This window comes from Erythrobacter cryptus DSM 12079, from assembly GCF_000422985.1.
Lineage (GTDB): Bacteria > Pseudomonadota > Alphaproteobacteria > Sphingomonadales > Sphingomonadaceae > Erythrobacter > Erythrobacter cryptus.
In genome coordinates, this window is the sequence record NZ_AUHC01000014.1 from 1 (window position 1) to 55,701 (window position 55,701).

A 55,701-nucleotide genomic window follows, 5' to 3' on the forward strand; every position below is an offset into this window, starting at 1 on the left:
GAAAGCCCGGGAAACCGCCGCCAGAAGCCGATCCCATACCCCCGCCTTGCGCCAGCGCACGAACCGGTTGTAACAGGTCGTGTAAGGCCCATAGCGTTCGGGAATGTCCGCCCAGGGGCTGCCGGTGCGAAACCGCCACAATATCCCGTTGATCACCCGGCGATCATCCACCCGAGGCACGCCACGGCTCTTGTTCGGCAGCAACGGCTCAATCACCGACCACTCGAAATCTGTCAGGTCAAAACGACGGCGCATATCCAAGGCTCCTTTCCCGAACCTTGAATCAATCACTTGCCGTCCACGCAAGCCAGTTTATGAGTTTACGGCCTAGCCCTCCTTGCCCGGCGGGGGCAGCGCCGCGCTGACCGGCGCCATCGTGGCGGCGACCAGCTTCTCGATCCCCTCGGCCGTGGGGTGGATGCGATCGGCCTGGAACAGTTCCGGCTCGCGGTAGATCGCCTCGAGCCAGAAGGGGATCAGCGCCGCGCCATATTCGCGCGCGAGATCGCGGTAGATGGCATCGAAGCGCGCCTGATATTCCGGGCCATAGTTGGGCGGCGCACGCATACCCATCAGCAGCACCGGAATGCCGCGCTCTTCCAGGATGCCAAGCATCTTGGCCAGATTGGCGCGGGTTTCCTCGGGCGAAAGGCCCCGCAGCAGATCATTGCCGCCCAACTCGAGGATGAACAGATCGGGCCTCGCGCCCTCAGCATCGAGGGTGAAGGCAAGCCGCTGCAACCCGGCCGCGGTGGTATCGCCCGAAACCCCGGCATTGGTGATGCGGGCATTGATGCCCTTGGCCCTCAGCGCCGCCTCGAGCCGCGCGGGATAGCTCTGCGAGGGATCGAGCCCATAGCCGGCAAACAGGCTGTCGCCAAAGGCGATGATGCGCCGCTCCGGCCCCATCACCGGGATTGGCGCGGGTTCCGCCCCATCGGCCCTGGCTGCAGGCGCGCCCGGTGTGCCGCGCTCGGCCCCGCCCGCGCCCCCGCTCTCGCCCCCGCCCGCCCCCGAACAGGCCGCAAGCACCAGCGCCAGCGCCAGCGCCGCGGCCGGGCCTTTATTCGACCAAGAGCGCTTGTGCATCCGCGAGCCATCCCCAGCTGTAGCTTGTTCTGCCCCCTCACCTATGCCATCCCGCCCCCGTGACAAGCCCCCCTCTTGCCATTTCGGCCCGCAACCTCACCCTCACCCTTGGCACCCCGGCAGCCCCGGTGCCGATCTTGCGCGGGATTGATCTTGATATTGCCGCGAGCGAGGTCGTCGCCCTGCTCGGCCCCTCAGGCTCGGGCAAGAGCTCGCTGATGGCGGTGCTTTCGGGGCTTGAACGCGCCAGCGGCGGCAGCCTGATGGTGGCGGGGGCCGATTTTGCCAGCCTCGATGAGGACGGGCTTGCCGCTGCGCGCCGCGGGCGGATCGGCATCGTGCTCCAGGCCTTCCACCTCCTGCCCACCATGACCGCGGCGGAAAATGTCGCCACCCCGATGGAACTTGCCGGCATGCCCGATGCCGTGGCGCGGGCGCTGGCCGAGCTTGAGGCGGTGGGCCTTGGGCACCGCACCGGCCACTATCCGGCCCAGCTTTCAGGGGGGGAGCAGCAGCGCGTGGCGATCGCCCGGGCCACCGCGCCGCGCCCCAGCCTGATCTTCGCCGACGAGCCGACCGGCAATCTCGATGCCGCCACCGGGCGCGAGATCATCGATCTGCTGCTCGCGCGCCGGGCCGAGACCGGGGCCACGCTGCTCATCATCACCCACGATCCCAGCCTTGCCGCGGCCTGCGAGCGGGTGCTGACCATGGCCGATGGGCACATCGTCTCCGACAGCGCGGCGCGCGCCGCGGCGGCCTCGGCGGCATGAGCCTTGGCCTTGCCACGGCCTGGCGGATCGCCCGGCGCGATCTCAATCCGCGCTTTCGCGGCCTGAGGCTGCTGCTCGTCTGCCTGTTCCTCGGCACTGCCGCACTCGCCGCGATCGGCTCGCTCACCACCGCGATCGAGCGCGAGCTTGCCCGTTCGGGCCGCGAATTGCTCGGCGGCGATCTCGAGGTCGAGTTGTGGCAGCGCGATCTTGCCCCGCCAGAGCGCGCCGCGCTCGCGCGCCTCGGCACGATCTCGAGCGGCTATCGCCTCCAGGCGATGGCGAGCACGCCCACGGCCGCCGCCCCGATCGAACTCAAAGCCGTGGACGCAAACTGGCCGCTGTTCGGACATCTGGTGCTGGCCGATGGCCGCCGGGTCGGCGCGCCGCGGGGCCGCGATGCCTGGCTGGCGCCGGGCGCGATCGAACGGCTCGGCATTAGCCCCGGGGCGAGCTTCACGCTGGGCACCCTGCGCCTGCGCGCCGCCGGGGTGATCCGGGACGAGCCCGATCGCCTTTCCGAAGGCTTCCAGCTTGGCCCCACGGTGATCGTCGCTGCCGATATTCCCGCCGCCGCCGGGCTGCTGGCGCCGGGCGCGCTCTACCAGTCCAAGCACCGCATCGCCTTTGCCGATTCCGCCCGCGCGCCCGATGCTGCGGCAGAGGCGCTCAAGCGCCAGTTTCCCACTGCCGGGTTCGATTTTCGCACCCGTGAGCGCGCCTCGCCCGGGGCGGCGCGCTTCGTTGCGCAGATGAGCGATTTCCTGACGCTCGTGGGCCTGGCCGCGCTGGTGATCGCCGGGATCGGGATCGCCGGGGGCGTCTCCTCCTATCTCGATCAGCGCCGCGCCAGCATCGCCACCTTGAAGGTGCTCGGCGCCACCTCGGGCGATATTTTGCGCATCTATGCGCTCGAGATCGCCGTGGCGGCGCTGGCGGGCACGCTCGCCGGCCTCGCCGCCGGGGTGGCGGTGACCCCGCTCCTCGCCCGCGCGCTCGATGGCCTGCTCCCGGTGGCGCAAGGGGTGATCCTTGCCCCCGGCGCGCTGGCGCTGGCGGCGGGCTATGGCCTCTTGGTGGCCTTTGCCTTTGCCGCTGCGCCCCTGCTGCGCGCGCGCACCTTTCCGGCAATGGCGCTGATGCGCGCGGGCGTGGTGCCGCTGGCGCGCGACGCGCGCGCGCTCGGCGCCACCGCGCTTGGCCTGGCCGCGATCGGCGCGCTGGCGCTTGCCACCACCGCGCAGCCACGCCTTGCCGGGGGGTTCCTCGCCGGCGCCGGGGCGGCGCTGGCGCTGCTCGCTGCGATTGGCTGGGCCATCGCCGCGCTCGCCCGGCGCCTGCCACGCCCGGCCAACCCGCTGCTGCGCAGCGCCATCGCCAATCTCCACCGCCCCGGCGCGCCCACGGCAGCGCTCGTCACCGCACTCGGCTTTGGCCTTGCCGCCTTCGTGCTCCTTGCCGCGGTGCAAAGCGCGATCGAGGGCAATATCGCCCGCCGCGTGCCGCGCGAAGCGCCCGAATATTTCGTGCTCGACGTGCCGCAGAAGGACGAACCGCGCTTCTTTGCGCTGGTCGAGCGGGAGTTTCCCAAGGCCGCGATCCGCACCGTGCCGACGCTGCGCGGCGCGGTGCTCGCCTATGGCCCGAGGGACCGGATGACCCGCGTGGCCGATCTTGCGGAGATCCCCGAGGGCGCCTGGGCGCTGCGCGGCGAGCGGGCGCTCACCTATGCCGACACCATCCCGCCCGGCAACCGCCTGGTTGCCGGCCAGTGGTGGAGCCCCTTCCACGCGGGCGAGCCGCTGGTTTCGGTCGATGCCGAATTTGCCAAGGCGGTGGGGCTCAAGGTCGGCGATTATCTGACGGTCGGCATCCTCGGGGTCGAGCGGCGCGCCCGGGTGGCCTCGCTGCGCGAGATCGACTGGGAGAGCATGGGCTTCAATTTCGTGCTGGTGTTCAGCCGCAATGCGATTGCCGATGCGCCGCACAATCTGGTCGCCAGCATCGATCTGCCCGCCGATGCCGATGCGGCCGCGCGCGGGCGGCTGCTGAGGGGGCTGGTGCGCGCCTTTCCCTCAAGCTCGGTGATCGAGGTCGGCGGGCTGCTGACCGAAGCGCGCCGGCTGCTCGAACAGGTGAGCCTTGCCACGCTTGCTGCGGCCGGGGTGACGGTGCTGGCAGGGCTTGCCGTGCTGATGGGCGCGATCGCCGCGGCGCGCGCGGCGCGCACCTATGACACGGTGATGCTGCGGGTGCTCGGCGCAAGCCGGCGGCAGATCCTGCTGATGCAACTTGCCGAGTTCGGCCTCCTCGCCGCGCTGCTCGGCCTCGTCGCGCTGGGGCTGGGGAGCCTGCTTGCCTGGGTGGTGATCACCCGGGTGTTCAGCTTCGACTGGCTGCCCGATTGGGGCATGGTCGTGAGCGTGCTCGGCGCCGGGGTGGCGCTGGTGCTGGCCTTTGCCCTTGCCGGATCGCTGCCGCTGCTGCGGGTGAGGCCTGCGCGCGCGCTCCGGGAGCTTTAGGCGCCCCGGGGCGCGGCGCGGCCCACCCTTCGCCGCGGCTCAGGCGAAGACTTCGCTCTCGAAGGGATCCTTGGGATCGGGGCCAAAGCGGTTCGGCCCCCTGGTGCCCGGCAGCAGCAGCACCACGAACAGCGCCACGCTGGCGAGCAAGCCGACAATGGGGATAAGCCCCGCGACAATCGCGCCCAGATACCACCAGCCCGAAAGATCGCGGTCATGCAGCCGACGCACCGTCACCGCGATGCTGGGGATGAAGGCCGCCAGCGCATAGAGCGCATAAAGCCCGATACCGAACATGCCGAATGTGCCGATCCCCGACAGGGGCGCGCTTTCTATCATGCTCGGATCAGTCAGCCCGGCGGACACTAGTGAAAATGCCACCGGCCCGGCCAGCACAAGGCCGACGATGAGGTTCAACAGCTGGAACATCCAGAATTCCATCCGCCGCGAACGGCCCTGAAAATCGGCATAGCGCCGGAACGGCATGATCATCCACTGCATCGCCACCCCCCTTGGCAAAGGATCCCGAAAACGCAGCAGACCACATCTGCGCCTGCGCCTCAACAAAAAAGAGGCCCCGCGCAAGGCTTTGCGCGAGGCCCCTTGGATCGTTGCGCGCGCAGCAGCCGCGCGCGGCTTTTTCAGAAGCGGTAACGCACCACCCCGCCCCAGGTGCGCGGCTGGCTGGGATAGCCCGACACCGTGCCCGCCTGCGCCACGCCGTCGAACACGGTGAGCACATAGCGATCATCGAGCAGGTTGCGCGCGAAGGCCCCGATCTCCAGCCCGTTGCTGAGCGCCAGGGTCATCGAGGCGTTGACGAGGTTGACCTCGCGGGTGAAGATCCGGGTGTTGCCCAGCTGCCGGTTGAAGGTCGGCAGGCCGTTGTTGATCGGCGTGCTGCTCTCGTGGTTATAATCCACCCGGGTGATGAGGCGATTGCCGCTCGAGCCGAACTCGTGGGTGTAGGTCGCCGAGGTGGCGATGCTCCATTCGGGGATGCCGCCGACCTTCTGGCCCGATAGGTCGCCGAGCACGCTGCCCGGGAAGCTGTCGAACACCGCATCGAGATAGGTGGTGGCAAAGGTGAACACCAGCTGGTCGATCGGCTGGATCGTGGCATCGAACTCGAAGCCCTTGACCGACTGCTGCCCGGCGTTCTCCAGGGCAAAGCCAAGGCCGGTGAAGGCAAAGCTCTGGAAGCCCTTGATCGACTGGTCGAACAGCGCGAGGTTGAAGCCGAAGCCCGGCCACTGCGCCTTCATGCCGATTTCATAGACCTCCGCCTCTTCCGGCCCGGCAAAGCGGGTGCCGGTGGAAAGGTTGGGCGTGGCCAGCCCGGCGTTGAGGATCGGCGAGGCCGGCGCGGCGAAGGTCGAACGCCCGGGGCCGGGGATGTAGTCGCCAAACAGCGGGCGGCTGTCGCGCGAGAGGTTGATCGAGCTGGCCTTGAAGCCGGTGGCATAGCTTGCATAGATGTTGACCTCGGGCGAGATCTCATAGGCCACCCGCAGCAGGTAGGTGAACTCGTCATCGCGGGTGCGGCCCGGCTCCACCGCATTGGGCACCGCCGGGAACGGGGTCTGGAACTGCAGCGCCGAGAGGCCCAAAAGCTGGTTGACCGCCGGGTTGGTGGCCGCGGCAAGCAGCGCCTGCTGGTTGGCCGCGGGCAGCGCCTGGAAGGCCGCCCGGCTGTTCACCGCCCCGCCGGTGGCAAGGGTGATGAAGGCATCGACGAGGTTGATATTGGCCAGCGGATCGAGCGCGGCAAAATCGATCGCGAAGTCCTTCTTGTCGTCGGTGTAGTTGAACCCGGCGGTAAAGACGAGGCCATCGATCGGCTCGAAATCAACCGTGCCGAAGACAGACCACGACTGGTTGTCGACGGCAAAGCGCTCGCGCGTGAGGAAGTCGCCGCCGAAGATGCTGCCGATCGGCAGGCCGAGCGTGGCCTCGGCATTGGCGAGCACCGCGTTGCCCACCGCGATCCGCTGGGCCGGGGTGGGGTTGGGCGGCAGCAGCGCCGCGGGCGCGGCCTGGATCGCAGCGAAATTGCGGAAATCCTCGCCGACGGTGAGGAAGCTGTCCTGCCCGATCTGCTCGTCGAAATAGTAAGCGCCGAGCAGGAAATTGATCGGCCCGTCGAAATCCGAGGTCAGCCGCAGCTCCTGGGTGAAGGTGTTGACGCTCTGGTCGCGTCCTTCGGCGATGATGTCGGCGCTGGTGAAGTCAACGTCCTGGATGAAGGAGTTGCGCAGCTCGCGATAGGCGGTGATCGAGGTCAGCTTGAGATTGCCGAAGGACCAGTCAACCTGCCCGGAAATGCCGTAGTTTTCGTTCTTGTTGACCGGCACGACATTGAGGAAATTGTCGTCGCTGAAAAAGTCGGTCGGGAACTGGCCGCCCACCCCGCCGATGGCCAGCTGGGTCAGCGGGCCGACCACGAGGTTGCTGGTCTGGCAGCAGATCTCGTCGATCTTGTTGTAATCGGCGATGATGCGGATCTTGACGTCGGCCGTCGGCTCGATCAGCAGCTGGCCGCGCGCCGACCAGCGGTTGCGATCGTTGATTTCCTCGTCGAGGTTGACGATCCGGCCGATCCCGTCGCGGCGCTGATAGGTGCCGTCGAGCGAGAAGGCGACATTCTCGGCCAGCGGCCCGGTGATCTCGCCGCGCAGGAAGAACTGGTTGAAATTGCCATAGACCGCCTCGACCATGCCGCCCCAGTTGTATTGCGGCTCCTTGGTAACGACCGAGATCACCCCGGCGCTGGCGTTCTTGCCGAACAGCGTCGATTGCGGGCCGTTGAGCACCTCGACGCGCTGGACCATGTTGAGGTCGGACAGGGCCGAGGCCGAGCGCGAGCGGAACACGCCGTCGATGAACACGCCGACCGAAGGCTCGATGCCGAAATTGTTGTCGCCATTGCCGAAGCCGCGGATGATGAAGGTGGTGGCCGAGGAGGTCTGCAGCTGGCTCACCCGCAGCGAGGGCACCACGGTCTGAAGATCGAGCACGTCGCGGATCTGCGCCTGTTCGAGCACCTCGCCGCTGGTGACCGACACCGCGATCGGGGTCTCCTGCAGGGTCTGTTCGCGCTTCGAGGCGGTGACGATGATGACATTGTCAGGCTCGGGCGCCTCGACCGCGTCGGCCTGGTCCTGCGCCAGCGCCACGCCCGGGGCGGCGAGCGCCAGCCCGGCCGCACCGGCCAGCAGGGTGAATCGGAACGCGCCGGCAGCGCCGGTGATGGTCGATTTCATTGAAACTCCTCTCTTTTCATCCCGTGACCCCGGCGCCTGGCTGCGCGATCGCGCGGCCTTGAACGTCCCATCCGGCTCTCTCCGGGGTCTCTGCGCCGAGGTGATAGGCCAGTGTCGGCGCCCCCACAAGCCGCGAGCCCACGTTTTTGCTGGGGCTTTCCAAGCACTGTTGCGCCAATGTTACAGTGTCGCATCCGCGTCACGCGCGGGCCTGCAGGCGGGCGCTTGCCCTGCGCCCCGGCCCCTGCTAGGCGCCGCGCCCATGGTGCAGCGCAGCACGCCTGCTGGGCTGTCCGCGGTGCCGTAGCGTCACGGCGCCCGTGCCATGCCCGAACCTGCCCCGCCGCCCCGGGCGCCCGCCGCGGCGCCGCCAACCACAAGCCTGCTTGTCGCCCTCACCCCGCCTGCGTCCCTTTACCGGAACCCTTCCCCCATGCCTGCCGCCACGCTCGCTGCCCTGCGCAATATCGCCATCATCGCCCATGTTGACCACGGCAAGACCACGCTGGTCGATCAGCTGTTCCGCCAATCGGGCACCTTCCGCGACAACCAGCGGGTCGAGGAGCGGGCGATGGATTCGGGCGATCTCGAAAAGGAGCGCGGCATCACCATCCTTGCCAAGTGCACCAGCGTGGAGTGGGAGGAGGCTGGCACCACCACCCGCATCAACATCGTCGATACCCCCGGCCATGCCGATTTCGGCGCCGAGGTTGAGCGCATCCTCACCATGGTCGATGGGGTGATCCTGCTGGTCGACAGCGCCGAAGGCCCGATGCCGCAGACCAAGTTCGTCACCGGCAAGGCGCTGGCGCTGGGCCTCAAGCCCATCGTGGTGGTCAACAAGATCGACCGGCCCGATGCCCGCCCGCAGGAGGTGCTCGACGAGGTGTTCGACCTCTTCGTCGCCCTCGATGCCAATGACGAACAGCTCGATTTTCCCGTGCTCTATGCGAGCGGGCGCGAGGGCTATGCGAGCGAGGATCCCGCGGCGCGCAGCGGCACGCTCGCCCCGCTGTTTTCCCGGATCATCGCCCATGTGCCGCCCCCGGGGCTCGATCCCGAGGCGCGCTTTGCCTTCCTTGCCACGCTGCTCGATCGTGACAACTTCATGGGCCGGGTGCTCACCGGGCGGGTGCAGGCCGGCACCATCCGCGTCAACGATCCGATCCACGCGCTCGATGGCGAAGGCCGGGTGATCGAAACGGGCCGTGCAACCAAGCTGTTGAGCTTCCGCGGGCTTGAACGCGTGCCGGTCGAAAGCGCCCGGGCCGGCGACATCATCGCCATCGCCGGGCTGGAGAAGGCGACCGTCGCCCACACCATCTGCGACCCGGCGGTCACCACCCCGATCGCCGCCCAGCCGATCGACCCGCCGACGCTGGCGATGCGCTTTTCGGTGAACGATTCCCCCCTCGCCGGGCGCGAGGGCAGCAAGGTGACCAGCCGCATGATCCGCGACCGCCTGCTGCGCGAGGCCGAGGCCAATGTCGCCATCCGCGTCACCGAAAGCGCCGACAAGGACAGTTTCGAGGTGGCCGGGCGGGGCGAATTGCAACTGGGCGTGCTGATCGAGACGATGCGGCGCGAGGGCTTTGAACTGGGCATCAGCCGCCCGCGGGTGCTGCTGCGCGAGGAAGGCGGGCAGCGGCTCGAGCCCTATGAGACCGTGGTGATCGACGTTGACGATGAATACGCCGGCACGGTGGTGGACAAGATGCAGCGGCGCAAGGCCGATCTCATCGAGATGCGCCCCTCGGGCCAGGGCAAGACCCGCATCACCTTTTCCGCCCCCAGCCGCGGGCTGATCGGCTATCACGGCGAGTTCCTCTCCGACACCCGCGGCACCGGGATCATGAACCGGCTGTTCGAGAAATATGGCCCCTACAAGGGCCCGATCGAGGGGCGGATCAATGGCGTCCTGATCTCCAACGGCGATGGCGAGGCGGTGGCCTATGCGCTGGGCGCGCTGGAGGAGCGCGGCACGCTGTTCATCGCGCCGCAGACCAAGGTTTACCAGGGCATGATCATCGGCGAGAACGCCAAGCCCGAGGACCTCGAAGTCAATCCGCTGAAGGCCAAGCAGCTCACCAACATCCGCTCGGCAGGCAAGGATGATGCGATCCGCCTCACCCCGCCGCGGCGGATGAGCCTCGAGCAGGCGATCGCCTATATCGCCGATGACGAGATGGTCGAGGTCACCCCGCTCTCGATCCGGTTGAGGAAGGCGATCCTCGACCCGCACGAGCGCAAGAAGGCGCGGCGCAAGCGCGAGGAATGAGGGGGGCCCTTCCCGCTTGCATGTAAGGCCGCAGTCGTGCCTGCGCAGCGCGGCTTGTATGCGTGATCTTGCCGGTTAATCATGCTCCCCGGAGGGGGGCGGGTAACATGATTCTCGGCGGCAAATCATGGCCTGGCTGGATCGCTCGCACTGCAGGCGCGACGGCAGTGTGGCTCGGTGGCGGGCTGGTAGCCGTGCGCGAACGCTTCGCCGCCGGCCTCGCCATCCGCGAAGCCCTTGCCGAGCGCGAACCCGGCAATGCCGGCTGGCAGCGCGATCTCTATGTGTCGCACGGCAAGCTGGGCGGACTGGCCTTGGCCGAAGGGGATCGGGCGCGCGCGCTTGTCTCTCTGCATGAGGCCGAGCGCGTCATGGCGGCGCTCTGCGCACGCTGGCCCGATCATCCGGGCTTCGCGCGCGATCTGGCGGCGGTGCGCCAAATCATCGCGGGAAGCCAAGATAAGGGCAGCGATGCGGGATAATCGCGCTGGCGCGATGGCCAAGCGCCTTGCCGCTTGATACCCCTCGCGCACATGAGCCCTTATACCCTCATCACCCTCGCGCTCTACTTCGCCCTCATGCTCGCCATCGGGCTTTATGCCTGGCGCCGATCGAGCGGCGACAGCGCGGGATATCTCCTTGCCGGGCGGCGGCTGCCGCCGGCGGTGGCGGCGCTTTCTGCCGGGGCGTCCGACATGTCGGGTTGGCTGCTGCTGGGGCTGCCCGGCGCGCTGTTTGTGAGCGGGCTGGTCGAGGCCTGGATCGCCATCGGCCTTGCCATCGGCGCCGCGGCCAACTGGATCATCGTCGCCCCGCGGCTGCGCGAGGCGAGCGAGCGGCTCGGCAATGCGCTCACCATCCCGCAGTTTCTCGCCAACCGCTTCCCCGAACAGGGCACGCTGCTGAGGCTCGTGGCCGCAGTGATCATCGTGGCCTTCTTCACCGTCTATACCGCCGCCGGGCTGGTGGGCGGGGGCAAGCTGTTCGCCACCGCCTTTGCCGGGGCGCTGCCGGGGCTGGGCTTGTCCGATTACATGCTGGGCGTGGTCCTCACCGCGGGGATCGTGCTTGCCTATACCATGGTGGGCGGGTTCCTGGCGGTGAGCCTCACCGATTTCGTCCAGGGGCTGATCATGATGGCGGCGCTGGTGGTGATGCCGCTCACCGTGCTGATGGCTCCTGGCACCGGAGCAAGCCTTGGCGCGGTGCCGCAGGAGGGATTTCTCAGCCTCACCCATGGCCTTACCACCTTGGGGCTCATCAGCGCGGTGACCTGGGGCCTCGGCTATTTCGGCCAGCCGCATATCATCGTGCGCTTCATGGCGATCGACCGGGTGGCGCATGTGCCGCGCGCCGGGTGGATCGCGATGGGCTGGATGGTGGTCTCGCTTGCCGGAGCGATCGGGGTGGGCCTGGCCGGGCGCGCCTATGCCGAGGCGCGCGGCCTCGCCGTGCCTGATCCGGAGACGATCTTCATCCTGCTCGCCGAGGCGCTGTTCCACCCGGCGGTGACCGGCTTTCTCTATGCCGCGCTGCTGGCGGCGATCATGAGCACGATCTCCTCGCAGCTGCTGGTCTCCTCCTCCTCGCTCACCGAGGATTTCTACCGCCTGTTCCTGCGCCGCGGGGCGAGCGAGGCCGAGGCGGTGCAAATCGGGCGGCTGTGCGTGGCGCTGGTGGCGGCGGCAGCGGTGGCAATCGCCGCCGATCCGGCGAGCGAGGTGCTGGGCCTTGTTGCCAATGCCTGGGCCGGGTTCGGCGCTGCCTTCGGCCCGCTGATCGTGCTCAGCCTTACCTGGCCGCGCATGACCGGGGCGGGCGCGCTCGCCGGGCTGGTGAGCGGGGCGGGCGTGGTGGCGGGCTGGATCGCGCTCGGCTGGAACCGCAGCCTTGCGGGCGGCCCCGGGCTTTACGAAATCGTGCCCGGCTTTGCCGCTGCGCTGCTGGCGATCGTGATCGTCAGCCGCCTCACCGCGCGCCGGGCCTGAAGCGGCCGGGCGCCAGCGCCAAGGCCAGCACGCCAGCGCCAGCCCCGCTAACCATCCGCGGTAACCGTGCAGGGTTTTGTTAACCCAAACTTTTGCCGCGAGGTTAACCAAGCCTCAGGCATTGTCCCGAGGTATGGACACACGCCTTCTCATGCGCGCAGGGCTGCTCTTTGCCGCCGGGCTCGGCCTTGCCGGCTGCGGCTCGCTGATCCCGCAGGCGGGCAGCGGCGCTGCCCCCGGCACGCCGAGCCAGGCCGCCCGCGCCCCGGCCCGCCCGGCCACCCCGATCGCCTCGGCCCCGCAGAGCTATGCCCCGCGCGCCGAGGATGTCCGCTGCCTTGCCGATCTCGGCGCCAGCGGCGCGCGCTTTGATCCCTTGCCCGACACCTATGCCGCGCCGGGCTGCAACAAGCTCGGCACGGTGCAACTGATGGCGCTTGCGGGCGACCGCGCGCCGCTCAGCGTCAGCAATCTCGGCCCGGTGCGCTGCGCCACCGCCAAGGCCTTTGGCGATTGGGCGCGCTTCGGGGTTGATCGCGCCGCGCGCCAGCTGCTCGGCAGCCCGGTTGCGCGGATCGAGACCATGGGCTCCTATGCCTGCCGCAACGTCGCCGGCACCGAGCGGCGCTCGGCCCATGCCCGGGCCGAGGCGATCGACGTTTCGGGCTTCGTGCTCGCCGATGGCCGGCGGATCGTGCTCAAGCGCGACTGGCACGGCGGCGATGCGGCCACGCGCGAGTTCCTGCGGGTGGTGCACAAGAGCGCGTGCAAGCGCTTCGGCACCGTGCTCGGCCCCGAATACAACGCCGCCCATGCCGATCACTTCCATCTCGAAGGCAGCGGCGGGGCGACCTTCTGCCGCTGAGCGCACAAGGCCGCCACGCGAGCAGGCACAGCCCCATCGGGCAAGACCGCCAGCGCCTGCGCACCAATCAGGCACCAATGCGCCAGCACAGAGGCACCAGCAAGAGCCCGCCGCGCGCTACCGAGGCCGTGGGATGCCCTTGCCTGACCCTGCGAATTGCCGCCCCTGACCGGCGCACGCCTGAATGGCAGCCCCTGAGAGGCGCACCCCTGGCCGGCTGGCCGGCGCCCGGCGATGCCGACCAACAACCACAAGGCGCTGCACAAGCGCGGCCTCGCCGTGCCCCAGGATGGGCAGTGGCTCCGGCGCCAAGGGGGAAACGCACCGGAGCCGCCCCAGGAGGATCAAGCCTGTGTCATCCACCGCATCGCGCAAGGCCCGGCACTCCCGCGCGGGCGCCGCGCTGGCGATCTCGGGACGCAGCGCTGGCGCTGCTCAGCCGCGGCTGCGCGGTTCGAGCCGGGCCTCGAGCCGCAGCCGCACCGCCTCGGCCGCGTGGCGCGCGCCCAGCTTGTTCATCATGTTGGCGCGGTGGATCTCGACCGTGCGCGGGCTGATCTCCATCTCGCGCGCGATCGCCTTGTTGCTGCTGCCCTCGGCCAGCCAGTCGAGCACCTCGCGCTCACGCGCCGAGAGGGTGGAGATGCGATCACGCGCCTCGATCATCCGGCGGCGCGCGGCGCTCACCTGCTCGGCCTCCTTCTCGATCCGCGCAAGGCAGCGGGTGAGGCGCTCCGGATCGAGCGGCAGGGCAAGGTAATCGAGCGCCCCGGCCTTGATCGCCGCGACGATGCGGGCCGGGCGCGGCTGGACATCGACCGCGATCACCGGCAGCCAGATGCCGAGGCGGCTGAGCCTTTCGAGGATCATGTCCACCCCGCCTTCCTCCGCGGTGTCACGGGCGATGATGATCCCTTCGCGCGGCGGATGCACCGCCAGCTCGGAAAGATCGCCATAGACCTCGCAATGGTGGCCGAGGGAAAAGCCGATCCGGGCCAGTTCCGCCCGCTGCCGGCTGCACGAGTCGATGAATTGGAGAGCGACTTTGCGTGACATGCCGCAAGAGTGCGCCAAGCGCCTGCGGGTTTCACGCAAGAGCGCTGCCAGAGTGGAGGATTTACCATCACCAGCAGCAGACAAGTATATGATATTACGCGCTAAAATTGCTCCATTACGGAGCTTGATCCCCGCTGCCGCCCTTGGTCTCGAAGCTGTAGCCGGGCAGTGAGTGGAAGGCGGCGCGCAGCGCATCGCCCCAGCGCGAGGAAATCTGGTCGAAATAGGGGTCTTCGGCGGTCACCCGATGTTCGTGCGTGGCGACAAAGGCATCCTTTTCGATCACCAGGAGATCGAGCGGCAGGCCGACCGAGAGATTGGCCTTGAGGGTCGAATCGAAGCTCACCATCAAGAGCTTGACCGCATCCTCGAAGCTCATCGCCCGATCATAGCCGCGGATCAGGATCGGGCGGCCATATTTGGTCTCGCCGATCTGGAAGAAAGGCGTGTCCCAGCTCGCCTCGATGAAATTGCCTTCGGGATAGATCAGGAACAGCCGCGGCTGCATCCCCCTGATCTGCCCGGCAAGGATCAAGGTGGCGCTGAAACGGCCCTTGCCCGCCTCGCCATTGGCGGTCTGCACCTCGTCGATCGTGCCGCGCAGCAGGCGGCCGATCGCGGTCGCCACCTGGAACATGGTCGCGCCCTTCAAGAGGCAGTTTTCGCGCTCGGACGGGGCCTTGGTGCGCTCCTCGAGCTGGCTCACCACCGCCTGGGTGGTGGCAAGGTTGCCCGCGGTCATCACCGCGATGATGCGCTCGCCCGGCACGGTCCAGTGGAACAGCTTGCGGAAGGTGGAGATGTTGTCGACCCCCGAATTGGTGCGGGTGTCGCTCATCAGCACCAGGCCCTTGTCGAGCACCATGCCCACGCAATAGGTCATCGCCTGTTCTCCCCCCTTGCTTCTGCCGTGCCCTGGGCCGCCCCCTTCCCTAGCCGCAAGCCCGCGCGGGCGCAAAGTCCGCGGGTTTGCGGGGCGCTGGAGGTGCCCACAAATGTCTATTGGTTGGCCTGTTCCTGCTGCTGTGTGGCCGCGCCCGGCGCGCGCGCCTCCACCGCCACCGCCACGCGCAGCGTCTCGTCGGTCGCAGCGCCAAGGCGGATGCCGGTGACCGGCGCCGCCTCGCGATAGTCGCTCCCCGTCGCCACCCGCACATAGCGCGGATCGGGGCAGATGCCGTTGGAAACGTCAAAGCCTACCCATCCCAGCCCTTCGACATGGGCCTCGGCCCAGGCGTGGGTGGCTTCCTGATCGGTGCGATCATCCATCAGCAGATAGCCGCTGACATAGCGCGCCGGGATGCCGCTCGCCCGCGCCGCACCGATGAAGATATGGGCATGGTCCTGGCACACCCCGGCGCCGTGCGCCACGGCTTCCTCGGCGGTGGTGGCGGCATGGGTGCGCCCGGTTTCATAGGCGATGCGCGCGCGCACCAGCGCGGCCAAGCGATGGAGGAAATCGAGCGGTTCGCGCGCCTCACCTGCGGGCAGTTCGCGCAGCAGCGCGCGCAGCCGCGGCCCCGGGCGGGTGAGCGGGGTCTGGCGCAGGAAGCTCCACAGCGGCAGGTGGCCCGAATGGCGCCCGATCACCCCGGCATTGTCCTCGGTCTCGACCGTGCCCTCGCACCTCACCCTGACCTCGCGCGCGCCCGGCGTGATCCCGATCAGGGTCACGTGGTTGAAGTGCTGTTCATCATATTGGCATTCGACATGGGCATTCTCGAGCTCGATCGACCAGGCGATGATGCGCTGGCCCTGGGTTTCCTTGGGGGTGAGGCGCAGGCGCTGGAGCGCATGCACCACCGGCTCGGCAAAGGCATAGTGGGTGGTGTGCCGGACGGTGAGGGTGAGCTTGCTCATGCGTGGAACCGGTAGTCTTCGGCGATCGCATGGGCGATCGCGGCGTTGCGGGCGAGGAATTCGAGCAGGAACTCGTGCAGCCCGCCCTCGAAGATCTGATCGACGCTGAGCGCGCCGAAACGTTCATCGGCCGCGTGGATCAGCGCGGTGCTGCGCCCCTCGGCCCCGTGCATCCGCGCCAGCGCATCGAGCGTGGCGCGCAGCGCCTTGCGGCAGAAGGCGAGGCTGCGCGGGAAGCGCTCATCGAGCACCACGAATTCGACGATCCCGCGCGCCTCGATCTGCCCGGCGTTGAGCCAGGCATAGGCGCGCGCGCCCGCCACCGAGCGCAGCACCTGTTCCCACTGCCCGGTGTCAAGGCTCGAGCCGACATGGGCAAGCGAGGGCAGCAGCAGGAAATATTTCATGTCGAGGATGCGCGCGGTCGAATCCGCCCGCTCGATGAAGGTGCCGGCACGGGCGAAGTGAAAGCCCTCATCGCGCAGGATCGAGCCATCGAAGGCGCCGTGCACCTGGGTGCAGGCCTCGCGGATCGCGGCGAGCAGGGCGCCCACCGCCCCCTGCCCCACCGGGCGGGCGAGCAGCGGATCGAGCCTGATCCAGCTGGCATTGACCGCCTCCCACACGTCGGAGGAAATGTTGATCCGCGCCGCCCGGGCATTGGCGCGCGCCGCGGCGAGCATCATGCGCACATTGCCGGGGTTGGAGGCGCCGCGCAGCACGAAGTTCCACACCGACAGGCCATCATAGCCCTCATGCGCCGCCTCGTAGGGCTCCTGCAGCCCGAGCGTGGCGATCACCGAGCGCCATTCGGCCTCGGCGCTGACGACATCGCGGGTCAGCGCCATGCGCAGCGCCGCCTCGAGCAGGCGCGCGGTGTTCTCGGCCCGCTCGAGATAGCGGAACATCCAGAACAGGCTGTTGGCGGTGCGGCCCAGCATCGGCGGCTCAGTCCTTGAGCACCCAGGTGTCCTTGGTGCCGCCGCCCTGGCTCGAATTGACCACCAGCGATCCTTTCTTGAGCGCCACCCGGGTCAGCCCGCCGGGGGTGATGTCGATGCCTTCGGGGCTGACGAGCACGAAGGGGCGCAAGTCCACATGCCGCGGGCTCAGCCCCTTGGCGGTGTAGATCGGGCAGGTGGACAGGGCCAGCGTGGGCTGGGCGATGTAGTTTTCGGGCCGGGCCTCGAGCTTCTGGCGGAAGGCGGCGATCTCGCGCTTCGAAGCGGTCGGCCCGATCAGCATCCCGTAGCCGCCCGAGCCGTGGACTTCCTTGACCACCAGCTCGGGCAAATGATCGAGCACGTACTTAAGGCTCTCCCGGTCGGCGCAGCGCCAGGTCTGGACATTGGGCAGGAGCGGCCGCTCGCCGGTGTAGAACTCGACGATCTCGGGCATGAAGGAATAGATCGCCTTGTCATCAGCCACCCCGGTGCCGGGGGCATTGGCGATGGTGATGCCGCCGGCGCGATAGACATCCATGATCCCCGGCACGCCCAGAAGCGATTCCGGGTTGAAGGTGAGCGGATCGAGGAACTCGTCATCGACCCGGCGATAAAGCACGTCGATCGGCTGGTAGCCGCGGGTGGTGCGCATCTGCACCCGCCCATCGACGACGCGCAGATCGCTGCCCTCGACCAGTTCGGCCCCCATCTGGTCGGCAAGGAAGGCGTGTTCGAAATAGGCCGAATTGTAGATGCCGGGGGTGAGCACGGCGACGGTGGGCTTGGTGCCGGAAAAGGCCGGCGGGGCGCAGGCGGCGAGGCTGCGGGCGAGCCGGCGCGGATAGTTGGAGACGCTTTCCACTGCGATGCGGCTGAACAGATCGGGGAACATCCCCATCATCGTCTCGCGGTTTTCGAGCATGTAGGACACGCCCGATGGGGTGCGGGCATTGTCCTCGAGCACGTAGAACTCATCCGGCCCGGTGCGCACCAGATCGATGCCGACGATATGGGTGTAGATCCCTCCCGGCGGGGTGAAACCCACCATATTGCCCAGCCAGGCATCATTGTTGCGCAAGAGCCGCTCGGGCAGGCGCCCGGCGCGCACGATCTCCTGGCGATGGTAGAGATCATAAAGGAAGGAATTGAGCGCGCGCACCCGCTGCTCGATCCCGCGCGAGAGGCGGCGCCATTCGGCCGCGGTGATGATCCGCGGCACCATGTCGAAGGGGATGAGCCGCTCCTCGGCCTCGTTCTCGCCATAGACATTGAAGGTGATGCCGGTGCGGCGGAAGGTGTCATCGGCCTCGCGGTTCTTGCGCCGCATCAGCTCGGGCGGCTGTTCGTCATACCAGCGGCAATATTCGGCATAGGCGGGCCGGGTGTTGCCCTCGCCATCGAACATCTCGTCAAAAGTGCTGCCGCGCGCGTGCATTGCCCCCCGCTGGTCGCCTTAGGTGCAATGCAGCAATCTAACCGGGCTTTCGCAAAAGGAAAGCGCGCGTGTCGATGTGCGCAACAATCAGGCAGGGCGCCGTCAGCTGCCGGTGCGCTCAAGCTCCTCGAGCAGCGCGAAGACCACCTGCGGATCGTAGGTAAAGCCCATGTGGGTGCAGCGCAGCGCCAGCGCGCGGTCACGCTCGCCCGGGCGTCCGGCGGCGCAGCGCGGGGCGATCACCCCGTCATTGGGGCTCCACAGCGCCACGGTTTCCACCGGGGGCTTTTGCGCAAGGTCAGCCGGGATCGGCGGGGCATCGACCGAATGGCCGGTGATGAACTGGTAGGCACGCCAGACATTGTTGGCCCGGGGCGAGCCGGAAAAGGGCGATCCCATGGTGATCACCTTGGCCACCGCATAGCTGTGGCGCTTGGCCAGCTCGCGGGCATAGAGGCCGCCCAGGCTCCAGCCGAGCAGCACCACCTTGCGCCCGTGGCGGGCGTGGAGCGCGGCGAGGCGCGCCTCGAGCTGGGCGAAGCGATCGGGATCGGGCCCCCAGTTGCGCCCCTGGCCCCAGCGCTTGGTGATGTGCCCGGCGGCCTCGAGCTGGCGGGCAAGATAGCGCATCCGCCCCGGGCGGGTGGCAAAGCCGGGCAGGATCATCACCACCTGGGGATTGCTGCTTTTCGGGATTTCGAGCTGGCGGCGCGGGCGGCGGATCGGCTCGAGCAGCACTTCGGCCTCGCCCACGAGGCGCAGCAGCCGGGGCTTGCCGCTCTCGACCTCTTGCGGGCAGGCCTCGCGCGCCAGCGCAAGCCGGCGGGCGAGTTCGCTGCGGGCATAGGCCTCCTGCGCCCGCGCGCCGGCCGCAGCGGCAGCCGCGATCACCTGCCCGGGCAGGTGCCTGGGCAGGGACGCAGGCAAGCGCACCGGCAGTCGCTGGGACAGTCGCTCGGGCAGTCGCTCGGGCAGGGCTGAAGGTCGGTTGCGGGGCATGGCCCTTCCCAAGCCAGATTCGTGGTGAATGTTCAATGAATTGTCATCGACGTAAGAAAAGTGCCACAATTCGGGCTGCGGCTCCGCGCTGCTCATCCCCGGCGCGCCTGGCCAAGGCGCAGGGCAACAGGCCCGTTGCGCATCGGGATCAGCCTGCCGGGCAATCCCCGATGCGCCGGTGCTGGCCCGCCACGGTCATGGTGCCGCGCACGCCATCGCCGAAGGACATGCCGGTGCTGGCGGTGTAATCGGCGCCGGTGGCGCTGGCGGTGCCGCTCATGGTGGTGCGGGTGGTCGCCCCGTCGGCCTCGCACACCATCACCCCCTCGAAGGCGCCCGCCTCGAAGGCGAGCCGCTCGAAGCGGCAGGCCCCGTTCTGCCCGCGGGTGAGCAGCGCGGTGAGCCCCTTGTCGACCTCCGCCTGGGTGAGGCAGGTCTCGAGCGTGCGGGCGAGCCCGGCGCCGTGGCCTTCCATCTCGGGCGGCATTCCCGGAAATTCCAGCCCGGTCATGGTGATCGTGGTCTTGTAGAGCCCTGCCTGCGGCATCAGGCCGGGGCTGGGTGCGGCCGCGGCGGGGGGCGCCGCCGCGCCGGGGGCTGCGGCGGCCTTCTCGCCCGTGCGCGGCGCATCGCCGGAGCAAGCCGCAAGCGCGGCGGCAGCGGCGACAGGGGCAAGGCGGATCGGCTTCATCGCGGGTCTCCTCACCGGTGTTCTACCCCACAACGCGCCGCGCGCCAAAGCGTGCCACGAAAAGCCATGCGGCCCTTCACAAGCCCGGCCCGAGGCCGCATATCGCCCGGCATGGCCGAACTCGTGATCCGCCGCGGACTGGACGAGCCGGAAACCGGCGCGGACTTCATCCCCCACCGCCCGCCGCGCCCCGAAAAGGCGATGGGCGGCATCCCTTTCAAGCTGGTCTCGGACTATCAGCCCGCCGGCGACCAGCCCAGCGCGATCGCCGAGCTGGTGAGCGGGGTGAAGGCGGGCGAGAAGACCCAGGTGCTGCTCGGCGTCACCGGCTCGGGCAAGACCTTCACCATGGCCAAGGTGATCGAAACGCTCCAGCGCCCGGCGCTGGTGCTTGCGCCCAACAAGATTCTCGCCGCGCAATTATACGGTGAGTTCAAGAGCTTCTTTCCCGAAAACGCGGTCGAATATTTCGTCAGCTACTACGACTACTACCAGCCCGAGGCCTATGTGCCGCGCTCGGACACCTATATCGAGAAGGAAAGCTCGGTGAACGAGGCGATCGACCGGATGCGCCATGCCGCCACAAGGGCGCTGCTCGAACGCGACGACGTGATCATCGTCGCATCCGTCTCGTGCCTTTATGGCATCGGCTCGGTCGAGACCTATTCGGCGATGGTGTTCGACCTCAAGACCGGCGAAACCCAGGACCAGCGCGAGATCATCCGCAAGCTCGTCGCCCTGCAATACAAGCGCAATGATGCCGGCTTTGCCCGCGGCTGCTTTCGCCTGCGCGGCGACAATCTCGAGATCTTCCCCTCGCATTATGAGGACACGGCCTGGCGGGTGAGCTTCTTCGGCGACGAGATCGAGGAGATCGCCGAGTTCGACCCCCTCACCGGCACCAAGGGCGCGCGGCTCGACAAGGTGCGCATCTATGCCAATTCGCACTATGTCACCCCCGGGCCGACGATGCAGCAGGCGATGGCGGCGATCCGCTTCGAGCTCGCCGAGCGGCTCAAGGAGCTTGAGGCCGAGGGCAAGCTGCTCGAGCGCCAGCGCTTGGAACAGCGCACCCATTTCGACCTCGAAATGATCGCCGCGACCGGATCTTGCGCCGGGATCGAGAACTATTCGCGCTTCCTTACCGGGCGCCTGCCGGGCGAGCCGCCGCCCACGCTGTTTGAATATCTGCCCGAAAACGCGCTGCTGTTTGTCGATGAAAGCCACCAGACCATCCCCCAGATCGGGGCGATGGCGCGCGGCGACCACCGCCGCAAGCTGACGCTCGCCGAATATGGCTTTCGCCTGCCCAGCTGCATCGACAACCGCCCCTTGCGCTTCAACGAATGGGACGCGATGCGCCCGCAGACGGTGTGCGTTTCGGCCACGCCCGGCCCGTGGGAGCTGGAGCAGACCGGCGGGGTCTTTGCCGAACAGGTGATCCGCCCCACCGGCCTCATCGACCCGCCGGTCACCATCCGTCCGGTCGAGGACCAGGTGCAGGACTGCATCGCCGAATGCAAGGCCACCGCGGCCAAGGGCTATCGCACGCTGGTGACGACGCTGACCAAGCGCATGGCCGAGGATTTGACCGAGTTCATGCACGAGGCCGGCGTCAAGGTACGCTACATGCACTCGGACGTTGAAACCCTCGAGCGCATCGAGCTGATCCGCGATCTGCGCCTTGGGGTCTATGATGTGCTGGTCGGCATCAACCTGTTGCGCGAAGGCCTCGACATTCCCGAATGCGGCCTTGTCTGCATCCTCGATGCCGACAAGGAGGGCTTCCTGCGCTCGGAAACCTCGCTGATCCAGACGATCGGGCGCGCGGCGCGCAATGTCGATGGCCGGGTGATCCTCTATGCCGACACCATCACCGGCAGCATCGAGCGCGCGCTTGCCGAGACCGAGCGGCGCCGCGCCAAGCAGCAGGCCTATAATGAGGAGCACGGGATCACCCCGCAGACGATCAGGCGCGACATCCACGACATCGTCGCCCACACCGCTTCGCAAGACAGCGTGGTGGTGGATACGGGTGATGAGGAACGCAACAACCTCGTCGGGCACAACTTGCGCGCCTATATCGAGGAGCTTGAAAAGCGCATGCGCGAGGCGGCGGCCAACCTCGAATTCGAGGAAGCCGGGCGCCTGCGCGACGAGATCCGCCGGCTGGAAGCGAGCGAACTCGGCCTGCCCGAAGGCGAGCGCAAGGCTCCGCTCGTCGGCCGCAGCAACGAGGGCAAGCCGGGCACGCGCAAGACGCGGTTCGGCAAGACGCGCTACAAGCGGATGGGGGGTAAGCCGTAAACAAGATACCCTCATCGCACGTCTCTCAAATTGCGTACGTGCTATTGCTGAGAATTTCAGAAATCTGGATTCGATTGACGGATTCAATTATTCACCACGCGCGAGAGTTTCTTGAACTCGTCGAAAGCCACGGCCTATATATGAAGCCGTGAGCAAGCCGCATTATCACATCAATCTGTTCTGGTCGGCAGAGGACGATTGCTGGATCGCCGATGTTCCGGACCTCAAGCCGTGCTCGGCGCATGGTGACACCCCGGAGGCCGCGCTCGCCAATATTCAAGACGCGATCGCCTTGTGGCTGGAAACCGCGCGCGAACGCGGCCTGCCCGTGCCCGCACCGCTTTATCGCCCGGCGATCTTCGCCGCGGGCTGATGGGCACTTCTATCAACGGGAGCGCGAGGGCGCGCCCTTGAACGGTACGGCCTTCCCTGTCACTTGGCGGTCGCATGAGCTGTCCCCTGGCCGATACCGCGCGGCCGCACCCTTGCGATCACCTCCGCCGCGCACATGACCGCCCGGCCCTCATTGCGCGCCGCCTTGCCGCTGCCGCGGTGCTGGCGGCGCTCACGCTGCTGCCCGGCGCCTGCAAGCCGCCGCCCAGCGATGCCGCGGCGGTGCGCGTGCCGCTGGCCGGCAGCGCCGCCGGGCGCGCCCCTTCCGCCCCGCTCGCCTCGCCCGACACCACCGGGGCGCTGTGGGCCGAAACCGCCAATCGGCTGCGGCTGGTCTATGGCAGGCCGGGCGAGGCGGTGCTGCTGGCGCTCGAATGCCAAGGCCCGGCCAGCCCCGCCGCGCGGCTGGTGATCACCCGCATGGCCCCGGCCGATGCCGGCGCGGGCGCGCTGCTGGCGCTGGTGGGCAAGGAGGCGATCGCGCGCATCCCGGTTGATGCCACGCTGATCGGCGGGCGGCGGGTGTGGCAGGGGGCCGCCCCGGCGCTCGACAAGGGGTGGGATGCGCTCAAGGGCCTTGACGAGGCCAGCGCCACCGTCCCCGGCGCCGGCAAGGTGCAGCTCAATCCGAGCCCGCTGCCCTTTGCCCTGGTGGAGCAGTGCCGCGGGGCGCAGCCGTCGAAGTTGCAGCCGCAGCCTTCGCCCGGGCAATGAGGAGATCGGGAGTCAGCACCTGCGGCAATTGCGTGCCCGCCGCAGCGCCGGGCGCATACCACAGGTAGAGCGGCACCCCGGCGGCACCTTGCTGGGTGAGGAAGGCAGTGATCGCCGCATCGCGCCGCGTCCAATCGCCCACCATCACCACCACCCCGGCCTCGGCAAAGGCGGCGCGCACCTGCGCGCGCTCGATCGCCGCGGCCTCGTTGACCTTGCAGGTCACGCACCAATCGGCGGTGAAATAGAGGAACACGGGCCTACCCTCACCCCGCGCCCGCGCCAGCGCTTCGGGGCTGAAGGGCACCGTCTGGTGCAGGCTTTCGCGCGCCGCACCGCCGCCGCCCGGGGCATAGACCGAAGGCAGGCCGATCGCGGCAAAGACCACGAAGGGCGCGGCGATGAGGCCGAAGGCGGGCCAGGCGAGCTTGCCGCGGCGCTGCAGGCGTCCGGTCGCCATCAGGCCCAGCACCACGCCCAGCACCAGCACCAGCGCGATGAGACCGAAGGGCTTGCCCCCCAGCCTTGCCGTCAGCCACAGGAGTGCGAGGGCCGTCAGCCCCATCGGGATCGCCATGATCCGGCGGAAGCGCTCCATCCACGGTCCCGGGCGCGGCAGGCGCCGCCGCAAGGCGGGCACGAAGCCGATCAGCACGAAGGGCAGCGCCAGCCCCAGCCCGAGGCAGGCAAACAGCAACAGCGCTGCGGGCGCGGGCAGCAGCAGCGCTGCCCCCAGCGCCGCGGCCATGAAGGGGCCGGTGCAGGGGGTGGCGATGAAGGCGGCGAGCAGCCCGGTGGCAAAGGCCCCGGCCGCCCCCCCGGTTGGCTGGCCCGGGCGGTTGAGGCTGAGCGCGGGCAGATCGAACAGGCCGGCAAGGTTGGCGGTGATCACGCTGGCGAGCACCAGCAGCGCCACCACCACCCCCGGCTCCTGCAGCTGGAAGGCCCAGCCGACCTGCTGGCCCGCCGCGCGCAGCGCCAGCAGCAGCGCGCCCAGCCCGAGGCAGGCGAGCACCACCCCGGCGGTATAGGCCAACGCCTCGGCGCGCGCCTGGGCTTCGCTCTCCCCAGCGCGGGCGAGACTGAGCGCCTTCAAACTCAGGATCGGAAAGACACAGGGCATGATGTTGAGCAACATCCCGCCCAACAGTGCGCCGAGGATCAGGCTCCACCACGGCGGCATCGCGGCGCCTTCAGGCCCTGCCACCAATGTTCCCCCGCGCGGCACCGCGCCCGGCGCGGCGGCAAAGGCCACCCCGCCGCCATCGCCAAAGGCCAGGATACCCCGCACCTCGCCCGCCTTGCCGGTGCCATAGCGATCGAGCGGGATCTCGGCGATCAGCATGTCGCCCGCGCGGCGCAAGGTTTGCGCGGCGGCATGGGCAACGAGGCGCTCATTGGCGATGAACACGTGCGGATCGGGCAGCGCCACGCCGGCGGGGAGCGGGATGGCAAGCCGCAGCATCTCCCCGGCAAAGGCAAAACGCCCCGGGGCGTCGAGCATTGGCGCCACCTCGGAGCGCCAGCGCAGGAAATCCCCACCGGCCACGCTGCGCAGCCGGGCGGTTTGCGGCACGCAGATCTCGTCGGTGCAGGCAAGGTAATCGAGCGTGCCCGTCACCGCCCGCGCGCCCCAGCCGGCCGCGCTCGGCCCCGGCACCACCGGCACCAGCACGGTGTAGGGCCCTTCATAGACATGGTTCATCAGCCCGGCGATCAGCAGCCGCCGCGGCACCGGGTAGCGCGCCGCGCCCACCTTCCAATCGGGCGGCAGGTCGAGCTTCAGCACCATCCCCGCCCCGGCATCGCCGGGGTTTGACCAATAGCCGTGCCATTCCGGCCCCCGCGGCACGAAGCGCAGCGCCAGCAGCCATTCGCGCCCCGGCACCGGGGTGCCATCGGCATGGAGCGTGACCGCAATGTTCTGCACCGCGCCGGGCGCCGGGCCGCGGCTTTCCTCTTGCGCGGCGGCGGGCAGCGCCAGCGCCAGGCTTGCGGCAAGCGCAAGCAGCCATGCAGCAAATCCGCACCAGGCAATCGGGAAGTTTCTTGCGCGCACCACGCCTCGCCCTCTAGGCTTCACCAAAGGCTTTCGCAATCAGGGTGCTCAAGGTGACAACGCAGTCCGACGATTCGCGCGATCTCGTCATCCTCGGCGGCGGGCTGGTGGGGATGGCGCTGGCGCTGGCCGCGGCGAAGAAGGGCCTCACCAGCCATGTCATCGACCGGGCCGACCCGGCGGAACTCACCGCCGAGGGCTTTGATGACCGCGCCACCGCGATCTCCACCGCCAGCTGGCACCTGTTTGAAAATATCGGCCTTGCCGAGGGCCTTGCCCCCTTTGCCTGCGAGATCGCCGCGATCGCGGTGACCGATCAGAACAAGCCCGGGCGGATCGATTTCGTCCCCGGCGAGGGCGAAGGCACGCTGGGGCGGATGTTCCCCAACCGGCGGCTGCGCCTTGCCCTGTTCGAGGCCGCGGCAAACGAGCCGCTGATCCACTGGGTCGCCAAGGCCCACGTCACCGAGCGCCAGCGCAGCCAATATGGCGTTGCCGCGGTGCTCGCCGATGGGCGCAAGCTCAAGGGGCGGCTGATGGTGGCCGCCGAAGGGCGCCAGTCGCCCACGCGCGATGCCGCCGGGATCACCATCGCCAAGTGGGATTACCGCCACCGCGCGATCATCGCCGGGCTGACCCACGAGAAGCCCCATGGCAACATCGCCTGGGAGATCTTCTATCCCGCCGGCCCCTTCGCGCTGCTGCCGCTCAATGACGAACCGCAAGGCACCCACCGCTCCTCGCTGGTATGGACGGTGTCCGAGGCCGATGCGGCGGGCGTGATGAAGCTCGGCGAACGGGCCTTCCGCGCCGAGGTGGAAAAGCGCATGGGCGGGGTGCTGGGCAAGGTCTTGAGCGTGGGCGCGCGTTCGTCCTATCCGCTCGGCTTCCACCACACCGCCAGGATCACCGCCGAGCGGCTCGCGCTGGTGGGCGATGCCGCCCACGGCATTCACCCGATCGCCGGGCAAGGCCTCAACCTTGGCCTGCGCGATGTCGGCGCGCTCGTCCAAGTGCTGGCCGAGGGCGCGCGGCTGGGGCTCGATCCGGGCGATCCGGCGCTGCTCAAGCGCTACGAGAACTGGCGCGGGCTTGACAGCTTCATGGTCGCGCTCGCCACCGATGGCTTGACGCGGCTGTTCGGCGTGCCCGGGCGGGGGGCGAGCGCGGTGCGGCGGCTGGGGATGGCCGCGGTACAAAGAACGCCGCTGCTCAAGCGCTTCTTCATGGACGAGGCCCGCGGGGTAGCGGGCGATCTGCCCGAACTGCTCAAGGCCTGAGGCAGCCCTATTCGCTCACCACCAGCGGGCTTGACACTCTGACCGGATTGCCCGCCCCGTCGCGCAGGCCGCGCTGGTCGAGCACCGCGGCGGTATCGATCACCTCGAGCGCCTCCATCGCCTTCCGGTAGCGCTCGGCATCGGCGATCCAGCTTTCGGCCTTGGCCGCGCCGGGCATGGCCTTGACCTCGTCGATCGCGGCCTGATAGCGACCCTGCTCGAGCGCCCAGCGCGCCCGCTCGAGCCGCTTTTGCGGCTGCGGCGAGGGCGTGGTCTGGCGCCGCACCACGAAAAGCTGCGCCAGCTCGCGCTTGAAGGCCTGCCACGAAGGCCCGCCGCTGCTCTCGCGCAGTTCGGGGGCCAGCCCCTCGAGCCGCGCCACCAGCTGATCGAGGCGGATGGGATTGCGCGAAAAATCGATGATGGTCGCCACCGCATTGGGCCATTGGTCGCCAAAGCGCAGGCGCAATTGATCAGCCAGATAGCCAAGCTCGGCCCCGCGCTCGACCGCGCGGCGGGCGGCAAAGGCGATCAGCAGGCTCTCGGCGCGGGCGGCATTGCCGGCGGCGGCCTGGGCCTGAAGATCGAGCCGGGCGATGCGCTGCTCGGCCGCGGCCAGGCGCTGGTCAAGCCCGCCCTGCTGCTCGGCAACGCGCTCGGCGGTGGCCTCGGCCTTCTCGGCCTTGATCGCGGCGGCGGCAAGCGGCGTGGGCGCGCCGGTGAGCGCCGGGGCCGGGGCGCTGCCGGTCTCGACCACCGCCGGCACATCGCCGCGCGCTGGGCCGAGGCGGCCATGCGCGAAATTGTACCACACCACCCAGCCGACCAGCGCCCCGCCGATCACGAAGCTGAGCAGCGCGACAATGATGAGCAGGCGGCCACGCCCGCTGGTGGCGCCCACTCCCGCGCCCGGCGCGCGCGCCTCGCCAAACTGCCCCGCCTGCCCAGCCTGCCCGTTCTGCGGTGCCATCACGCTCCGTCTCTTGCGACCCTGCCCGCTCCGCGCCCGCAGGCGCTGGCCTCACCGCCGCCGCCGGCTGCGGCCGTTCGGTGGGAGCGGGGGCGAATGGAGCGCGGCTTGGCGCACAAGTCAAATGCCAATTGCAAAAGCGCCGCCTCCTCGGGCTGCGCAGCGGTGTGGAGAGCGCCCCAGCCCGCCCCCGCCGCCGCCGCGATCCGCGGTCCCAGCGCGGCAAGCGTGATCCCCGCGCGCGCCAGGCCGAGCCGGTCGCATTCCGCGGCAAAGTGCCGCGCGGTGGCAGCGGAATGGAGCAGCACCACCACGCCCCCTTCCCGCAGCACCCCGGCAGCAGGATCGAGCGGCAGCGCCACGCTGCGATAGGCGGTCACCTCGGTGAGGCTGACCCCTTGGGGCGGCACCAGCGCCACGCGCTCCTCCCCGGCGATGCGCAAGAGGCGCGCCGGCGGGGCAATCGCATCGAGCACGCGCTGAAGCCCGCCGCTTCCCACCGCCGCCACGGCAAAGCCCGCCGCCCGCGCGGCCTCTGCGGTGGCCTCGCCCACGGCATGGACCGGCTTGTCCTTGAGCCGCTCGAGCTGCGCGCCGCCGTGGCGCAAGGCATTGGCGCTGCCGATCAGGAGCGCATCGAGGCTCGCGGGATCGGGGCAGACCCAGCTTACCGGGCGAATCTCGGACAAGGCATGGCCGATCGCATCGAGGCCCAGCGCCCGCGCCCGCGCCAGCGTGGCCGCCAGCCCCGGCTCGCTGCGCAGCGCCAGCAGGCGCACCTCACCCGCCCCCACCGCGGAACTGCGCGGCAATCCCCGGGCTCGCGCGCTCCAGCAGCTCGGCGGCGAGCGCTTGCACCGGGCCATGATCGCCCGGGGCAAAGCGCGCTTCGCCCTCGACCCGCTCGGCCCCATCGGGGCTGAACAGCGCCGCGCGCAGCGCCAGCGTGCCCGCGCTTGCCGTGCACAGCACCGCCACCGGCGAATGGCACGTGCCGCCGAGCGCGGCGAGCAGCGCGCGCTCGGCCTCGAGCTCGGCGCGGGTCGGCGCATCGTCGATCGCGCAAAGGAGCGCGCGCGTGGCCGCATCCGCGGCCCGGCATTCGACCGCGATCACCCCCTGCGCGGCGGCCGGGAGCCATTCCTCGGGCGCAAGCGGGGTGCCCGCCTGCGCCTCGCCCAGCCGCGCAAGGCCGGCAGCGGCAAGGAAAGTGACCTCGGCCTCGCCCGCGGCGAGCTTGGCCAGGCGCGTGGCGACATTGCCGCGAAAGGTGACGATGCGGCAATCGGGCCGCAGGTTCAAAAGCTGCGCCGCGCGGCGCGGGGCGCTGGTGCCCACCCGCGCGCCCCGGGGAATCGCGGCGATGCTCCTCGCCCCCACCAGGCAATCGCGCCGGTCGGCCCGCGGCAGGAAGGCGGCAAAGGCAAAGGCCGCCGGGCGCAGGGTTTCCACATCCTTGGCCGAATGGACCGCGGCATCGATGCGCCCCTCGCCCAGCCAGTGATCAAGCTCCTTGGTCCACAGCGCCTTGCCGCCGATCTCGGCGAGCGGGCGATCGAGCACCTTGTCCCCACTTGCCAGCACCGGCACCAGCTCCACCTCCTCGGCGCGCCAGCCATGGGCGGCGCACAACCGGCGGCGGGTCTCCTCGGCCTGCGCCATCGCCAGCGGGGAATTGCGCGTGCCAAGCCGCAGGCGCGGCGGGGCAGCGGGCGAGGCGGCGCGGGGTTCAGTCATGGCGATGCTTGCCCTAGCGAGCGCAGCGACTAGATGGAAGCCGGATGGGATTGCCAAGCCACACCTTTGACCAGCGCCTGGTGCTGGGGATCGAATCGAGCTGCGATGAAACCGCGGTGGCGCTGGTGCGCGCGGATCGCACCATCCTCGCCCAGGCGATCGCCAGCCAGGAGGCCGAGCACGCCCCCTATGGCGGGGTGGTGCCCGAGATCGCCGCGCGCGCCCATGCCGAGCGCCTCGCGCCGATGCTGGCGCGGGTGATGGCCGAGGCCGGGGTGCGGCTCGATGAGGTCGATGCCATCGCCGCCACCGCCGGGCCGGGGCTGATCGGCGGGGTGATGGTGGGGCTGGTGAGCGCCAAGGCCCTCGCCATGGCGGCCGACAAGCCCTTGCTGGCGATCAACCACCTCGAAGGCCATGCCCTGTCCCCCAGGCTCGCCGATGCGGCGCTCGGCTTTCCCTATCTCTTGCTGCTGGTCTCGGGCGGGCATTGCCAGATCCTCAGCGTCGAGGGTGTGGGGCGCTATCGCCGGCTCGCCACCACCATCGATGATGCGCTGGGCGAGGCCTTCGACAAGACCGCCAAGCTCCTTGGCCTCGGCTATCCCGGCGGCCCGGCGGTCGAGCGGCTGGCGCGCGCGGGCGATCCGGCGGCGGTGCCCCTGCCCCGGCCGATGCTGGGCGCGCGCGAGCCGCATTTTTCCTTTGCCGGGCTCAAGAGCGCGGTGCTGCGCGCGGTCGAAAGCGGCGCCCATGCCCCGGCCGATATCGCCGCGAGCTTCCAGCAGGCGGCGATCGATTGCCTGCTCGATCGGCTCACCCACGCGCTCGGCGCCGCTGGGCCCTTCCCGGCGCTGGTGGTGGCGGGCGGGGTCGCCGCCAATCAGGCGGTGCGCGCCGCGCTCGAGCGCCTCGCCGCCGCGCAGGCGATGCGCTTCGTCGCCCCGCCGCTCAAGCTGTGCACCGATAACGCCGCGATGATCGCCTGGGCCGGGTGCGAGCGGCTGGCACTGGGCGGCGCGGCGGCGGCGGGCGATCCGCTGGACGTGCCGGCGCGGGCGCGCTGGCCGCTCGATCCTGCCGCCGAGGCGGTGCGCGGCGCCGGGGTCAAGGCATGAGCGCTTCGGCCCCACCCATCGGCGTGATCGGCGCGGGCGCCTGGGGCACGGCGCTGGCGCAGATGCTGGCCAGCGATGGCAGCGCCGTGCGGCTCTGGGCCTATGAGCCCGAGGTCGTTGCCGCGATCAATGCCGAGCGGCGCAACCCGCTCTATCTGCCCTCGGCCCGCCTTGCCCCGGCGATCCATGCCACCGGCGATCTTGCCGATCTTGCCCCCTGCCCGATCGTGCTGGTGGTCACGCCCGCGCAGGTGATGGGCCGGGTGCTTGCCGGCCTTGCCGCCGCGCCGCGCGATCTGGTGCTGTGCTCCAAGGGGATCGAGGCCGAAAGCGGCCGGCTGATGAACGAGGTCGCGCGCGCGGCCTGCCCGGCCAGCGCCATCGCCGTGCTATCCGGCCCGACCTTCGCCCACGAGGTCGCCGCCGGGCTTCCCACCGCGGTGACGCTCGCCTGTTCGGGCGGGCGCGCGCAGTGGGAGCGGCTCGCCCCGGCGATCGCCCGGGCGACCTTTCGCCCCTATTATTCCGACGATGTGATCGGCGCCGAGATCGGCGGGGCGGTGAAGAACGTGCTCGCCATCGCCTGCGGGGTGGTCGAGGGCCTGGGGCTGGGCCAGAACGCCCGCGCGGCGCTGATCGCCCGCGGCTATGCCGAGATGCTGCGCTTCGGCGCGGCGCTGGGGGCCGAGACCGAGACGCTCGCCGGCCTGTGCGGCCTCGGCGATCTGGTGCTCACCTGTTCCTCGCCTGCCAGCCGCAACTTCGCGCTCGGCAAGGCGCTGGGCGAAGGGCAGAGCGCCGCGGCGCTGATGGCCGACCGGCGCACCGTGGCCGAAGGGGCGCACACCGCCCCGGTGCTCGCAAGGCTGGCCGCCGCGCGCGGCATCGCCATGCCGATCACCGAGGCAGTGGGCGCCATCCTGGCCGGCGCTCAGCCGCGGGAGATCGTGGCCGAACTGCTCGCCCGCCCGCTGCGCGCCGAGCTTGAGAGCGACGCCGGAGACCTCGGCGCGTGAGCCACGCCCAGCCCGCCCACGAGGGTGCCGCCGAAGGTGCCGCCGATCTCGCTGCGCTCGCCCGCGGTGGGCGCACCAACACCATGGGCTTTGTCCTCAGGCTGGCAGCGCGCATTCCCTTCCTGGTGATCGCCACCCGGCTTTACGGCGCCGAGGCGCTGGGGCGCTTTGCCTCGGCGCTGGTGCTGATCGAGATCGTCGCGCTGGTCTGCTCGCTCGGCGAAAAGCGCGGGCTGGCCCAGCGGCTTTCCGAAGGCGCGGGCGACAACCGCGCCGCCGAGACCAACCTCGTCTATGACGGGATCGTGCTCGCGCTTGTCTGGTCGGCGCTGGCGGCGGGGCTGCTGCTGCTCTTTCCCGAACCGATGTTCCCCAACGGGATGAACAGCCCGCTCGATATCTGGCTGGTTGCCACCATCCCCGCCTTTGCCGTCACCGAGATCCTGCTCGCGGCCCAGGCCTATCGCTTCGACATCGCCACCACGGTGCGCACCCGGGCGGTGGTCGAGCCGTGGACGATCTCGATCGCGGCGGGCCTGTTCTTTTACCTGCCCGGCACGCGCGAGGCGGGCCTGGCGCTGGCCTTCATCACCTCGATCTATGCCGGGCTGTTGACCGCCGCCTGGCCCTTCCTTGCCGCCTATGGCCTGCCGCGCGGCTGGCGCCTGGCGCCGCGGGCGCTGCTGGCGATGAGCGCGCGGGCCCTGCCGATCATCGGCGCCGATGCGATCGAACGCGGCACCCGCCTGCTCGATATCTTCATCCTCGGCCTGTTCGCTCCGCCCCAGGCGGTTGGCATCTATTATGCCGCGCAGCAGATCGCCAGCTTGCCGCAGAAGCTCAAGACCAGCTTTGAACCCGTGCTCTCGCCGGTGATCACCCGCAACCTCAGGATCGGCAACCACGAGGCAATCGCCGCGCAGGTGCGCCAGGTGGGGTTCTGGATCATCGCGGTGCAGCTCGGCATTGCCCTGGCGCTGGGGGTGCCGGGCGAGGCGGTGATGGGCCTGTGGGGGCCGGATTATGTCGCCGGCACCGCGGCGCTGGTGCTGCTGCTCGCCGCCGAGGTGGCCGCCTCGCTCGCGGTGGTCTCGGAAAGCGTGCTCGTCTATATCGCGAGGAAGCGCAACCTGTTGATCTCGCTGTTCATCATCGCGCTCCAGGCGGGGCTGACGGTGGCGCTGATCGAGGCCGCCGGGCGCTTGGGGTTGGGCAAGGGCTATGAGGCCGCCGCCGCCGCCGGGGCGCTGATGATCGCGCTGGCGACATCGAGCCTCGTCAAGGCGCTGCTGCTGTCGCGCCTGCTCGGCGCGCCGGTGAACAACTGGCGCTGGGCGCTGATCCACGCCGCCGCCGCCGCGGTGGTGGTGGGCTTTGTCTTCACCTTGCTGCCCGAATGGATCGAGTTGCTGCTCGGCATCCCCGCGGTGCTGGCGACCTATGGCTGGGTGATCTGGCAGCGCGGCTTTGACGAAAGCGACAAGGTGCTGTTCCGCAAGCAGGTGGTGCCCGACCGGGCCTAGCCGGAGCGCGCGCCGGGCGCATGGCGTTTGGGCTGCACCGGGGCTTGGGTTTTGCGGCCTTGGCCTGCTAGAGCGGCGGCAAACCATCGCTTTCAAGGGAGCCTGACACCAATGCCTGCCGACCTTTCCGCCATGCTGCCGCTCGTGCTTGCCGCGCTCCTGGTGCTGGGGCTGGCGGCATGGCTGCTGCTGCGCCGCAGCCGCAAGGCCCGGGTGATCGCCGATGAGGCCGCCGCCCCGCTGGCGCGCGACGTGCTTGCCGAAGGCGCCGCCCCGGCGCCGCGCAACCAGGCGCTGATCGATGCGCCCCCGGCAGCGGCGAAGGAGGCCGCCGCGCCGACCGCCGTACCCGCGCCGACCCCTGCCCCCGCACCCGCACCCGCACCCGCACCCGCACCCGCACCCGCGCCCGCGCCCGCGCCAAGCGGGGATGACCTCACCCGGATCAAGGGCATCGGCCCCAAGCTGGTGACCTTGCTGGGCGAACTCGGCGTGACCTCCTATGCCCAGATCGCCGCCTGGAGCGAAGCGGATGTCGCGCGCATTGACGCGCAGCTTGGCCGCTTCAAGGGCCGCATCACCCGCGACCAGTGGATCGAACAGGCGCGCCTGCTGGCCGCGGGCGACGAAGCCGCCTTCGCCGCGCGCTTCGGCAACAACGGATGAGATTTCCACGCGCCTGACGTCCAATCCGTGTTACACTGGAGTCGCGGGTTTGGGGAGAAGGCCGATGGGCATTCGGATACTGGTGGCCGAGGACGAATTCGTCACCGCCTTCGATCTGTGCGCCACTTTCGAGGAAGCGGGCTACGAGGTGGAAGGCCCGCATGCGGGCATTTCCTCGGCGCTGCACGCCTGCGCGCGCGCGAGGCCCGATGTCGCGCTGCTCGATATCGAGCTGGCGGACGGGCTGACCTATGATCTCGCCCAGCGCCTCATCGATGCCGATGTGCCGGTGATCCTGCATTCAGAGCCGGATGAGGCGCGCGAACTGGCCGCGCGCTTCCCCCGCGCGGTGACGCTGGTCAAGCCCTGCCCGCCCACGGCGCTGCTCGGCGCGGTCAGCCGGGTGCTGGCCCCGGCCTGAAGCTGCGTCCGCAAGGCCGCCTGGGGGATAGGCGCAAGGGCACGGCTTGCCCGCGGCGATCACGCGGCTATGGGTGGCGGGGCGCGCTGCGGCAGGGATCGGCCGGCACCGGCGAGGACCAGCACGGCGCGGCGAGGTTCGGGAGGCCCACACCATCAGACTTCACGGCTATTTCCGCAGCTCCACCACCTATCGGCTGAGGATCGCGCTGGGCCTCAAGGGGCTGGATTACGACTATATCCCGGTCGATCTCGTCGCCGGGGCCAACCACGCGCCGGCCTTCCGCGCGCGCAACCCCTTCGGCTCGGTGCCGCTGCTCGAGGCCGATGGGCGCGATCGGGCGCAGTCGATGGCGCTCATTGAATGGCTCGAGGAGGCCTATCCCCAGCCCCCGCTGCTGCCGCGCGACATCGAGGCGCGCTACACCGTGCGCGAACTGGCCTATGCCATCGCCACCGAGATCCACGCGGTCAACAACCTGCCGGTGCTCAAATATTTAAGGCACCCGCTCGGCCATTCGCAGGAGGAGATCGACACCTGGTATCGCCACTGGCTCAAGCGCACGCTCGATCCCGTGGAGGCGCGCCTTGCCCAGCTTGGCGCGGGTGATTTTCTCCACGGCGATGCCCCGGGGCTGTTCGAGGTGGTGCTGGTGCCCCAGCTCTACAACGCCCGGCGCTTTGCCTATGACCTTTCGGCCAGCCCGCATCTCACCCGGATCGAGGCGGCCTGCCTGGCGCTCCCCGCCTTTGAGCGCGCCCACCCCGACAATCAGATCGATTCTCCAGAAAGATCAAAGACATGAAGCTTGCCAGCCTCAACAACGGAAGCCGCGACGGGATGCTGGTGGTGGTATCCAAGGATCTCACCCGCTGCTGCCCCGCCGGGGCCATCGCCCCGACCTTGCAGGCCGCGCTCGATGATTGGGCGCGCATCGCCCCCGAGCTTGAAGTGCTCGCCCGCGATGTCGAGCACGAGGCGGTGCCCTGCCAGCGCTTTCACGAGCGCGAGGCGCTCTCGCCGCTGCCGCGCGCCTATCAATGGGCCGATGGCAGCGCTTACATCAACCATGTCGAACTGGTGCGCGCCGCGCGCGGTGCCAAGGTGCCCGAAAGTTTCTACCACGATCCGCTGATGTATCAGGGTGGCTCTGACAGTTTTCTGCCGCCGCGCGGGGCCATTCCGCTCGCCGATCCGGCCTGGGGCTGCGACCTCGAGGGCGAGATCGCGGCGATCACCGATGACGTGCCGATGGGGGTCACACCCGCAGAGGCCGCGGGGTACATCAAGCTCCTCATGCTGGTCAATGACGTGTCCTTGCGCGGCCTCATCCCGGCGGAACTCGAAAAGGGCTTCGGCTTCTTCCAGTCCAAGCCCGCCAGCGCCTTCTCCCCCGTGGCGGTGACGCCCGATGAGCTGGGCGAGGCCTGGCGCGACAGCCTCATCCACCTGCCGCTGATGGTGGATGTGAATGGCCAGCCCTTCGGCCGCGCCAATGCCGGGGTGGACGCGACCTTCAACCTGGCGCAACTGATCGCCCATGCTGCCAAGACCCGCGCGCTTGGCGCCGGATCGATCATCGGCACCGGCACGATCTCGAACAAGGGCGCCGATGGCGGCCCGGGCCTGCCCGTGGCCGAGGGCGGGGCGGGCTATTCGTGCATCGCCGAGATCAGGATGATCGAAACCATCCGCGAGGGCGCGCCCAAGACCCCGTTCCTCATGCCCGGCGACGTGGTGCGCATCGAGATGCGCGATCAGGCCAACCGCTCGATCTTCGGCGCGATCGAACAGCAGGTGGTGGCGGTCTAGCGGCGGCCTTGGCCCAGCCTCAGCCGCTCCGCGCCCGCACTGGCGGGATGCCAATGTTTCACGTGAAACATTTCAGGAACGCGCGCGCCTCAGGAATCAAAGCCGAGGCTTTCGGCCACCGCGGGATTGACGATCCGCCCCTTGTGCACGTTCAGCCCCGGGGCAAGGTGCGGGTCTTCCTCGCAGGCCTTGATCCCCTTGGCCGCAAGCGCCAGGCCAAAGGGCAAGGTGGCGTTGTTGAGCGCATAGGAACTCGTCAGCGGCACCGCGCCGGGCATGTTGGCGACGCAGTAGTGGATGATGCCATCAACCTCATAGGTGGGGTTCTCGTGCGTGGTCGGGCGCGAGGTTTCAAAGCAGCCGCCCTGATCGATCGCGACATCGACCAGCACCGCGCGGCGCTTCATGCTTGCCAGCATCGCGCGGGTGACAAGGTGCGGCGCGCTCGCCCCCGGGATCAGCACCGCGCCGATCACCACATCGGCCTGGGCGACCGCCTGCTCGATCGTGCCAGCGGTGGAAAAGCGGGTGATGGCGCGGCCCTGGAACATCTCGTCGAGCTGGCGCAGACGCGGGAGCGAACGGTCGAAGATCTCGACGCTGGCGCCCAGCCCCACCGCCATGCGCGCGGCCTGGGTGCCCACCACCCCGCCGCCGAGGATCACCACCCGGGCTGGCAGCACCCCGGGCACCCCGCCCATCAGCGTGCCGCGCCCGCCATTGCTGGCGCGCAGTGCCTGGGCGCCGGCCTCGATCGCGAGCCGCCCGGCCACCTCGCTCATCGGCGCGAGCAGCGGCAGGCCGCCGCCCGGCGCGGTCACGGTTTCATAGGCCACCGCCGAGACGCCCGAGGCCATCAGCCCGCGCGCCTGATCGGGATCGGGGGCCAGGTGGAGATAGGCAAAGAGGATCTGCCCTTCCCTGAGGCGCACCCATTCGCTCGGCTGCGGCTCCTTGACCTTGACGATCATCTCGGCCCGGGCGAAGATCTCCTCGGCGCTGTCGACCACCTCGGCCCCGGCGCGGCGATAGACCTCATCATCCTTGTCGATGCCCAGCCCCGCCCCGGTCTCGACAATCACCTTGTGCCCGGCCGCGACATATTCGCGCACCGCCTCGGGCGTCAGGCCCACGCGGAACTCGCTCGGCTTGATTTCCCTGGGTACGCCCACCAGCATGATTCTCTCCTCGCGCTGCCGCGACAATCAGGCTAAAGAGAGCGCAACAAAATTACAAGATCGCGCAAGGTCGATCCTGTCCCACTTTCGCAACGGAGCTTCTCGATGACCGCCTATCCCGCGCTTGCCCTGCATATCAACGGCGCCTGGATCGCCCATGGCGAGGCGGGCACGATGCCGGTGGTCAATCCCGCCACGGCCGAGGTGATCGGCCATTGCCCCAAGGCCTCCCCCGCCCAGCTCGACGCCGCGCTCAAGGCCGCCGAGGAGGCCTTTGCCGGCTGGAGCCGCACTCCGGGGGCCGAGCGCCACGCGATCCTGCGCCGCGCCGCCGACCTGATGCGCGCCCGCGCCGAGGAGATCGCGCGGATCGTCACCGCCGAGATGGGCAAGCCCCACGCGCAGGCAGTGGGGGAGATCACCTCGGCCGCGGACGTGGTCGATTTCCTTGGCGAAGAGGCCAAGCGCCGCGGCGGGCGGCTGGTGCCGCATCGCGGCGGGGCGCTGATCGCGCAGATGGTGACCCATGTGCCGGTGGGGCCGAGCGTGCTGCTCACCCCGTGGAACTTCCCGGTCAATCTGCCGGCCAAGAAGATCGCCGGGGCGCTGGCGGCGGGCTGCACCGCGATCCTCAAGCCCGCCGAGAACACCCCGGCAAGCGCGCAGCTTCTGGTGGAATGCTTCATCGAGGCCGGGCTGCCTGCCGGGGTGCTCAACCTCGTCTATGGCGATCCCGGCCCGGTGGCCGAGCACCTGATCGCCGCTCCCGCCACGCGCAAGGTCAGCTTCACCGGCTCGACCGCGGTGGGCAAGCACTTGGGCGCGCTCGCCGCCAGCCACATGAAGCGCTTCACCCCCGAGCTGGGCGGCCATGCCCCGGTGATCGTCAGCAAGAACGCCGATTTCGAACGCGCGGTGGCGATGTGCGCCGCGGTCAAGTTCCGCAATGCCGGGCAGGTGTGTGTTTCGCCCACCCGCTTCCTGGTGGACCGCACGATCTATGACCGCTTCGTCGCCGAATTCGCCGCCCGGGCAGGCAGGCTCAAGGTCGGCGATCCGGGGGCGGATGCAAGCGTGGAGATGGGCCCGCTCGCCCATCAGCGGCGCCTCGCGGCGATGGAGCAGATCGTCGCCGATGTCGGCGGCAACCGCGGCGAGGTGGTGACCGGCGGGGCGGCGCTGCCGGGCCGCGGCTTCTTCTTCGCCCCCACGGTGATCGCCAACCCTGCGCCCGACAGCCGCTTCATGACCGAGGAGCCGTTCGGCCCGATCGCCGGGATCGTGCCCTATGACGATATTGCCGATGCGGTCGCGATCGCCAATTCGCTGCGCTATGGCCTTGCCGCCTATGCCTTTTCCGCCAATCTTGATGAGGCCCACGCGCTCGGCGCGGCGCTGCGGGCAGGCATGGTGGCGATCAACCAGCTGATCGTCGCCTCGCCCGAAACGCCCTTTGGCGGGGTGGGCGATTCGGGCTTCGGCTCGGAAGGGGGCGAGGAAGGCTATCTTGCCTTTACCGACACCAAGCTCATCACCCTGGCGCGCGCCGGGGGCTGATCGCAGCGCGCGCCGGCCAGCGGGCTGGCGGCGCGGGTCAGGCCATCAGGCGAGCAAGGCGGGAGATGAGGCCGGAGCGGGATTGCATCGGGCGGATCCGCCCGTATCGTGCGCGCCGCGAGGCTTCATCGTGGAGGCAAACCGTTCGCTGCATCGGATCTGGCCGGTTCGACCAGATAGTTGGTCTTTCCATGTGTAGCGTCCCCGAGTCGCGTTTCTTATATTGCGTAAGCTAACATCAAACCTGTGGATAAACGAGTCTCCTGCGCACCGGCGGAGGTGCTTTCTTGCGCCTTGCTCATGATCTCCCAACGCAGCGAGCCGGGATGGTTCCGCAAGCGGACAGGCCTTGTCTAACGATCGGTGCGGCGTGCCCCGGCGGCGCGCACATCGGCGAGGGTGGGATAGCCGTTGACCGCCATCAGCAGGTCCGCCTCGGCGAGGATCGCGCGCAGCACGAAGGCCGCCCCTTCGGCGCCGCCCAGCGCCAGCCCATAGGTATAGGGCCGGCCCACCCCCACCGCGCGCGCACCCAGCGCCAGCGCCTTGACGGCATCGCTGCCTGATCGGACTCCGCTGTCAAACAGCACCGGCACATCGCCCGCGGCGCGCACCACGTCCTCGAGCAGGTCGATGGTGGCGATCCCGCCATTGGCCTGCCGCCCGCCGTGGTTCGAGCAATAGATCGCATCGGCCCCGTGATCGACCGCGCGGGCCGCATCCTCGGGGTGGCAAATGCCTTTGAGGACGATCGGCAGCCTGGTCACCGACTTGAACCAGGCCATGTCCTTCCACGTGAGCACCTGGCCGAAGGTCGCCGCCCAGGTGAAGATCGCCGCCGCCGGGTCTTCCTCGGGCGGCCGTGCCAGCAGCGAACGGAACACCGGATCGGTGAAGTAATTTTGCAGCACCTTGCCCCGCAATTGCGGGAAATTGGAAGCGTTGAGATCGCGCGGGCGCCAGCCGGTCACCCAGGTGTCGAGCGTGATCACCAGCGCGCTGTAGCCGGCGGCCTCGGCCCTGCGGATCAGGCTTTCGGCCAGCTCGCGGTTGCGCGGGGTGTAGAGCTGGAACCAGGCGGGCGTTGTGCCACAGGCCTTCTTCACCTCCTCGAGCGGATCGTTGGCGAGCGTCGAAGCGCAGAAGGGCACCCCGGTCATGGCCGAGGCGCGCGCGGCGGCAAGGTCGCCGTGGCGGTCCTGCGTCGCCTCGCCATTGAGCCCGATCGGGGCCATGAACAGCGGGGTGGGATATTTGTGGCCGAACAGCTCGATGGAAAGATCGCGCACCGAGCAATCCACCATCATCCGCGGCACCATGCCCCAATGGTGGAAGGCGGCGGCGTTCTGGTTCTGGGTGTGCTCATCACCGCAGCCCCCGGCGATGTAATTGGTGAGGCTCGGCCCCAGGGCTTCGTGGGCGCGCCTCTCAAGCGTGGCAAAATCGACCGGAAAGGGCGGCAGGATGCCCTTGAGCCCGGCGTTGTAGATCTCGTTCTGCATCGCGCCGAAATAGGTCATGGCGGCTCGCTCTCCCGTCTGCTGTTGGGCGGGAAGATCAGCCCATGGCGCGCGGCAGGGCAAGGGGTTTGTGGGGGCTTTCTTCAGGCGAGCAGGCGCTGGAGGCGCGGGCGCAGGCGCAAAAAGCCGCGATAGGCTGCTTCCAGCAGGGCGAGCAGCGGGCGCCAGCGCGCCGCAAGGCCGAGCGGGCGCAGCAGCGGGATCGCCCGCCACATCGCGGCAAAGGCCGCCGCGCCCGATAGCACCACCCCATCCTCCTCGGCGTGGAAGCGGGCGAGCAGCGCGCTGCGCGCGAGCGGACAGGCCGGATCGGCACCCGCGGCGACATCGATGAAGGCGATGCGCCCGCGCCTATCAAGCCGGCGCATCAGCGCGATCTCGCGCGCGCACAGCGGGCAGGCGCCATCATACCAGACCTTGAGGCGCGGATGCGCGGGCGCGGGCGCGCTCACGGGGCGATCCACAGGCGGATGATAAAGGCGACAAGCCCCAGCACCGCAACACTCGCCGCCCAGATCGCCGCCATCCATGCGAGGCGCTGCCACAGCGGCGCCTCGGGCGGCTGGTCAGGCGGCTTCAGCATGGCCTTGGCCTCGGCGTGCAGCGGGCGGGGCGCATCAGTGATAGCCCTCGTCCGCCACCTTGCCGCGGAACACCCAATAGGCCCAGGCGGTGTAACCGATGATGAGCGGCATGGTCAGCGCCACGCCCACCAGCATGAAGGCCTGGCTGCGCGGCGGCGCGGCGGCATCCCAGATGGTCAGCGCCTCGGGCACGGCATAGGGCCAGATCGTCACCCCCAGCCCGCTCATGCCGAGGAAGAACAACGCAATGCCGAGCCAGAAGGGCTTGGAATTGCGCTCGGTGCGGATCGCGTGGAGCAGCGAGAGCGCGGTGATCGCGGTGAGGATCGGCACCGGCGCCACCCAGTAGATCTCGGGCGCGGAGAGCCAGCGGGCAGCATATTCGGGATTGAGGGTGATGTTGTAGAGGCTCACCGCCCCCATCAGCACGATCGTCGCCGCGCCCCAGCCGATGGCAAGCCGCCGGGCATGGGCCTGCTCGGCCCCATCGAGCTTCCAGATCAGCCAGGTGCTCCCCAGCAGCGCATAGCCTGCCACGGTGCCAAGGCCGGTGAGCAGGGTATAGGGGGTGAGCCAGTCCCACCAGCTACCGGCATAGGCGCGGCCCTCAACCTCGATCCCCTGGAGGAGCGCGCCGAGCGTCATCCCCTGGGCAAGGGCGGCGATCAGGCTGCCGCCGGTGAAGGCCAGGTCCCAGAACTTCTGGTGGCCGGGATCGCGCCAGCGATATTCGAACGCCACCCCACGGAACACAAGGCCGAGCAGCATGGCGATGATGAGCGGATAGGTGGCCGGCAGGATCACCGCATAGGCCAGCGGAAAGGCGGCGAACAAGCCCCCGCCCCCCAGCACCAGCCAGGTCTCGTTGCCGTCCCACACCGGGGCGATGGCGTTCATCGCCCGGTCGCGCTGCCGCCCGGGGGCAAAGGTGGGAAAGAGGATGCCGATGCCAAGGTCAAAGCCGTCCATCACCACATAGGCGAACACCGCAAAGGCGATGATGAAGGCCCAGATGACGGTGAGATCCATCACGCCGGCTCCCTTTCGCCCGGTGCCTCGGTCGGCAGGGTCTCGCTGCCCAGCGGGTTCTGCGTCGGCCCCGGGGTGATCCCGGCGGTGCGGATCGGACCGACATCGCCGCGCTTGACCCCGTATTCGCCCACCTTGGGCGCCTTGGCCATGAGCTTGAGGATATAGACCACCCCGATGCCGAAGACCGCGAAATAGACGAGGATGAAGGCGAGCAGCGAGGCGGCCACCGCGGGCGCATCGAGCGGGCTGGCCGCGTCAGCCGTGCGCAGCACCCCATAGATCACATAGGGCTGGCGGCCCACCTCGGTGGTGATCCACCCGGCCAGCACCGCGGCAAAGCCCGAAGGGCCCATCAGCAGAGCGGCGCGGTGAAGCCAGGGGCTGTCATAGAGCCGCCCGCGCCAGCGCGCCCACAGGCTCCACAGGCCAAGGCCGAGCATGGCAAAGCCGAGGCCTACCATGATGCGAAAGGCCCAGAACACCATGCCCACCGGCGGCTCCTCGTCATCGGGGATGGTGTCGAGCCCGGCGAGCGGGGCATCGGGATCGTGCTTGAGGATCAACGAGGAGGCCTTGGGGATCTCGACGGCATAGCGCACCGTCCTTGCCTCGCTGTCGGGAATGCCGAAAAGGATCAGCGGCGCGCCTTCGGGGTGGCTTTGATAGTGCCCCTCCATCGCCATCACCTTGGCGGGCTGATGCTCGAGCGTGTTCAGTCCGTGCATGTCCCCGGCAAAGATCTGCGCCGGGGTGACGATCGCGGCCATCCACATGGCCATCGAGAACATCTTGCGCGCGTGCGGATTGGCACGGTTCTTCAGCAGGTGCCAGGCGCCCACCGCCCCGACCACAAAGGCGGTGGTGAGATAGGCGGCCATCACCGTGTGGACGAGGCGATAGGGAAAGCTGGGATTGAAGATGATCTCGATCCAGCTCTCGCCGGGCAGGAACTGGCCGTTTTCGCCCAGCACATAGCCGGTCGGGGTCTGCATCCAGGAATTGACCGAAAGGATCCAGAAGGCCGAAACGAAGGTGCCCAGCGCCACCATCAGCGTGGCGGCGAAGTGCAGCTTCCTGCCCACCTTCTCCATCCCGAACAGCATCACGCCAAGGAAACCCGCCTCGAGGAAGAAGGCGGTGAGCACCTCATAGGCCATCAGCGGGCCGATAACCGGGCCGGCCTTGTCGGAAAACACCGCCCAGTTGGTGCCGAACTGGTAGGACATGACGATGCCCGAGACCACCCCCATGGCAAAGGCGATGGCAAAAATCTTGAGCCAGTATTTGAACAGGTCGAGATAGACCGCCTTGCCGGTCTTGAGCCACAGCCCTTCGAGCACGGCCAAGTAGCTCGCCAGCCCGATTGAAAAGGCCGGGAAGAAGAAGTGAAAGCTCACCGTGAAGGCGAACTGGATCCGGGCGAGCAGCAGTGCATCGAGGTTATCAGGCATGACTTCCAGCTAATCCCTTGGCCATGGCAATCAATTGCAACGGCTGCACCTCTTATACGGTTCGCCGCCGAAAGGGTTGCACCGCCGGGCCGAATTGGGGGGATGGCCCGGCGGTGCATGGGCGGTCGGGTGGGGGCAAGATCAGTCCACCGCGACCAGGCGCAGATAGGGCTTGATGGTCTCGAACCCCTGCGGAAACAGCTCCTTGGCCTTATCATCGCCGATCGAGGGCGGGATGATCACCTTGTCGCCCGGGCGCCAGTCGGCCGGGGTGGCAATGGTGCAGCGGTCGGACAGCTGGAGGCTGTCGATCACCCGCAGGATCTCATCGAAATTGCGCCCGACACTCATCGGATAGGTCATGATCAGGCGGATCTTCTTGGCCGGATCGATGATGAACACCGACCGCACCGCCGCGGTGTCGGATTGGCCCGGGTGGATCATGTCGTAAGCCCTTGCGATCGCAAGGTCAGGATCGGCAACGATCGGGAAATCGAGGGTGGCGCCCTGGGTTTCCTCTACATCCTTCACCCATGCGAGGTGCTCTTCAAGCGTATCGGTGGAAAGCCCGAGCGGCTTCACATTGCGCTTGGCAAACTCGGCGGCAAGGCGCGCGGTCATGCCCATTTCGGTGGTGCACACGGGGGTGAAATCGGCCGGGTGGCTGAAGAAGAACACCCAGGAATCACCCGCCCATTCGTGCAGGCGGATGGGGCCGAGAGTGGTCTCGGCGCTGAAGTCGGGGGCGGTATCGCCGATATGCAGGCTCATGCTCATGGCTCCTTTGCTGCGATGGAGTGGGCATAGCAGCGGGTGCGATTCGGTGATACATCAATTACTCGTTTATTGAAATCCAATTTTCCGCTTGAGGCCAAGAGATCGCGGAAATGTCGGAAAACAGGGATATCCCTCGCAAGCAGGGCGCATGATGCGCAGCATCATTTGCATCTTTTGTATAATTGAAATCAGATCAGCCCGCGCGCTTCCAGCACATCTGCAGCGGGCGGCGGCGCGCCGTCATCATCGGCAAGCTCAGCAAACGCCTGGTCCTGCGAAAGGAACACCTTGCCGGTGAGCTGGTCGAGAAAGGGGCTGCGCTTGAGGCCGTCCATCACCGGCGCCTTCACCTCGGACAGGTGCAGCCTGACCCCGCTGTCGGCCAGCCGGTGGTTGATCGCCTCGAGACTCTCCAGCCCCGAGGCATCAATCGCGTTGACCGCGCTGGCCATCAGCACCAGGTGGCGCAGCTGCGGGCGCTCGGCCACCTGTTCGAGCACATATTCCTCAAGCCAGCGGGCGTTCAAATAGGTCAGGCTCTCATCCACCCTGATGGTGAGCACATGCGGCAGGGTGATGACCTTGTGCCGCGCGACATTGCGGAAATGTTCGGTGCCCGGCACCCGCCCGACGATTGCCGCATGGGGGCGGCTTGCGCGCCACAGATAGAGCAGCAGGCCCACCACCACCCCGGCGATCACCCCCAGTTCCACGCCGGCAAGCAGCGTCACCGCGATGGTGGCGGCATGGGCAGCAAAATCGGCCTTGGAATAGGCCCACAGCAGGCGCGGGGTCTTGAGATCGACGAGGCTGAGCACCGCAACGATAATGGTGGCCGCCAGCGTCGCATTGGGCAGGTGGAACAGGAGCGGGGTGAGCAGCAGGCTCGCCAGCGCAATCCCCACCGCGGTGAAGGCCCCGGCGGCCGGGGTCTGCGCCCCGGCATCGAAATTGACCACCGAACGGGCAAAGCCGCCCGTCACCGGATAGCCGCCGGAAAGGGCCGCGGCGAGATTGGCCGCGCCCAGCCCGATCAGCTCCTGATCGGGCGCGATGCGCTGGCGCCGCTTGGCCGCCAGGGTCTGCGCCACCGAGACGCTTTCGACAAAGCCGATCACCGAAATCAGCAGCGCCGGCACCCACAGCGCCGCGATCAGCCCGGGATCGAAGGAAGGTAGCGCCAGCGGCGGCAGGCCCTGCGGGATCGCGCCCACCACAGCGACCCCGCGCGCCTCAAGCCCGAAGCCGATCACCGCCAGGATCGAGACCGCCACCGCCAGCACCGGCCCGGCCTTGGCGCTCATGTCGGCCGCGCGGGGGCTGAGGCCGAGCCGCTCGAGCAGCGGCTTCAAACCCTTCCTCACCCAGAACAGGAAGGCGAGTCCCGGCACCCCGATCGCCAGCGTGTAAGGATTGGTGTCGCCGAGCGCGCGGCCAAGCGCGGCGAGCATTTCGGGCCAGGTCTCCCCGCCCGCCTTGATCCCGAGGATGTGCTTGAGCTGGCTGGTGGCGATCAGCACCCCGCTGGCCGAGATGAAGCCGCTGATCACCGGGTGCGAGAGCAGGTTGGCAAGAAAGCCAAGCCGCAGCAGCCCCAGCACCACCAGCATCACGCCCGAGAGCGCCGCCAGCATCACCGCGGCTTCGGCATAGGCGGGGGTGCCGGGCGCGGCCACCGCCCCGGCGGCGCTCGCCGTCATCAGCGAGATGACCGCCACCGGCCCCACCGCCAGCGTGCGGCTGGTGCCGAACAGGGCATAGGCAACCAGCGGGAGGATCGAGGCATAAAGCCCCACCACCGGCGGCAGGCCTGCGAGCATGGCATAGGCCAGGCTCTGCGGGATCAGCATGATGGTGACGATCACCGCCGCCATGAGGTCGCTTGCCAGGACCTCGCGGTTGTAGCTGCGGCCCCATTCGAGGATGGGCAGATAGCGTTGGAGCACCGGGGGCGGCCCTTACTGTGCGATCAGCCCGCCGGGGCCGGCGAGCCATTCGCGCCCCTTGAGCATCCCGTTCCAGTAGATCCAGGGCAAAAGATCGGCCTTGAGCATCCACGACAGGCGCGCAGGCCTCGTGCCATCGATCAGCCAAGTGGGAAAGCTCGGGGCGAGCTTGCCGCCATAGCCGAATTCGGCAAGCACGATCTTGCCGCGCTCCACCGTCAGCGGGCAGGAGCCGTAGCCGTCATAGCCCGCGGTCGGCCCCTTGCCCTCGAGCTGGGGCAGGGCGTTGACCGCCACCACCGGCGCCTGCTTGCGCGCGGCCGCGGCGGTCTTGGCATTGGGCATCGAGCCGGCATCGCCAAGACCAAAGACATTGGGATAGCGCACGTGCTGGAGCGTGTGCTGATCGACCTCGACAAAGCCGCTGGGCGCGGCAAGCGGGCTTTCTGCCAGGAATTGCGGGGCGACCTGCGGGGGGACGACATGGATCATGTCGAAATCCACCGTCACCTCGCCCTTCTCGGTGGCAAAGGTTGCCTGTCTGCCCGGCCCGTCAATGGCGACGAGATTGCTGCCCAGTTCGAGATTGATGCCATATTTCTCGACATATTCCATCAGCGCCGGGACATAGTCAGCAACGCCGAACAGCACCGCCCCAGCGTTGCGGAACTCGACCGTGATGTCGCCGAGCACGCCGGCGCGGCGCCAATGGTCGCAGGCCAGATACATCGCTTTTTGCGGGGCGCCGGCGCATTTGATCGGCATCGGCGGCTGGGTGAAGATCGCCCGGCCGGCGCGCAGCTGCTGCACCAGCTCCCAGGTGTAAGGGGCAAGATCGGCGCGGTAATTCGACGTCACCCCGTTCTGGCCCAAAGTCGCTTCAAGCCCGGCGATCTTTTCCCAGGCCAGGCGGATGCCGGGCGCAACGATCAGCACCTCATAGCCAAGCGTGCTGCCATCGGCGAGCGTGACCTCGTTGCGATCCGGCTGGAAGCTGGCGCAGGCCTGCTTCACCCAGGTCACGCCCCTCGGCATCACCTTGGCCATCGGGCGCAGCGTGGTGGCCACATCGAACACCCCGCCGCCCACCATCGTCCAGCCGGGCTGATAGGCGTGGGTGTCGGATGGCTCGACAATCGCGATGTCGAGCCCGGGGCGGCGCTTGAGCATCGAGGCGGCGGTGGCGATCCCGGCCGCCCCGCCGCCGATGATGACGACCTTGTGCTTGATGGTGCTCATCTTTGATCCCTCCCGAAAGGCGCTGGGCTAGGTGCCCGCTTCAAGCCGCTCGGCCAGCGGCGACAGGTCATATCCGGCGGCCTTGGCGCGCGCGATCCGCGTGGCGGCGGGCAGGCCCTCGACATTGGCGAGCGCATCGAGCGTCACCGCGCGGGTGCCGGTGCGGCAATAGGCCAGCACCTTGCCCGGCGCCTCGCGCCGCACCGCGGCAAAGGCGGCGATCGCCTCGGGCGGATAGACGCCGCCTTCCACCGGGATGTGGTGAAAGGACAGCCCCGCCGCCGCGGCCGCATCGCGCATCGCTGCAAGCGGCGGCTGGCCCGGCTCCTCGCCATCGGGGCGGGGGCAGATAACGGCGGCAAAGCCCTCCTTGGCGAGGTCAGCCAGTTCCTCGGGCTGCATCTGGGGAGCCACCGCGAAGCCTTCGGAAATCACGCGCATTTCCATGGTCATTCTCCCTCGAGCAGCCGCACGATCAGCATTCCGGCGAGCATCGCGGCAAGGAAGATCAGCGCCGGGATGGGCGCGATCGCAAGCGCGGCAAAGCCGGGCCCCGGGCACAGGCCGGCGATCCCCCAGCCCACCCCGAACAGCGCCGCCCCGCCAACCAGACGCGGGGTGATGTCGCGCCGGTCGGGCAGGGAAAAGCCCGCGGCAAAGAGCGGATGGGCCATGCGCCGCTGCACCGCCCAGGCCAGCGCCATCACCAGCACCGCCCCGCCCATGACGAAGGCAAGCGTCGGATCCCAGGCGCCGAACAGGTCAAGAAAGCCGCGCACGCGCGCCGGATCGGTCATCCCGCCGATGGCAAGGCCGGCGCCGAAGATGGTGCCCGAGACAAGGGCAATGATCGGCTCGCGGCTCATGGCAGCACCTCGATCCCCAGCGCGTTCATCACCGCCACCGTGGCAAAGCCGGTGGCCATGAAGGTCGCCACCGCCACCAGCGAGCGCTGCGACAGGCGGCTCATCCCGCACACCCCGTGCCCGCTGGTGCAGCCCGAGCCGAGCCGGGTGCCGATGCCCACCAGGAGCCCGGCGAGCGCCAGCGGCAGCGGCGCGACAAAGGCGCTGGCACCGCCCTCGCCCAGCGCGCCCACCAGCGCCGCGCCGAGCGGCAGGCCGATGAGAAAGGCGAAGGCCGCACCCCTGGGCAGGCTCGATTGCGCGAGGCCAAAGGCGCGCGCGGCGATGCCGGAGACCCCGGCGATCCGCCCCGCCCCCAGCAGCATCAGCGCCGCCGCAAGGCCGATCAGCACCCCGCCGATCAGCCCTTCGAGCGGCGCGGCATCGGGAAAGCCGGGCAGGATCATACCGCGTTCACCGGAATCTTGAGGTAGGTGATGCCATTGTCTTCGGGCGGCGGCAGGTGCCCGGCGCGCATGTTGACCTGCACGCTCGGCAGGATCAGGCGCGGCATCTCGAGCGTCTTGTCGCGCGCCTCGCGCATCGCCACGAATTCGTCCTCGGTGATGCCGTCATGGGCGTGGATATTGCCCTCGCGCTCGGCCGCCACGGTGGTCTCCCACACATATTCGCTCCGGCCCTTGGGCAGGTAGTCGTGGCACATGAACAGCCGGGTTTCCGGCGGCAGCGAAAGGATGCGGCGCAGCGAGCGGAACAGCGTGCGCGCGTCCCCACCGGGAAAATCGGCCCGGGCGGTGCCGTAATCGGGCATGAACATGGTATCGCCCACGAACACCACGTCGCTCACCACATAGGCGATGCAGGCCGGGGTGTGGCCAGGCACGTGCATCACCGTCACTGGCAGATTGCCGATGGTGAAGGTGTCGCCATCCTTGAACAGGGCATCGAATTGCGAGCCGTCACGGGCAAACTCGGTCCCGGCGTTGAACAGCTTGCCGAAGACGTTCTGCACCGTGACGATGTGCTCGCCAATGGCGATCTTCCCGCCGAGCTTTTCCTGGAGATAGGGCGCGGCGGAGAAGTGATCGGCATGGGCATGGGTCTCGAGCAGCCAAGTCACTTTCAGATTATGGTTTTTCACATAATCGATCACCCGGTCAGCCGAAGCCGTGCTGGTGCGCCCGGAATTGGGATCGAAATCGAGCACCGAATCGACGATCGCCGCCTCGCTGGTGGCCGGATCGTGCACCACATAGGTGACCGTGAAGGTCGCCGGGTCGAAAAAGCTGGCGATTTCGGGGCGCAGGGCCGGATCGGCGGCAGCGCGCAGCACCTGCGCCGTGGCGGCATCGAGCACCGGGTCAGCCTGGGTCATGGCATTTCTCCACTTAGTTTCTTAAATCGTGTATATGTATTGCAATCCTGCTGTCAAGTGCTATGAGAGCGCCATGGAACCCGCCAACGCCCCCGCCCGCCCCTGCTCCGGCCTCAGGATCGGCGATGTCGCGCCCGATTTCGAGGCGCGCAGCACCATTGGCCCGGTGCGCCTTTCGGCTTTCCGCGGGCGCTGGCTGGTGCTGTTCTCGCACCCGGCCGATTTCACCCCGGTGTGCACCACCGAATTCGTCGCCCTGGCGCGCGAGGCCGAGGCCTTTGCCGCGCGCGATTGCGCGCTGATGGCACTCTCGGTTGACAGCCTGTTCTCGCACTTTGCCTGGCTGAGGATGATCCGTGATCGCTTTGGCATCGAGGTGCGCTTTCCGATCGTCGAGGATCCGACGCTGGTGATCGGGCGCGCCTATGGCATGGTCTCGGCTCAGGATGCCGACAGCGCCACGGTGCGCACCACCTTCTTCATCGATCCCAGGGGCGTGATCCGGGCGATGACCTGCTATCCGGCCAATCTGGGCCGTTCGGTGCCCGAAATGCTGCGCATCCTCGATGGGCTGCAGGCGATCGATGCCAGCGGCGCGCTGGCCCCGGCCAATTGGCAGGCGGGCGAGCCGCTGCTCGCCCCGCCGACACAGGATCTCGATCAGGTGTTCGCGGCCGAGGAGGCAACCAGCTGGTTCCTCACCCCCGTCGAGGCCGCGCCGCAATGAGCGAGGAGGAGCTGATCGAGGCGCTCAAAGCGCTTGGCCACCCGCTGCGCTGGCGCATCCTTGAAGCGCTCGCCGCGGCCGAGCGCAACGTCGGCGAGATCGAGCAGGCCACCGGGATCGGCCAGCCCGCGCTCTCGCAGCAATTGGGGGTGCTGCGCAAGGCCGGGCTGGTGGAAACCCGCCGCGAGGCCAAGCTGGTGTTCTATTCGATCGCCGCAAAGCCGATGGCGGCGATCTTGGCAGCGCTCAGTCGGCTTGCCCCGCAAAGCGGCGAAGGCCCAGCCGCCGCGCCAACCACTCCGCGCAGCCCGGCGCCGGGCGTGGCCAATTTCGCCCGGCTGTCCTGACGACGCTGACCTTGAGGTCTTAGTGCAGAGGCAAGCGCGGCGTGCAGACGGCGGCACAGCAGCCAGGGCGCGAGCCAGCGCCAGGCAAAATGGATCGTGCGTGACCTGCCCGGCCAAGAAATAGCGCGAATTGGCTCCTTCCTCCTTGCCCTTCGTCTTGGCCGGCTCCCCGGGCGCCGGCGCGCCGGGAAATTCGTCGATCGGGGGGGGCAGGCCCCCTAGGCACCAGCTTGGCCTTGTCCTCGGACCTTTCGCCCGCCCCTATCGCCTCGGCAAGGCATTGGGCAGCGGCGCGCTGCGCTGAACCCCGCAAGGGGTGTGGACTTCCGCGCATGACAACCACACCTTGTCGTGGTGGACACCGCGTCAGGCCCCCGGCGCCCCTGCCTCTGCACCTTGAGCGCGCGGCAAAAGACAAGGGCCGCGCGGGGCGAAGAGGGGGCAGCCCCGCCCGCGCGGCCCTTGCTTTGACACCCTCCAGCCAGGTGTGCGCCCCGATGGGCTGGGAAAAGCGTTTCAGAACTTGTAGCCCAGCTCGACGCCGAAGCGCTGGCGTCCACCGGGGGAGATGAACGAACCGCCGAACTCCACCGCGGTGATCACCTCGTTCAGATATTTCTCGTTGAACAGGTTCTCGGCATAGGCGACGAGCGACCAGCGCTCGCCCTCGATCCCGATGCGCAGGTCCATCACCCCGAAGGCCTCGCGCCGCGCCACCGAATATTCGGCATCGCCGACGAAGGCCGGCAGTTGCAGCGCCGAGATCGGCAGCAGCCCGCTGAACAAGGTGGGGTTGGTATCGGCCTGGAGCGTGTGGAACCAGGTCGGCCCGGTGATGCGGTAATCGGCCCGGGTGATGAAATCGAGGCTGCCGGAAATCGGCAGATCGAGCTGGGTGCCAAGGTTGATGGTGTAATCGGCGGTATAGGGCGACTTGTTGCCCACGGTCTGCGGGCGCGAGGCGTTCTTCTTGATCTCACTGTCGGTGACATTGGCCGAACCGAACACCGTCCAGCCATCGAGCAGCTTGGCCGAAAGGTTGATCTCGGCGCCATAAAGCTCGACCTCGTCGATGTTCGAGACCACGCGCAGCAGCCCGAAGCCGCCGACGAAGAACTCGAAGAACTGCATGTCCTCGACATTGGTGTAATAGCCGGCCAGATCGAAGGTCACTGCCCCATCAGCGAGCGAGCCCTTGATCCCGGCCTCGAAGGCGCTCGAGGTTTCCTTGCGGAAACGATCATTGATGAGGACGTTGGTACCGATGAAATCGTTGAACGCCTGATCGACGATCGCGGCCGAGCCCTGGTTGTTGAACCCGCCCGATTTGAACCCGATCCCCCAGTTGCCGTAAAGGTTGATGTCCGGGCTCACGGCATAGCGCAGCGAGACCTTGGGCTGGAACTGCTCGAAGGTCGCCTCCTGCGGGCCGATCGGCTGCACCACGCCGCCCACCACTTGCTGACCGGGATTGATCGGCCCGCCGGTGAAGGGATCGAACACCGCCGGCACCAGGCTGCGCACCTTGCGGTCCTCGATATCGTAGCGCCCGGCAAGGCTGAGGTTGAAGCGGTCGGTGAGGTCAAAATCGGCCGCGGCGAAGAGCGCATAGACATCGGTGGTGAAATTGTCGTGGTAAAGCTGCGTCGTCGGGTTGGCGCTGCCCGGCGCATTGTAGAGCCGGCGCACCACGCCCTGGCCGAGATCGGCCCCGAGGCTTACCCCCACCTCGCGGTCGATATGGAGGTAGTAGGCGCCGACCTCCCAGTTGAACGGCCCGTTGCCGTTGGAGGCAAGGCGGATTTCGCCGCTGATGTCCTCCTGCCGGCGGATCTGGAACTGCGTGCCATCGCAGGTGGTGGGGCTATATGGCCCGAAGGTCGAACCATTCGCCGGCGCAAAGATGAAGGGCACCGGGATCTGGCCGATGAAGGTGGGCGGGTTGAGCGGATAGCCGGTGAGCGCCGCGGTCGAGGCAAAGCAGGCGGCATTGGCGCGTGCCAGATCGCCCGTGGCGGTGCCGGTGAAATCGAGGAAGCGGGCAAAATCGGCCGAGGTGCCATCGGCCACCAGCGACTGATCGACATCGCTGTAGAGCACCCAGGCGGTGAGCGTGGCGCTGTCGAACTGGTGTTCGATCTTGGCCGAGGCCTCGAAGGTGGTCTGGTCGTTGGTCGGGCGGATATTGGAATAATAGCCGAAGACGTGGTCGTTGACGTTCTCGTAGAAGGCCGGGTCAACCCCGGCGAAATTGGGCAGGTGGAAGCTGGCGTTGAAGTTGATCGAGGCGCCCTTGAGATCGGCATAGCGCGCCTTCAGATCAAGCTCGGTGCCGGGGCCGAGATCGACCACCAGCCGCCCGTCGATCCCGAACACTTCCTGATCGTCGATGGTCTTGGAATTATTGAGGAAGCGGTTACGGAAGAAACCATCGGTGGTGAAATAATTGGCCGATAGCACCAGCCCCGCGCCCTCGCCAATGGGCGTGGCGACATAGGCATTGGCGGTGTAGGTATTGTCCTCGGCGGCGCGCAGCAGCACTCCGCCCTCGAGGTTGCTGCCGGGCTTGACGGTCTGGAGCACGATCGCCCCGGCCGCGGCGTTGCGGCCATAAAGCGCGCCCTGCGGGCCCTTGAGCACCTCGACCTGGCGCAGCGTCCCCTGGTTCTGGTTCAATTGCGCGGTGTTGGTCTTGAGGATCCCGTCGACCACCAGCGCCACCGAGCTTTCCGCATCGCGCGCGCCGTTGATGCCGCGGATGTTGATCTGGGTGTCGCCGGCCTCGGCGGTGCCGGTGACGATGGTGACACCGGGGGTGAGCTGGATGAAATCATCAGCCCGCTGCACCCCGGTCTTCTCGAGCGCCTCGGCGCTCAGCACGGTGACCGCGGCGGGCACGTCCTTGAGCGCTTCGGACTGGCGGCGCGCGGTAACGATGATACCGCCCTCCTCGGCCTCTGCTTGCCCAGTGGCGGGGGCTTCCTGCGCCAGTGCGGGCGATGCCAGGACAAGGGCGCCAAGCGCCGCGCCGCAGGCCAGTTCGAGACGAAGTTTCATAAGGCGGCTCTCCTGATGCAAGGCTATCGGTGGTAGATCAGACGAGGACGTTGGCCCCGCTCATGTAGACATAGACTTCCTGGAACTTCGCCCCATCCGGCCCGGGGCGCACACGCCAGAAATTGGTGTTGGACAGGAGCGTCACCTGCCCGGCGCGATCGTGCAGCTCGGCGGTGAAGCAGGCGGCGATGCGCCCATTGGCCTCATCCACGGTGCAGATGAAATCACGGTGGATGATGGTTTCGTAGGCGGCGAAGAAATCGGCGAACATCCGCGCGATCTCGGCCTTGCCGGCATGGCGGGTAAAGGCGGTCTGGATGGTGAAGAGCGCGGTGTCGTGGAAGCAATCGAGCACCGCCTCCATGTCCTTGGCATCGACCCGGGCGAAATAGCGGTTGAGCGCCAGATCAATCAGCTCCGCACGCGAAAGGACGGGTTCGTATTGCATCAGGCCTCCCCCTTCTTCAGCAGGTTGTCGCCCGACATGTAGACATAGACACGGTGGAACAGCCGGTCCTTGAGGTAGAAGCGGTTGCAGTTTTCATAGCGCAGCTGATCGCCCCCATTGGGGGTGATGAGCACGGTGAACTGCGAGCAGATGGCGTTGGTCGCCGGATCGGCGGTGTGGACGAAATTGCCGTGCCAGATTTGCGAGAAATCGGCGAAGAGCTTTTCGAACATGGCGCGGATCGCCTCGCGCCCCTCATGCACCGTGTTGCTGGTGACCTCGGTCAGCACCGCATCGGGGGTGAAACAGTCGAGCACCTGGTCAAGCCGCTTGTTGTCCACCCCGTCGAAATAGCGCTTGGTGACGATATCGACGTAGAAGGGATAGGGCAGCGGCGCCTGGCCGGGGCCGCCCTCTTGCCATGCATCCATCAGTACCAGCCCTTTCGGATCTCGGCGTGCCGGGGCACTTCGGGAGGGGGAAAGGCTTTCTTCGAATGGGACAGGCCCAGTTCGATGAGGCTTTCGAGGGTCTTGTAGGCCACCTGCCCCGGGTTGATCACCGGCACCGGCAGTTCGCTCTGCAGGTAGGCGGCAGATTGGTGCATGGTGGTCGAACCGAGCACGATCACATCGGCCCCGTCCTCCTCGATCGCGCGCAGGCCTTCGGCCTTCAATTTGGCGAACACCACTTCTTCCTTGCCCTCGAGCAATTCGGTGACATCGGGGCGGGTGTCGATCGAGCGCAGCGAGGCGCAGCGATCCTCCCAGCCGTGCTGGCTGAGCACCTTTTCATAGAGCGCGAACCACTGCGGCCACATGGTCAGCACCGAGAAGCGTTTGCCCAGCATCATCGCCGCGGCAAAGCTCGCCTCGCCCGGGCCGACCACCGGGATCGACAGCACCGAGCGCAGCGGCCACAGGCCCGAATCGCTCACCGTGTCGATCAGCACCCCGGCATAGCCTTCGGCCTCGGCGGTGATGCCGGCCTGGAACACCGTCCAGTCCATCAGCAGCGTGTCGTGATAGGAATCGCCCAGCGCCGCGCCCCAGCGCACCGCCTCGAACTCGGGCTTGAATCCGGGGCGCACGAGGCGTTCGGGAAGCTGGCTGGCGCGGTTGGCCACCCCGGCTTCATCCATCGCGATCGGAACGATCACCTTGATGCGCTGCACATCACCCCCTGTTGCTTTCTGCAACAGGGTTATTGTATACAAATTGCCGACGTCAAGCGCTTTTGCAAAAGTGACGGCGGGCCGCTTGAGGCTGTGCCCTTGCTGCCGCACGGGCTTGCGCAGGAACGCGGCTGGCCACAGATAGGCAAGTCATGATCCACCCCTGCCCTTCAACCCTGCTGCACCCCCGCCAGGCATGAGCCGCGCCTCGGATCGCGCCTATGCGGCAATCCGCGCCGAACTGATGAGCGGTGCGCTCAAGGCCGGCGAACAGGTCACCGAAGACCAGCTGTGCCAGCTTGCCGGGGTCAGCCGCACCCCGGTGCGCGAGGCGGTGCGTCGGCTGGAAAACGAGCTGCTGCTGGTGCGCTCGGATACCAAGCGGCTGTTCGTGGCGGACTGGAGCGGCGATGACATCGAGGAGATGTTCGCGCTGCGCCAGATGCTCGAATGCCACGCGGCCGAGCGCGCCGCTACCCGGCTCACCGCCGAGCAGATCGCGCTGCTCGAGACGGCCAATCGCGAGCTGACCGCCGCGGTCGATCAACCCGTGCCCGATGTGGCGCGCTTTCTCGAGGCCAACCGCAGCTTTCACGAGAACATTATCGAAGCGGCCCATTCGCCGCGGCTTGCCGGACTGCTGG

53 protein-coding genes and 1 pseudogene (1 of these 54 only partly in view) are annotated in these 55,701 nt (G+C 68.4%); 22 read left to right on the forward strand and 32 right to left on the reverse strand.

Annotated features, from left to right (window positions below; all coding sequences use genetic code 11):
* Together G524_RS16615 and G524_RS0109970 are read right to left on the reverse strand one after the other, a co-directional pair.
* A partial coding sequence (locus G524_RS16615; protein WP_156894066.1) for an IS5 family transposase occupies positions 1–255 on the reverse strand: 255 nt, incomplete at its 3' end.
* A gap of 72 nt (positions 256–327) precedes the next feature.
* Positions 328–1,089, reverse strand: coding sequence for an arylesterase (locus tag G524_RS0109970; RefSeq protein ID WP_084625137.1), 762 nt, complete (start codon positions 1,087–1,089; stop codon positions 328–330).
* Between the two features lie 59 nt (positions 1,090–1,148).
* Between G524_RS0109970 and G524_RS0109975 the strand changes: the two genes are divergently transcribed.
* Both G524_RS0109975 and G524_RS0109980 read left to right on the forward strand, forming a co-directional pair.
* A complete protein-coding gene (locus G524_RS0109975; RefSeq protein ID WP_036857762.1) occupies positions 1,149–1,862 on the forward strand; it encodes an ABC transporter ATP-binding protein in 714 nt (237 codons plus the stop codon).
* Positions 1,859–4,384, forward strand: a complete 2,526-nt coding sequence (locus tag G524_RS0109980; protein ID WP_027443588.1) for an ABC transporter permease — start codon at positions 1,859–1,861, stop codon at positions 4,382–4,384. The genes G524_RS0109975 and G524_RS0109980 overlap by 4 nt, the downstream gene beginning before the upstream one ends.
* Before the next feature lie 39 nt (positions 4,385–4,423).
* Here the strand turns inward: G524_RS0109980 and G524_RS0109985 are convergent, their stop codons facing one another.
* Both G524_RS0109985 and G524_RS0109990 read right to left on the reverse strand, forming a co-directional pair.
* Positions 4,424–4,885, reverse strand: a complete 462-nt coding sequence (locus G524_RS0109985) for a DUF805 domain-containing protein (RefSeq protein WP_027443589.1) — start codon at positions 4,883–4,885, stop codon at positions 4,424–4,426.
* Positions 4,886–5,025: 140 nt separating this feature from the next.
* Positions 5,026–7,647, reverse strand: coding sequence for a TonB-dependent receptor (locus tag G524_RS0109990; protein WP_027443590.1), 2,622 nt, complete (start codon positions 7,645–7,647; stop codon positions 5,026–5,028).
* A gap of 433 nt (positions 7,648–8,080) precedes the next feature.
* Between G524_RS0109990 and typA the strand changes: the two genes are divergently transcribed.
* The 4 genes from typA to G524_RS0110010 all read left to right on the forward strand — a co-directional run bounded on the left by typA (position 8,081) and on the right by G524_RS0110010 (position 12,778).
* Positions 8,081–9,925, forward strand: a complete 1,845-nt coding sequence (gene typA / locus G524_RS0109995) for a translational GTPase TypA (RefSeq protein ID WP_027443591.1) — start codon at positions 8,081–8,083, stop codon at positions 9,923–9,925.
* Positions 9,926–10,032: 107 nt separating this feature from the next.
* Positions 10,033–10,407 carry a hypothetical protein gene (locus tag G524_RS0110000; RefSeq protein WP_027443592.1) on the forward strand — a complete coding sequence of 125 codons (375 nt, stop codon included), beginning with the start codon at positions 10,033–10,035 and terminating at the stop codon, positions 10,405–10,407.
* Between the two features lie 51 nt (positions 10,408–10,458).
* Positions 10,459–11,913, forward strand: coding sequence for a sodium/proline symporter PutP (gene putP, locus G524_RS0110005; RefSeq protein WP_027443593.1), 1,455 nt, complete (start codon positions 10,459–10,461; stop codon positions 11,911–11,913).
* 133 nt (positions 11,914–12,046) lie between these two features.
* Positions 12,047–12,778: an extensin-like domain-containing protein gene (locus G524_RS0110010; RefSeq protein WP_051221113.1), complete on the forward strand. Its 732-nt coding sequence runs from the start codon at positions 12,047–12,049 to the stop codon at positions 12,776–12,778.
* Between the two features lie 435 nt (positions 12,779–13,213).
* On the opposite strand, the gene G524_RS0110015 is transcribed toward G524_RS0110010, so the two are convergent.
* The 7 genes from G524_RS0110015 to G524_RS0110045 all read right to left on the reverse strand — a co-directional run bounded on the left by G524_RS0110015 (position 13,214) and on the right by G524_RS0110045 (position 19,763).
* Entirely contained in the window at positions 13,214–13,834 is a 621-nt protein-coding gene (locus tag G524_RS0110015) for a response regulator transcription factor (protein WP_027443595.1), read from the reverse strand.
* A 115-nt stretch (positions 13,835–13,949) separates the two neighbouring features.
* Entirely contained in the window at positions 13,950–14,717 is a 768-nt protein-coding gene (locus G524_RS0110020; RefSeq protein WP_027443596.1) for a proteasome-type protease, read from the reverse strand.
* A 116-nt stretch (positions 14,718–14,833) separates the two neighbouring features.
* Entirely contained in the window at positions 14,834–15,694 is an 861-nt protein-coding gene (locus tag G524_RS0110025; protein ID WP_027443597.1) for a transglutaminase family protein, read from the reverse strand.
* A complete protein-coding gene (locus G524_RS0110030) occupies positions 15,691–16,635 on the reverse strand; it encodes an alpha-E domain-containing protein (RefSeq protein ID WP_027443598.1) in 945 nt (314 codons plus the stop codon). Before G524_RS0110030 ends, G524_RS0110025 begins: the two co-directional genes overlap by 4 nt.
* A 7-nt stretch (positions 16,636–16,642) precedes the next feature.
* Positions 16,643–18,073 carry a circularly permuted type 2 ATP-grasp protein gene (locus G524_RS0110035; RefSeq protein WP_027443599.1) on the reverse strand — a complete coding sequence of 477 codons (1,431 nt, stop codon included), beginning with the start codon at positions 18,071–18,073 and terminating at the stop codon, positions 16,643–16,645.
* A 102-nt stretch (positions 18,074–18,175) separates the two neighbouring features.
* The gene (locus G524_RS0110040; RefSeq protein ID WP_156894067.1) at positions 18,176–19,072 is read right to left on the reverse strand and encodes an esterase/lipase family protein; all 897 of its coding nucleotides are present in this window, start codon (positions 19,070–19,072) and stop codon (positions 18,176–18,178) included.
* A gap of 148 nt (positions 19,073–19,220) precedes the next feature.
* Positions 19,221–19,763, reverse strand: coding sequence for a DUF3617 domain-containing protein (locus tag G524_RS0110045; RefSeq protein WP_027443601.1), 543 nt, complete (start codon positions 19,761–19,763; stop codon positions 19,221–19,223).
* 111 nt (positions 19,764–19,874) lie between these two features.
* Between G524_RS0110045 and uvrB the strand changes: the two genes are divergently transcribed.
* The 3 genes from uvrB to G524_RS0110060 all read left to right on the forward strand — a co-directional run bounded on the left by uvrB (position 19,875) and on the right by G524_RS0110060 (position 23,177).
* Positions 19,875–22,070 carry an excinuclease ABC subunit UvrB gene (gene uvrB, locus G524_RS0110050; RefSeq protein ID WP_027443602.1) on the forward strand — a complete coding sequence of 732 codons (2,196 nt, stop codon included), beginning with the start codon at positions 19,875–19,877 and terminating at the stop codon, positions 22,068–22,070.
* A gap of 148 nt (positions 22,071–22,218) precedes the next feature.
* Positions 22,219–22,443 carry a type II toxin-antitoxin system HicB family antitoxin gene (locus G524_RS0110055; RefSeq protein ID WP_027443603.1) on the forward strand — a complete coding sequence of 75 codons (225 nt, stop codon included), beginning with the start codon at positions 22,219–22,221 and terminating at the stop codon, positions 22,441–22,443.
* A 74-nt stretch (positions 22,444–22,517) separates the two neighbouring features.
* Positions 22,518–23,177 (forward strand): hypothetical protein, encoded by a 660-nt coding sequence (locus G524_RS0110060; protein ID WP_027443604.1) that lies wholly within the window; start codon positions 22,518–22,520, stop codon positions 23,175–23,177.
* Here G524_RS0110060 and G524_RS15595 read toward each other — a convergent pair.
* Positions 23,086–25,236 (reverse strand): protein-disulfide reductase DsbD family protein, encoded by a 2,151-nt coding sequence (locus tag G524_RS15595; RefSeq protein WP_084625143.1) that lies wholly within the window; start codon positions 25,234–25,236, stop codon positions 23,086–23,088. The genes G524_RS0110060 and G524_RS15595 overlap by 92 nt on opposite strands.
* A 53-nt stretch (positions 25,237–25,289) precedes the next feature.
* Between G524_RS15595 and G524_RS0110070 the strand changes: the two genes are divergently transcribed.
* Positions 25,290–26,516, forward strand: coding sequence for an FAD-dependent monooxygenase (locus G524_RS0110070; RefSeq protein ID WP_027443605.1), 1,227 nt, complete (start codon positions 25,290–25,292; stop codon positions 26,514–26,516).
* Between the two features lie 7 nt (positions 26,517–26,523).
* Here the strand turns inward: G524_RS0110070 and G524_RS0110075 are convergent, their stop codons facing one another.
* The 3 genes from G524_RS0110075 to hemC are packed head-to-tail and all read right to left on the reverse strand — an operon-like array spanning position 26,524 to position 29,223.
* Positions 26,524–27,486, reverse strand: a complete 963-nt coding sequence (locus G524_RS0110075) for an MICOS complex subunit MIC60 (protein ID WP_245561347.1) — start codon at positions 27,484–27,486, stop codon at positions 26,524–26,526.
* Positions 27,486–28,298 carry a uroporphyrinogen-III synthase gene (locus G524_RS15600; protein WP_245561348.1) on the reverse strand — a complete coding sequence of 271 codons (813 nt, stop codon included), beginning with the start codon at positions 28,296–28,298 and terminating at the stop codon, positions 27,486–27,488. Before G524_RS15600 ends, G524_RS0110075 begins: the two co-directional genes overlap by 1 nt.
* Positions 28,267–29,223 (reverse strand): hydroxymethylbilane synthase, encoded by a 957-nt coding sequence (gene hemC / locus G524_RS0110085; protein ID WP_084625139.1) that lies wholly within the window; start codon positions 29,221–29,223, stop codon positions 28,267–28,269. The genes G524_RS15600 and hemC overlap by 32 nt, the downstream gene beginning before the upstream one ends.
* A gap of 44 nt (positions 29,224–29,267) precedes the next feature.
* On the opposite strand from hemC, the gene tsaD reads away from it, so the two are divergent.
* The 7 genes from tsaD to G524_RS0110120 all read left to right on the forward strand — a co-directional run bounded on the left by tsaD (position 29,268) and on the right by G524_RS0110120 (position 35,779).
* Complete coding sequence (gene tsaD / locus G524_RS0110090; RefSeq protein WP_027443608.1) at positions 29,268–30,341, forward strand: tRNA (adenosine(37)-N6)-threonylcarbamoyltransferase complex transferase subunit TsaD; 1,074 nt, start codon at positions 29,268–29,270, stop codon at positions 30,339–30,341.
* A complete protein-coding gene (locus G524_RS0110095; RefSeq protein WP_027443609.1) occupies positions 30,338–31,357 on the forward strand; it encodes an NAD(P)H-dependent glycerol-3-phosphate dehydrogenase in 1,020 nt (339 codons plus the stop codon). The genes tsaD and G524_RS0110095 overlap by 4 nt, the downstream gene beginning before the upstream one ends.
* An 83-nt stretch (positions 31,358–31,440) precedes the next feature.
* Positions 31,441–32,880, forward strand: coding sequence for a lipopolysaccharide biosynthesis protein (locus tag G524_RS0110100; RefSeq protein WP_156894070.1), 1,440 nt, complete (start codon positions 31,441–31,443; stop codon positions 32,878–32,880).
* A 111-nt stretch (positions 32,881–32,991) separates the two neighbouring features.
* Complete coding sequence (locus tag G524_RS16995) at positions 32,992–33,546, forward strand: hypothetical protein (protein ID WP_027443611.1); 555 nt, start codon at positions 32,992–32,994, stop codon at positions 33,544–33,546.
* 64 nt (positions 33,547–33,610) lie between these two features.
* Complete coding sequence (locus G524_RS0110110) at positions 33,611–33,967, forward strand: response regulator (RefSeq protein WP_027443612.1); 357 nt, start codon at positions 33,611–33,613, stop codon at positions 33,965–33,967.
* Between the two features lie 154 nt (positions 33,968–34,121).
* Positions 34,122–34,772: a maleylacetoacetate isomerase gene (gene maiA / locus G524_RS0110115; RefSeq protein ID WP_027443613.1), complete on the forward strand. Its 651-nt coding sequence runs from the start codon at positions 34,122–34,124 to the stop codon at positions 34,770–34,772.
* Positions 34,769–35,779 carry a fumarylacetoacetate hydrolase family protein gene (locus G524_RS0110120; RefSeq protein ID WP_027443614.1) on the forward strand — a complete coding sequence of 337 codons (1,011 nt, stop codon included), beginning with the start codon at positions 34,769–34,771 and terminating at the stop codon, positions 35,777–35,779. Before maiA ends, G524_RS0110120 begins: the two co-directional genes overlap by 4 nt.
* An 89-nt stretch (positions 35,780–35,868) precedes the next feature.
* Here the strand turns inward: G524_RS0110120 and ald are convergent, their stop codons facing one another.
* Positions 35,869–36,957 carry an alanine dehydrogenase gene (ald, locus tag G524_RS0110125; RefSeq protein WP_027443615.1) on the reverse strand — a complete coding sequence of 363 codons (1,089 nt, stop codon included), beginning with the start codon at positions 36,955–36,957 and terminating at the stop codon, positions 35,869–35,871.
* Between the two features lie 105 nt (positions 36,958–37,062).
* Between ald and G524_RS0110130 the strand changes: the two genes are divergently transcribed.
* A complete protein-coding gene (locus tag G524_RS0110130) occupies positions 37,063–38,514 on the forward strand; it encodes an NAD-dependent succinate-semialdehyde dehydrogenase (protein WP_027443616.1) in 1,452 nt (483 codons plus the stop codon).
* Positions 38,515–38,867: 353 nt separating this feature from the next.
* Here G524_RS0110130 and G524_RS0110135 read toward each other — a convergent pair whose 3' ends face one another.
* From G524_RS0110135 to G524_RS0110190, 12 genes are all read right to left on the reverse strand, one after another.
* On the reverse strand, positions 38,868–40,034 hold the full coding sequence (locus G524_RS0110135) for an alpha-hydroxy-acid oxidizing protein (protein WP_027443617.1): 1,167 nt from the start codon (positions 40,032–40,034) through the stop codon (positions 38,868–38,870).
* Positions 40,035–40,117: 83 nt separating this feature from the next.
* Positions 40,118–40,486, reverse strand: coding sequence for a thiol-disulfide oxidoreductase DCC family protein (locus G524_RS0110140; protein ID WP_027443618.1), 369 nt, complete (start codon positions 40,484–40,486; stop codon positions 40,118–40,120).
* Positions 40,483–40,617: a DUF2474 domain-containing protein gene (locus G524_RS16620; protein ID WP_084625142.1), complete on the reverse strand. Its 135-nt coding sequence runs from the start codon at positions 40,615–40,617 to the stop codon at positions 40,483–40,485. Before G524_RS16620 ends, G524_RS0110140 begins: the two co-directional genes overlap by 4 nt.
* Positions 40,618–40,651: 34 nt before the next feature.
* Complete coding sequence (cydB, locus tag G524_RS0110150; protein WP_027443619.1) at positions 40,652–41,647, reverse strand: cytochrome d ubiquinol oxidase subunit II; 996 nt, start codon at positions 41,645–41,647, stop codon at positions 40,652–40,654.
* Positions 41,647–43,101: a cytochrome ubiquinol oxidase subunit I gene (locus G524_RS0110155; protein WP_027443620.1), complete on the reverse strand. Its 1,455-nt coding sequence runs from the start codon at positions 43,099–43,101 to the stop codon at positions 41,647–41,649. The genes cydB and G524_RS0110155 overlap by 1 nt, the downstream gene beginning before the upstream one ends.
* A gap of 141 nt (positions 43,102–43,242) precedes the next feature.
* Positions 43,243–43,872, reverse strand: a complete 630-nt coding sequence (locus G524_RS0110160; RefSeq protein WP_027443621.1) for a peroxiredoxin — start codon at positions 43,870–43,872, stop codon at positions 43,243–43,245.
* A 194-nt stretch (positions 43,873–44,066) separates the two neighbouring features.
* The gene (locus G524_RS0110165) at positions 44,067–45,824 is read right to left on the reverse strand and encodes a SulP family inorganic anion transporter (RefSeq protein WP_027443622.1); all 1,758 of its coding nucleotides are present in this window, start codon (positions 45,822–45,824) and stop codon (positions 44,067–44,069) included.
* A 12-nt stretch (positions 45,825–45,836) separates the two neighbouring features.
* Positions 45,837–47,063, reverse strand: coding sequence for an NAD(P)/FAD-dependent oxidoreductase (locus G524_RS0110170; protein WP_027443623.1), 1,227 nt, complete (start codon positions 47,061–47,063; stop codon positions 45,837–45,839).
* A gap of 27 nt (positions 47,064–47,090) precedes the next feature.
* A complete protein-coding gene (locus G524_RS17215) occupies positions 47,091–47,510 on the reverse strand; it encodes a protein tyrosine phosphatase family protein (RefSeq protein ID WP_027443624.1) in 420 nt (139 codons plus the stop codon).
* Positions 47,511–47,512: 2 nt separating this feature from the next.
* Positions 47,513–47,929 (reverse strand): DUF6691 family protein, encoded by a 417-nt coding sequence (locus G524_RS0110180; protein ID WP_027443625.1) that lies wholly within the window; start codon positions 47,927–47,929, stop codon positions 47,513–47,515.
* Positions 47,926–48,375, reverse strand: coding sequence for a YeeE/YedE family protein (locus tag G524_RS0110185; protein WP_027443626.1), 450 nt, complete (start codon positions 48,373–48,375; stop codon positions 47,926–47,928). The genes G524_RS0110180 and G524_RS0110185 overlap by 4 nt, the downstream gene beginning before the upstream one ends.
* Positions 48,372–49,304: an MBL fold metallo-hydrolase gene (locus tag G524_RS0110190; RefSeq protein ID WP_027443627.1), complete on the reverse strand. Its 933-nt coding sequence runs from the start codon at positions 49,302–49,304 to the stop codon at positions 48,372–48,374. The genes G524_RS0110185 and G524_RS0110190 overlap by 4 nt, the downstream gene beginning before the upstream one ends.
* 73 nt (positions 49,305–49,377) lie before the next feature.
* On the opposite strand from G524_RS0110190, the gene G524_RS0110195 reads away from it, so the two are divergent.
* From G524_RS0110195 to G524_RS17220, 3 genes and pseudogenes are all read left to right on the forward strand, one after another.
* A complete protein-coding gene (locus G524_RS0110195; RefSeq protein WP_027443628.1) occupies positions 49,378–50,031 on the forward strand; it encodes a peroxiredoxin in 654 nt (217 codons plus the stop codon).
* Positions 50,028–50,378, forward strand: coding sequence for an ArsR/SmtB family transcription factor (locus tag G524_RS0110200; protein ID WP_027443629.1), 351 nt, complete (start codon positions 50,028–50,030; stop codon positions 50,376–50,378). The genes G524_RS0110195 and G524_RS0110200 overlap by 4 nt, the downstream gene beginning before the upstream one ends.
* A gap of 265 nt (positions 50,379–50,643) precedes the next feature.
* A pseudogene (locus G524_RS17220) lies at positions 50,644–50,778 on the forward strand (YncE family protein); the annotation flags it as partial.
* 116 nt (positions 50,779–50,894) lie between these two features.
* Here the strand turns inward: G524_RS17220 and G524_RS0110205 are convergent.
* From G524_RS0110205 to G524_RS0110220, 4 genes are read right to left on the reverse strand one after another with little or no spacing between them, the layout of a single operon-like run.
* Positions 50,895–53,435, reverse strand: a complete 2,541-nt coding sequence (locus G524_RS0110205) for a TonB-dependent receptor (RefSeq protein ID WP_036857765.1) — start codon at positions 53,433–53,435, stop codon at positions 50,895–50,897.
* A 37-nt stretch (positions 53,436–53,472) separates the two neighbouring features.
* Entirely contained in the window at positions 53,473–53,883 is a 411-nt protein-coding gene (locus tag G524_RS0110210; protein WP_027443631.1) for a nuclear transport factor 2 family protein, read from the reverse strand.
* A complete protein-coding gene (locus tag G524_RS0110215; protein WP_051221115.1) occupies positions 53,883–54,314 on the reverse strand; it encodes a nuclear transport factor 2 family protein in 432 nt (143 codons plus the stop codon). The genes G524_RS0110210 and G524_RS0110215 overlap by 1 nt, the downstream gene beginning before the upstream one ends.
* On the reverse strand, positions 54,314–55,057 hold the full coding sequence (locus G524_RS0110220; RefSeq protein WP_027443633.1) for an aspartate/glutamate racemase family protein: 744 nt from the start codon (positions 55,055–55,057) through the stop codon (positions 54,314–54,316). The genes G524_RS0110215 and G524_RS0110220 overlap by 1 nt, the downstream gene beginning before the upstream one ends.
* Before the next feature lie 196 nt (positions 55,058–55,253).
* Here G524_RS0110220 and G524_RS0110225 point away from each other — a divergent pair, with 196 nt between their 5' ends.
* Positions 55,254–55,701 carry the 5' portion of a GntR family transcriptional regulator gene (locus G524_RS0110225; protein ID WP_027443634.1) on the forward strand. The gene runs 215 nt beyond the window's last position, so the window shows 448 of its 663 coding nt (coding positions 1–448); its start codon is at positions 55,254–55,256; its stop codon lies off the right edge, out of view.

Bases quoted from the DNA above. Each gene is read 5' to 3' on its own strand.
- putP (WP_027443593.1), top strand. From the start codon at position 10,459: ATGAGCCCTTATACCCTCATCACCCTCGCGCTCTACTTCGCCCTCATG.
- G524_RS0110030 (WP_027443598.1), bottom strand. From the start codon at position 16,635: ATGCTGGGCCGCACCGCCAACAGCCTGTTCTGGATGTTCCGCTATCTC.
- G524_RS0110170 (WP_027443623.1), bottom strand. From the start codon at position 47,063: ATGAGCACCATCAAGCACAAGGTCGTCATCATCGGCGGCGGGGCGGCC.
- G524_RS0110095 (WP_027443609.1), top strand. From the start codon at position 30,338: ATGAGCGCTTCGGCCCCACCCATCGGCGTGATCGGCGCGGGCGCCTGG.
- G524_RS0110195 (WP_027443628.1), top strand. From the start codon at position 49,378: ATGGAACCCGCCAACGCCCCCGCCCGCCCCTGCTCCGGCCTCAGGATC.
- G524_RS0110020 (WP_027443596.1), bottom strand. From the start codon at position 14,717: ATGACCTATTGCGTGGGCATGGTGCTCGACAAGGGCCTGGTGCTGATG.
- G524_RS0110040 (WP_156894067.1), bottom strand. From the start codon at position 19,072: ATGCCCCGCAACCGACCTTCAGCCCTGCCCGAGCGACTGCCCGAGCGA.
- G524_RS0110160 (WP_027443621.1), bottom strand. From the start codon at position 43,872: ATGAGCCTGCATATCGGCGATACCGCCCCCGACTTCAGCGCCGAGACC.
- G524_RS16620 (WP_084625142.1), bottom strand. From the start codon at position 40,617: ATGCTGAAGCCGCCTGACCAGCCGCCCGAGGCGCCGCTGTGGCAGCGC.
- G524_RS0110015 (WP_027443595.1), bottom strand. From the start codon at position 13,834: ATGTCACGCAAAGTCGCTCTCCAATTCATCGACTCGTGCAGCCGGCAG.
- G524_RS0110000 (WP_027443592.1), top strand. From the start codon at position 10,033: ATGATTCTCGGCGGCAAATCATGGCCTGGCTGGATCGCTCGCACTGCA.
- G524_RS0110045 (WP_027443601.1), bottom strand. From the start codon at position 19,763: ATGAAGCCGATCCGCCTTGCCCCTGTCGCCGCTGCCGCCGCGCTTGCG.
- G524_RS0110010 (WP_051221113.1), top strand. From the start codon at position 12,047: ATGGACACACGCCTTCTCATGCGCGCAGGGCTGCTCTTTGCCGCCGGG.
- G524_RS0110185 (WP_027443626.1), bottom strand. From the start codon at position 48,375: ATGATCCTGCCCGGCTTTCCCGATGCCGCGCCGCTCGAAGGGCTGATC.
- tsaD (WP_027443608.1), top strand. From the start codon at position 29,268: ATGGGATTGCCAAGCCACACCTTTGACCAGCGCCTGGTGCTGGGGATC.
- G524_RS17215 (WP_027443624.1), bottom strand. From the start codon at position 47,510: ATGGAAATGCGCGTGATTTCCGAAGGCTTCGCGGTGGCTCCCCAGATG.
- G524_RS0110155 (WP_027443620.1), bottom strand. From the start codon at position 43,101: ATGCCTGATAACCTCGATGCACTGCTGCTCGCCCGGATCCAGTTCGCC.
- typA (WP_027443591.1), top strand. From the start codon at position 8,081: ATGCCTGCCGCCACGCTCGCTGCCCTGCGCAATATCGCCATCATCGCC.
- G524_RS0110100 (WP_156894070.1), top strand. From the start codon at position 31,441: ATGGGCTTTGTCCTCAGGCTGGCAGCGCGCATTCCCTTCCTGGTGATC.
- G524_RS0110180 (WP_027443625.1), bottom strand. From the start codon at position 47,929: ATGAGCCGCGAGCCGATCATTGCCCTTGTCTCGGGCACCATCTTCGGC.
- G524_RS0109990 (WP_027443590.1), bottom strand. From the start codon at position 7,647: ATGAAATCGACCATCACCGGCGCTGCCGGCGCGTTCCGATTCACCCTG.
- cydB (WP_027443619.1), bottom strand. From the start codon at position 41,647: ATGGATCTCACCGTCATCTGGGCCTTCATCATCGCCTTTGCGGTGTTC.
- G524_RS16995 (WP_027443611.1), top strand. From the start codon at position 32,992: ATGCCTGCCGACCTTTCCGCCATGCTGCCGCTCGTGCTTGCCGCGCTC.
- G524_RS0110215 (WP_051221115.1), bottom strand. From the start codon at position 54,314: ATGGATGCATGGCAAGAGGGCGGCCCCGGCCAGGCGCCGCTGCCCTAT.
- G524_RS0110120 (WP_027443614.1), top strand. From the start codon at position 34,769: ATGAAGCTTGCCAGCCTCAACAACGGAAGCCGCGACGGGATGCTGGTG.
- G524_RS0109985 (WP_027443589.1), bottom strand. From the start codon at position 4,885: ATGCAGTGGATGATCATGCCGTTCCGGCGCTATGCCGATTTTCAGGGC.
- G524_RS0110035 (WP_027443599.1), bottom strand. From the start codon at position 18,073: ATGCACGCGCGCGGCAGCACTTTTGACGAGATGTTCGATGGCGAGGGC.
- ald (WP_027443615.1), bottom strand. From the start codon at position 36,957: ATGCTGGTGGGCGTACCCAGGGAAATCAAGCCGAGCGAGTTCCGCGTG.
- G524_RS0110135 (WP_027443617.1), bottom strand. From the start codon at position 40,034: ATGACCTATTTCGGCGCGATGCAGAACGAGATCTACAACGCCGGGCTC.
- G524_RS0110060 (WP_027443604.1), top strand. From the start codon at position 22,518: ATGAGCTGTCCCCTGGCCGATACCGCGCGGCCGCACCCTTGCGATCAC.
- G524_RS0110025 (WP_027443597.1), bottom strand. From the start codon at position 15,694: ATGAGCAAGCTCACCCTCACCGTCCGGCACACCACCCACTATGCCTTT.
- uvrB (WP_027443602.1), top strand. From the start codon at position 19,875: ATGGCCGAACTCGTGATCCGCCGCGGACTGGACGAGCCGGAAACCGGC.
- G524_RS0110075 (WP_245561347.1), bottom strand. From the start codon at position 27,486: ATGGCACCGCAGAACGGGCAGGCTGGGCAGGCGGGGCAGTTTGGCGAG.
- G524_RS0110110 (WP_027443612.1), top strand. From the start codon at position 33,611: ATGGGCATTCGGATACTGGTGGCCGAGGACGAATTCGTCACCGCCTTC.
- G524_RS0109970 (WP_084625137.1), bottom strand. From the start codon at position 1,089: ATGCACAAGCGCTCTTGGTCGAATAAAGGCCCGGCCGCGGCGCTGGCG.
- G524_RS0110205 (WP_036857765.1), bottom strand. From the start codon at position 53,435: ATGAAACTTCGTCTCGAACTGGCCTGCGGCGCGGCGCTTGGCGCCCTT.
- hemC (WP_084625139.1), bottom strand. From the start codon at position 29,223: ATGACTGAACCCCGCGCCGCCTCGCCCGCTGCCCCGCCGCGCCTGCGG.
- G524_RS0110210 (WP_027443631.1), bottom strand. From the start codon at position 53,883: ATGCAATACGAACCCGTCCTTTCGCGTGCGGAGCTGATTGATCTGGCG.
- G524_RS0110200 (WP_027443629.1), top strand. From the start codon at position 50,028: ATGAGCGAGGAGGAGCTGATCGAGGCGCTCAAAGCGCTTGGCCACCCG.
- G524_RS0109980 (WP_027443588.1), top strand. From the start codon at position 1,859: ATGAGCCTTGGCCTTGCCACGGCCTGGCGGATCGCCCGGCGCGATCTC.
- G524_RS0110190 (WP_027443627.1), bottom strand. From the start codon at position 49,304: ATGACCCAGGCTGACCCGGTGCTCGATGCCGCCACGGCGCAGGTGCTG.
- G524_RS0110130 (WP_027443616.1), top strand. From the start codon at position 37,063: ATGACCGCCTATCCCGCGCTTGCCCTGCATATCAACGGCGCCTGGATC.